Here is a 55,863-nt window from a genome sequence, read left to right as displayed (position 1 = left end):
TCCGACTTGTGCCTTGTCGTAATGATCGGGTGGTAAAGGAAATACATCCTGAACGCCGAAACAGGCAAAACGCGGCGCCAGGCGGTCATGGTATACCCAAAAGGATATTGTCGATAATCGACGCGATACGTCTGTCGACCTGCCATTGCGACCATGAATGTTGCACAGCCTTCCGGTGGTCTCCGTCTGGTACGATGAATGTGGCGCCTTCTACCGCTTTGCAGGCGGCTATCCCGAGGCCGCTGCGAGAGAATCCGCTGACGCTCGAAACCTTGAGCGAATATCGGCAGTAGCCGTGATTATCGATGGGCACCGGGTGGCTCACCTCCCGGGCTGTATTTTCCACGACAGGGAGAGTGTCATGATGCCTGCCAATGTGCGCGTTCAGCTGGTGAATACCCGCAACCAACCGGTCGGAACTGCACGACGCTGCGAGATGCGGCGGCTACGCATGTGGCACCGCGCCGTCTATATCTTCGTGCTGAATTCGGAGGGCGCGCTCTGCGTGCAGCGGCGCACGACCATCAAGGACATCTTTCCCGGCTATCGCGATCTGTGCGCCGGCGGCGTGGTGGATGCCGGCGAGAGCTTTCATCAGGCGGCGGCGCGGGAACTGGCCGAGGAGCTGGGGCTGAAGCTGCCGCTCACGTACTGCGGCGAGCAGCGTTTCGCTGACGGCATGAACGCCTTCGGTAGTGTCTATCTGGCCCATTACGAGGGGCAATCGCTGCACCTGCAGGCCAGCGAAGTGGAGAGCGTCGAGTGGCTGGCGCCGCAGGCGGCGCTGGCCGTCGAGGACGCCACCCCCGACTCGCGCCAGGCGCTCGCCCTGCTGATCGAGCGGGGGTGGATTGCGGCATAGCGCAGCGTCGGTCAGGTCGTCTCGCGAACGGTGCCGTCGCTGTAGTCGAGCGCCGGCTCGTCATCCTCGGCCAGCCAGATAGGGCCGTCCAGGTCGACGATCGAGGCGTACGCGGCTACCGGCAGAGCGGCGCGCATCGCCATCGAGGTGCCCAGCATACAGCCCACCATGATGGCCATGTCGCACTCGGCGGCCAGCGCTGCCATGGCCAGCGCCTCGGTCAGCCCACCGCTCTTGTCGAGCTTGATATTGACCATGTCGTAGCGATCCCCGAGCGCTTCGATATCGTCGCGCGTGTGGCAGCTCTCGTCGGCGCAGATCGGTACCGGGTGAGCAAAGGTCGCAAGCGCTGCATCCTCGCCGGCGGGCAGCGGTTGTTCGATCATCTCCACGCCCAGCTCGGCCAGGGCGTGACACCAGGCCTCGAGTTGCGATGCCGGCCAGGCCTCGTTGGCGTCGATAATCAGCCTTGCCTCGGGCGCCGCCGCGCGCACTGCCTGCATACGTTCGATGACCCGGTCGTCGTCGAGCTTGATCTTGAGCAGTCGTGCGCCGCCGGCCAGTTCGCGTCGCGTCGCGTCGGCCATCTCCTCGGGGGTGGCAATCGAGATGGTATGGGCGGTGACGATGGCGCTACCCGGCACTGGTCCCAGCCGTGCGGTGGGCGTTGTGCCTTCCAGAGCGCACTCCAGCGACCACAGGGCGCAGTCGAGCGCGTTGCGCGCAGGCCCGGCCGGCAGGGCCTCGAGCAGCTGCTGACGGTCGAGTCCGCCCTCGATCTCGGCAGTAATGTCGTCGATCTCGGCCAGAATCGATTCGATCGAGTGACCGTAGCGCGATGTCGGCTTGCTCTCGCCGACGCCCACCATGCCGTCCTGATGCAGTTCGACGCGGACGACTTCGATTTCGGTACTGCGGCTGCGGGCGATGACGAAGGGGCGGTCGAGCAGCCAGCTACGGCTGTAGCGTTTGAGGGTGCGCATCAGGTGCGGCCTCCGGTCAGAGCATGGACAATGGGCGCGATGCCAAAGCGAATGGGGTCGGTGGCGGGTACGCCGAAGCGCTCCTCCAGCGTCTTCAATTCACGCCTGGCGGTCTCTTCGTCGACGTTCGAGGTGTTGACCGAGAAGCCCGCCAGTCGCACGTCGGGATTGGTGACCCTTGCTGCCCACAGGTTGGCCTCGATACAGGCGCTCATCTCCGGCATTGGCCGGCCGGGCAGGTGGCGCATATGGGGGCGTCCCAGCTCGTGGCACATCACCAGCCAGTCGGGCTGGGCGCCGTGCAGAAGGCCGAGACTGACACCGGCATAGGCGGGGTGAAAGAGCGATCCCTGGCCTTCGATGATATCCCACTGGTCGTCATCGCCGGCGGGACTCAGCCACTCTACCGCACCGGCGATGAAGTCGGCGATTACGGCGTCGATCGCTACCCCTTCACCGGCGACCAGTACGCCGCACTGGCCGGTGGCGCGAAAGCGCGCACGCACGCCGGCCTCTTCAAGGCCACGCTGGATCGCCAGCGAGCTGAACATCTTGCCCAGCGAGCAGTCGGTGCCCACGGTCAGCACCCGGGTGCCCTGGCGCCGTTCGCCGTTGCCCACCTCGAGCGGCGGGTGGCTGTGGCGGATATCGTGCAGCGTCACCCCCTTGTCGCGGGCCAGTTCGTTAACGCCTTCGATGGCGGTCAGGCGCTGGTGCATGCCGCTGGCGACATCCATGCCGTGGCGGATCGCCTCGACGATGACGTCGCGCCAGTGGCCCGGCAGCTTGCCGCCGGAGTTGGCCACGCCGATCACCAGGGTGCGGGCGCCGCGCGCGACTGCCTCTGCAATGCTCAGATCCTCGATACCGACGCTGACGGTCGATCCGGTCATGCGCAGTTGGCCAACTGCCTTGTCGGGGCGCCAGGTCACCACGGCGCGGGCCATCTTGGCCGACACGCTGTCCTCGATATCGCCCAGAAAGAGCAGATAGGGGGCATGAATCTCGGCGGGACGGTAGTCAGGGGTCGTCATGGAGGCTCCGAATGCCAAAGTGAGCAGGATATCCATTCAGTCTCCGACAAAACCCTCATGCTTTCGAATGCCGATTCGTCCAGAGGGTATAGCCCGAGGCTATACCTCGTCGCGAACGCTCAGGCGCTGATACAGCAGCTCGCGCAACCGCTGACCGGGATGGGAGAGCGGCGTGTGCTCGGCGTGTAGCAGGGTGACACTCATCTCCAGCGGTGGGTCGAGCGGTACAATCTGTACCTGCTCCCGGTAGCGCTCGGCGGTGAGTGGGTCGACGACCCCGGTACCGCCGCCGGCAATCACCAGTTCGGCGATCAGGCTATAGGTTCTGACCCGCAGCCGGGGCGCGGTATCATCCAGACCGGCAGCCGTCAGCGCCTCGTCGAGCCGCCGCCCCAGCGGATCGTCGCCGGGCATGGCGATCAGGCCGCGGCGGTGCAGCCAGGCGAGGCTGACGCTCGCCGGTGCGGTCATCTCCCGCGGTACCAGGGCCTGCATCGGCGCCTGTGCCAGCGGCTCTCCGGCAATGCCGGTGGGTAGCGGCTGCTCGAAGGCCAGGGCCAGATCGAGGCGATGGGTCACGAGCTCTTCGCACAGGGTCGAGAAGTGCGAGGTGGCCAGTTCGATGTGCAGCGCCGGCATTTCGCGCTGCAGATCGATGACCGCCTGCGGCAGTATCGACAGGCCCAGCGTATGGGAGGCGCCAAGGCGCAGGTGGCGGTCGACGCCGTGGCGCAGCTGCTGGCCGAGCTGCTCCAGCGCATCGAGCTGGCCGACCATCGATTCGATGTTCGGCCACAGTCGCTGTGCTTCCGGTGTCGGCGTCATGCCGCGCGCATGGCGGTCGAAAAGGCGCACGCCAAGGCTTGCCTCGGCATGTGCCAGTACGCGGGTCACGCTGGGCTGCGAAACGTTGAGATGGCGTGCGGCGGCGCTGACGCTGCCGCAGCGCATCAGGGCGTGAAACACTTCGATGTGACGCAGTTTCATGACACTTTCCACGGCAGTCGGGTGACCATGGTGCCCAATCGTTATATCGCTGCCCAGCGCCGGGTTTGATGTGACGACCGGGTTATCGACTATGTTAAAACATTGCCAATCGCACCATTCGGTCCAAAGCCATGCATATCTATCAACAGGACTGTCGGGACTGCAACGGTGAACCCTTCAATCTGCGCGCTCTGCGCGGGCAGGTGTTGCTGGTGGTCAATATCGCCACCGAGTGTCGCTTCACGCCACAGCTGGCCGGGCTCGAAAAGCTCTACCGTGCCCATCGCGATCAGGGCTTCACCGTACTGGGCTTTCCCTGCAACCAGTTTGCTCGTCAGGCGCCCGCTCCGGCCCGCGATATCGAGGCCTGGTGCCGGCGTGAATACAGCGTCTCCTTTCCGCTGATGGCGCGCGTGCGGGTCAACGGCAGCGACGCCGATCCGCTGTTCCGTCTGCTTCGCCGGCAGGCGCCCGGCGTGCTGGGCTCAACGCCGATCAAGTGGAATTTTACCAAGTTCCTCGTCGGTCGCGACGGCCAGGTGATCGCCCGCTACGGCCCCTCAGCCGGTGCCAGCGCGCTGGAAGCGCCCATTCGCAGGGCGCTGGATACCCACTTCTCGGCCTGAAGCAGGACGTCACAGGGCTGGCATCACGGTTTTGGTGCAGGCAAAATCGGCGCCGACAACGGTCGTCGTACCGTCCCCGGCTTTTTTCAGGTCGAGACCGAAACGCCAGGCTATATTGGCTGGCATCCATAATGGGCATATTGTCGCTTGATGACTGTCCATGGCGCGCGACAGGGTTGCGCTTCGCCTATCAAACCTCATCCAACACAACATGGAGTGTGCCCGTGGCTTTGCTCAGGCTCGCAGGATGGTGTCGTCTACCGCTTTTGATTCTACTGATCACCGCTCTGCCGGCGATGGCGCTTGCCGAGTCGCAGTCGGGGGAGGGCAGTGGCCAGGCGTCGCCGCAGGTCTCTTCGGCGGCGCTGGCCGACATGCTGTCGAACGAACAGACGCGCAATCAACTGATCGAACAGCTGCGCGCCATCGCCCAGGGCGAGGCGCCCTCGGCTGAAGGCAGTTCGGAGCCGGCGCAGGAGAGTGAACCGCCGGCCTCGCTGGGCGGCCAGATCGCCGAGATTACCCAGAGCTTTGCCGGCGAAGTGGGAGACACCGTCAGCAACGCTGTCGCAGCCTTTCGCAGCGCCGGTAGTGGCCAGGGTGCCGGCCTGCCGTGGGCCGAGTGGAGCCGTATTCTGATCGCTTTTGCCTTTGCCGCGATCTCCACGGTCGTGGCCTTTTTGCTTCTGCGCGCGATGGTGTCGCCGATCTACAGCCGCTTTGACCGCTGGACCGCGGCCAAACCGGCGCCGCTGGATACCGCGACCGGCGAAAGCGTCGGTGCCGCCGCGCATGATAATGATCCTGCTCTGGAGGACAGCGTACGGCCGATGGCCGGCGGCGACGACAGCGAACAGCTCGAAGAGCGTGAGAGAAAGCGCAATGCCACGGCGGCCGGGGCGCTGTTCAAGCGCTGCGCGGTTGTTATCGGGGCGCTGATTATCGATGTCGCCCTGGTGCTGCTGGCCGGCGCAGTGGGCTATATGGTGAGCCTGTTCTTCTCCGGGCAGGCGGGCGAGGTGGGGCGCACCGAATCCCTTTTTATCAACGCCTTCGTGATGGTCGAGGTGGTCAAGGCGTTGATCAGGATGGTGTTCTCTACCCGCTATGACTCGCTGCGTCTTTTCGAGATGAGCCGTAGCACGGCGGCGCGCTGGAACCGCTGGCTGGCGATCGTGGTGGGTGTGACCGGCTACGGCCTGCTGGTGGCGGTGCCCATGGTCAACGCCATGCTGTCGCCGGCGGCGGGACAACTGCTCAGCCTGGTGGTCATGCTGGTGGTCTATATCTACGCCGTGCGCTTTATCATCAAACACCGCACCGTGCTGCGCGACGCTCTGGACGCCCGTGCCGATCGCACCAATTTTGCCTTCCTGGGCACACTGCTGCGTCTGCTGGGCCGCATCTGGCATGTGCTGGCGATCGCCTACTTTACCGTGCTGCTGCTGGTCAGCCAGCTGCAGCCCGCCGAGGCGCTGCCCTTTATGGCCCATGCCACCCTGCAGACGCTGCTGGCGATCGGTATCGGCATTCTGCTGTCGTCGCTTTTGACCATTGCGCTGGCCCGGCGTATCCGGCTCTCGTCGAGCCTGAGCGAGCGCCTGCCGATGCTGGAAAATCGTGTCAACTCCTATGTGCCCAAGGCTCTCAAGGGGCTGCGCATCCTGCTCAGCATTTTCGTGGTGCTGGTGGTGCTGGACGCCTGGAGCGTCTTCGATCTGCCGGGCTGGCTGGCCTCCGACAGCGGTGCGCTTGTCATCAGTATGATCGTGCACGTGGCGATCATCCTCGGCATCGCTACCCTGATCTGGACAGTGGTGGCGAGCTTCATCGAGCACCGCCTGAGCGCTGCCTCGGCACCCAGCGCGCGGGAGCAGACCCTGCTGTCGCTGTTTCGCAATGCGGTGCTGATACTGATCGTGACCATGACGCTTCTGATCGTGCTGTCGCAGATCGGCATCAATATCGGGCCGCTGATTGCCGGTGCCGGTGTCATCGGCCTGGCGATCGGCTTCGGTGCCCAGAAGCTGGTGCAGGACATCATTACCGGTGTCTTCATTCAGCTTGAAAATGCCATGAACACCGGCGATGTCGTGGGCGTGGCGGGGCTGACCGGTACCGCCGAGAAGATCACCATCCGTTCGGTGGGGCTGCGCGCGCTGAATGGCACCTACCACGTCATTCCCTTCTCGTCGGTGGATACCGTCTCCAACTACATGCGTGATTTCGCCTACCACGTGGGTGAGTACGGCATCGCCTACCGTGAAAATGTCGACGACGCCATTCACCATCTGCACCAGGCCTTCGCCGAACTGCTGGAGGACGAGGAGCAGAAGGACAACGTGCTGGAGGAGATGACGGTACCGGGCGTGATCGCGCTGGCCGACAGCTCGGTCAATATCCGTATCATGATCAAGGTCAAGCCCGGCACCCAGTGGGGCGTGGGACGCGCCTTCAACCGGCTGGTCAAGAAGCATTTTGATGCCGCCGGCATCGAGATTCCCTTCCCGCACACCACGCTCTTCTTCGGCCAGGAGAAGGACGGCAGTGCGCCGCCGGCGCGGGTTCGCATGTTCGATGACAGCGTTATCGAGGGCGAGCAGGAGCAGCGCGCCAGCGACGATGCCAGCCGGGACGATAACGCGAGTGACGCCCGCCGCCGCAGCGACGAGCGCCGCCTCAGCGAGCACGAGAAAAAACCCGATGCCGACAATGACGACGCCGGCGATGGCGGCGATGCGCCACGCTGATGTCGTCAGCTGGTGAAGTTTTCAGGGGCGCCGTGCATGGCGCCCTTTTTGTCAATACCCGCTCAGCTGATGCCGTCGCCGCGCCGCGTCAGCACCACGTCCATCAGCATATTGAAGCGGTGACGGGTCATCATGGTGGTGAGTCCCGAAATCAGCATCCACCAGCGCCGCCGGTTGGGGGTCAGCCGCCAGACATGCCAGGTCAGCTGGCGCAGCAGGCGGTCTTCGTCGAACTGGCGCCACTCACCCGCCAGTGATAGCTGATGGCGTGCCAGCACCGGTGACATTTCCACACGGTAGAGCCGTTCGAGCTCGGCGTCGCTGAAATCGTAGCGCTCGATCACTGCCGCCATGTGGGCATAGTCGCGTTCGCCCGGCTCGCGGTCGAGCCACAGCGGCGCCAGCACCAGCCATAGCTCGCGGCGATGATCGAGTAGCTGCTGGGGGTGGGAGTCGGTGTCGTGCTCGGACAAGGTGTCGTCTACGTCAGGGCAAGTGAAGCCCTCAGTGTAGCCGTGGGCGGACAGCGTCGCAGCCAGCAGCTAAAATGCAGTGATCGTCGGTGGCGCAACGGTCGCCATAAACGCCTGCCGCTGGCGGCGGGTCGTCATTCACAAGGTTTCAGCGAGGTCAGTGTGGTCATCCATCCCAAGGTTCGCGGTTTCATCTGTACCACCACCCATCCGGTCGGCTGCGCCCGCAACGTGCGCGAACAGATCGATGTGACGCGCCGACGTGGCCGCATCGACAACGGTCCCAAAAAGGTGCTGGTGATCGGCGCTTCGACCGGCTACGGACTGGCGGCGCGCATCAGTGCTGCCTTCGGCAGCGGTGCCGATACCCTGGGCGTGTTTTTCGAAAAGCCCGGCACCGAAACCCGCCCCGGTTCGGCGGGCTGGTATAACGCCGCCGCCTTCGACCGCTTCGCCAGTGAGGAGGGTCTCTACAGCCGCTCGATCAACGGCGATGCCTTCGCCCACGAAACCCGTGACAGGGCGATCGAGATGATCAAAAACGAAATGGGCGGCAAGATCGATCTGGTGATCTATTCGCTTGCCTCGCCGGTACGCAAGCTTCCCGACAGCGGCGAAGTGGTCAAATCTGCGCTCAAGCCGATTGGTGAGACGTACCGTGCCACCGCGCTGGATACCAACCGCGACCGTATCACCGAGGCCGTGGTCGAGCCGGCCAGCGACGAGGAGATCGCCAACACCGTGAAGGTGATGGGTGGCGAAGACTGGGAGCTGTGGATGGAGGCGCTGGAGCGTGCCGACGTGCTGGCTGAAGGCGCCGCAACCGTGGCTTTCAGCTACATCGGCACCGACATCACCTGGCCGATCTACTGGCACGGTACCCTCGGCCGTGCCAAGGAGGATCTCGACCGTGCGGCCGTGGCCATTCACCAGCGCCTCTCGGCCCGCGGCGGCCATGCTCGTGTCGCGGTGCTCAAGTCGGTGGTTACCCAGGCCAGTGCGGCGATTCCCGTCATGCCGCTGTACATCTCCATCGTCTATCGCATCATGAAGGAGAAAGGGCTTCACGAAGGCACTATCGAACAGCTCAACCGCCTCTTTCACGACTATCTGTCCGACGACTCGACGCCCGAGACCGATGAGGCCGGCCGCCTGCGCTTTGATGACCTCGAGCTGCAGGACGATGTACAGAGCGCCTGCAAGCAGCTGTGGCCGCAGGTGACCAGCGACAACGTCCATGAGCTGACCGACTACGCCGGCTACAAGCACGAATTTCTCAAACTGTTCGGCTTTGACCGCGACGATGTGGACTACGACGTCGACGTCAATCCGAAGGTCGATTTCGATGTCGTTGATCTGACCTGATACGTGCATTGATCACCCGCGAACCATCCTGTCGCAGGGCTCAAGTGTCGCAAGGGCCCTGCTTTCGCCTGGCTGAAGGCTTATAATGGTTTCAGGCGGCTGGCGCCGTTTGATCTTTCCAACCCGATTCTTCCAACAACGACACGACCCTTCGAAAATGGAGAGCCCCATGAGCTGGACCCCCTCGCGCGAAGACTTCGACCGCTACATGCTGCCCAACTACTCGCCTCAGCGAGTGATCCCGGTGCGCGGTGAAGGCAGCCGCCTGTGGGACCAGCAGGGGCGTGAGTACATCGACTTCGCCGGCGGTATTGCGGTCAACGGCCTGGGCCACTGCCATCCGAAGCTGGTCGAGGCACTGCGCGAGCAGAGCGAGAAGGTGTGGCATCTGGCCAACGTCTACACCAACGAGCCGGCGCTGCGGCTGGCCAAAAGCCTGGTGGAGAAAACCTTCGCCGACCGCGTTTTCCTCTGCTCCTCGGGAGGCGAGGCCAACGAGGCCGCGCTCAAACTGGCGCGGCGCTACGCTCATGACACCGCAGGCGCGCACAAGGATCGCATCGTCTCCTTTCGCCAGTCGTTTCACGGCCGTACCTTCTTTACCGTCAGCGTCGGCGGTCAGCCCAAATATTCGCAGGGCTTCGGGCCGGTCCCCGGAGGCATCGTCCACGGGGAATACAACGACCTCGCCACTGCCCGTGAGCTGATCAACGACGACACCTGTGCGGTGATCGTCGAGCCGATGCAGGGCGAGGGCGGCGTGACCCCCGCTACCCCCGAGTTTCTGGAGGGGCTGCGCCAGCTCTGCGACGACCACGCTGCGCTGCTGATCTTCGACGAAGTGCAGTGCGGGGTGGGTCGTACGGGTGAGCTCTACGCCTACATGCGTTATGGCGTGGTGCCCGACATCCTCACCTCCGCCAAGGCGCTCGGCGGCGGTTTTCCGATCGGCGCCATGATGACCACCGAGGAGATCGCGCGGGTATTTGTGGTCGGCACCCACGGTTCCACCTACGGCGGTAACCCGCTGGGTTCGGCGGTGGCGCTGGCGGCGGTGGAAGAGATCAGCCGCCCCGAGGTGCTGGCCGGCGTTGCCGAACGCTCGGCGCGTTTTCGACAGCACCTCGAAGCGCTCAATGAGACGTACGGCTGCTTTCGCGAGATTCGCGGTATGGGGCTGCTGCTGGGTGCTGAATTCAATGCGTCCTTCGGCGAGCGTGGGCGCGACGTGCTGGCCGCTTCGATCGATGAGGGGTTGATGCTGCTGGTGGCCGGTCCCAACGTACTGCGTTTTGCTCCCTCGCTGGTCATCTCGCCGGAGGAGATCGACGAGGGCATGGCGCGCCTCGACCGCGCTCTGTCGACGCTGACCGGGTAAGCCCATGACACTGCTTGCCCGCAGCGCGACGCTGGACGATCTCGATGCCCTGCTGGCGCTGGCGCAGGACGCGTCGCCGGCGCTGACCAATCTGCCGCCGGATCGCGAGCGACTGGCGGCGCGGCTCGAGTCCAGCAGTCGTGCCTTTCAGAGCGAGGCCACCGCCCCCGAGGATGTGGCGCTGACGCTGGTGGTGGAAGACGATGACGGTGAGGTGCTGGGAACGGCGACTCTCAAGCCCCTCGCCGGCGGTCGCGAGGTCTACTACACCTACCGTCGCGAAACCCTGATTCACGCTTCGCAGCAGCTCGACGTGCGCCGCGAAGTGGATATCCTGTCGATCTCCCACGAGATGTCCCACGCCACGCTGCTGTGTGCGCTGGCCACCCGCCGCGATCATCCCGCTCGCGGCGAGATCAAGCGGTTGCTGCGCGCCGCCCGGCTGGCGTTGGTGGCGGCTGTTCCGGAGCGTTTCGCGCCGCTGCTGTTCGTGGCCCTGCCGGGTTATCAGAGCGGCGGGCGCAGCCCCTTCTGGGAAGGTGTCGGGCGCCATTTCTTCTCCCGCGAGTTCGAGGAGGTGCATCGCGCCGCCAGTCTTGGCTCGAAAAGCTTCATCGGTGAGGTGATGCCCCCCTTCCCGCTGTATCAGCCGCTGCTCGATGACGCCGCTCGCGACGCGATCGGCCGCGTACATCCGCTGCACAGCGAGGCGCTCGAGGGCTGGCAGCGCGAGGGCTTTACCCCCTCGCGCCACGTCGATCTGCTTGATGGTGGACCGCTTCTGGAGGCCGGGCGGGATCATCTGCCGCGCCCACGGCGCTGTCCGGCGCGCCTGCGTGACCAGCCGGCCGAGCGTGGCGAGGGCGAGATGCTGCTCGCCAGTCAACGCGACGGCGGTTTTCGCGCCCTGCTGAGTACCGGCGCGACGCTGGATGAACAGGGGCGCTGCGTGGTCGATGCCGGCCGGGCGCAGCGCCTTGGCGTCGACAACGATACGCCGCTGCTGGTGCTGGAAAGGAGGGAGTGCGCATGCTGATTCGACCCGTTGAAACGGCGGATATCGACGCCCTGCGCGAGATTGCCGTGGAGACCGGCCCCGGCTTCACTTCGCTGCCTGACAACCGTGATTTTCTCGCTGACAAGATCGACCACGCGCGTCAAAGCCTTGCCGGCGAGGCCGAGGATGCGCTCTATTTTTTCGTGCTGGAAGACGACCAGCAGCCCGGTGAGCGCGCCGAGCGGCTGGCCGGCTGCTGTGCCATCGAGGCGCGGGTGGGGCTCGACGCTCCCTTCTACCACTACCGCATCGGTCAGCTGGCGCACTCCTCCAGCCGACTGGGGCTGCACCGGACGCTGGATACGCTGTTTCTCTGCTCCGATCATACCGGCAGCGCGGAGGTCTGCTCGCTTTATCTGCGTGAGCCCTGGCGCGGCGCAGCACATCGCAACAGCCGCAACGGCACCCTGCTGTCGCGGGCGCGCTGGCTGTTCATGGCCGCTTTTCGCAGTCGCTTCCCCGAGCGGGTACTGGCGGAGATGCGCGGGCGCTTCGATGACGACGGCAAAAGCCCCTTCTGGGAGGCGCTGGGGCAGAAGTTCCTGCCCATCGAGTTTCAGCGTGCCGATCACCTCACCGGTATGGGCGAGAAGAGCTTCATCGGCGAGATGATGCCGCGCCACCCCATCTGCACCTCCTTTCTGCCGCAGAGCGCCCGCGACTGTATCGGCCAGGTGCACCATCAGACCCGGCCGGCGCTGGCGATGCTCAACCGCGATGGCCTGCGCTTCGAAGGTTATATCGATCTCTTCGACGGCGGCCCGACCGTCGAGGCCTATATCGATGACGTACACTCGATACGCCATACCCGCAGCGCCCGGGTGCGCCTCGACGACAGCGTCGAGCGCGCCGCGCGCCCCGCCTGGCTGGCCGCTACCGCCAGCTCGCCGACGGCGTTTCGCGCCGCCTGGCTGGGGCGCGGCCCGGAGGGCGACGACATTCGCCTGACCCCTGAAGAGGCGCAGCGTCTACAGGTGGCCGAAGGCGACAGCCTGCGGCTGCTGGAGACCTGAGCGGCTACCAAGGAGACCATCATGCCTCTTGAAATCACCCAGCAACTTTTGATCGACGGCCAGTGGCAACCCGGCGCCGGTGACTTTTTCTCCCGCCACGATCCGGTTGGTGGTGAACGGATATGGCAGGGCGGTGCGGCCAGTGCCGACCAGGTCGGTCTGGCGGTGAACGCCGCACGCCGCGCCTTTGGCGACTGGGCAGCGCGCCCGGCCGAGGCGCGCATCGCGCTGCTGGAAGCCTTTGGCGAAGGCCTTGCGCAGCATCGCGATCAGCTCGCCGATACCATCAGCCACGAAACCGGCAAGCCGCGCTGGGAGGCGGCCACCGAAGTGCAGGCGATGATCGGCAAGATTGCCATTTCGATCGCCGCCTGGCGCGAGCGTACCCCCACCCGCGAGCGCGACAACAACGGCGTGCGCGCCGTGGTGCGTCACCGCCCCCACGGCGTGATGGCGGTGTTCGGTCCCTACAACTTCCCCGGTCATCTGCCCAACGGCCATATCGTGCCGGCGCTTCTGGCGGGCAACACGGTGGTCTTCAAGCCCAGCGAGCTGACCCCGGCGACCGCCGACCTGACGCTTGCCATCTGGCGGCAGGCGGGGCTGCCCGCCGGCGTTATCAACCTGGTGCAGGGCAGTGCCGATACCGGCCGCGCGCTGGCCACTCACGCCGGCATCGACGGCCTGCTGTTCACCGGCAGCGAGCGCACCGGGCGGCTGCTGCACGAGGGCTTCGCCGGCCACCCGGAAAAGATGCTGGCGCTGGAGCTGGGGGGCAACAATGCGCTGGTGGTGGACAGCGAGGTGCCGCAGGATATCGACGCCGCGGTGCTCACCATCCTGCAGTCGGCCTTTATCTCCGGCGGTCAGCGCTGCACCTGTGCGCGCCGCCTGCTGGTTCCCCGCGGCAGCGCCGGTGACCGCCTGGTCGCGGCGCTGATCCGTGCCATGGAGGCGTTGACGGTAGGACCACAGTTCAGGGGTACGCATGCCGACGGTAGCGGTATCGATGCCGCGCCGGCGCCCTTTTACAGCGGGCTCGCCTCGCTGGCCGCCGCCGAGTCGCTGCTGGCCGCGCAGCGCCATCTGGAAGCCGCCGGTGGACAGGTGCTGTGCCGCATGGCGTCGCTCGGTGAGGGCACGTCGCTGCTGTCCCCCGGCTTGATCGATGTCACCGGTATCGAGGTGGCCGACGAGGAGTACTTCGGTCCGCTGCTGCAGCTCTATCGCTACGCCGATCGTGAAGAGGCGCTGACGATTGCCAATAACACGCGCTTTGGCCTCGCGGCCGGGCTGCTGGGCGGCAGCCGTGCCAACTGGGACGACTTCGTGCTGCGCGTGCGCGCCGGTATCGTCAACTGGAACCGGCCGACCACCGGCGCCGCCAGCGACGCCCCCTTCGGCGGCGTCGGCGCCAGCGGCAATCATCGCCCCAGCGCTTACTACGCGGCGGACTACTGCGCCTGGCCGGTTGCCTCGATGGAGAGCGAACGGCCGCAGTTGCCCGATACGCTGCCGCCCGGTATCTCACTGCCGGGTAGTGGAGAGACGCGATGAGCGAGACACGCCTTGCGCAGGAGATCAACTTCGACGGTCTGCCGGGGCCGACTCACAACTACGCCGGACTGGCGCAGGGCAATCTGGCCTCGGCGCACCACGCCGGACTGGTCTCCAACCCCAGAGAGGCGGCGCTACAGGGGTTGGCCAAAATGAAGGCGTCGCGCGATGCCGGCTTCCCCCAGGCGGTACTGCCGCCCCAGCAGCGCCCCGATATGGCGCTGCTGCACCGGCTGGGCTTTCGCGGTACGCCGGAAGAGGTGCTGCCGCGGGTCGCCGATGAAGCGCCCGAACTGCTGCATGCCGCCTGTTCGGCGGCGGCGATGTGGACTGCCAACGCCGCGACGGTGACGCCCTCGACCGACAGCCTCGACGCCCGGGTGCACTTTACCCCCGCCAACATGCAGTCGGCGCTGCACCGCGCGATCGAGGCGGCGCAGACCGGTCGCACGCTGGCGGCGATCTTCCGCGATGACGAATACTTCGCTCACCACCCGGCGCTGCCCGCCACCCCCTGGTTCGCCGACGAGGGGGCGGCCAATCACACCCGCCTGTGTGCCCATCATGGCGGCCCCGGCGTTCATCTGTTCGTGCACGGCGATGGGGCTTGTGAAGGGGCGCCGCGGCCGCAGCGCTATACGCCGCGCCAGACTCTGCGCGCCAGCCGCGCGCTGTCGCGTCAGCACGGCCTGACGTCCGCTCAGGCGCTGTTCGCTCAGCAGCATCCGGCGGCGATCGACGCCGGCGTGTTTCATAACGACGTCATCTGCGTTGGCAGCGGTGCGGTGCTGCTCTATCACGAATACGCCTTTGCCGATGAGCAGGCGGTACTCGACGGTCTGCGTGAGCGACTGGCGGTGCGCGCCGACGGTCAGCCCTTGATCCCGGTACGGGTGCCCGAGGAAGCGGTGTCCCTGAACGCGGCGGTGGCGAGTTATCTGTTCAACTCCCAGCTGTTGCTGCGCGATGACGGCAGCATGGTGCTGGTGGTGCCGGGAGAGTGCGAAAGCGACGCGCAGGTGTGGCAGGCGATCCAGAATCTGCTGCTGGCCGGTCATAACCCCATCAGCGAGGTGGTGGTGCGCGACGTCAAGCAGAGCATGCGCAACGGCGGCGGCCCCGCCTGCCTGCGCCTGAGAGTCGTACTCAGCGAGGCCGAGCGGGCCGCACTGGGCGCCCGCGTGATGCTCGACGACGCCCTCTATGGCGAACTGACCGGCTGGGTCGAGCGTCACTACCGCGATCGCCTCGACCTCGCTGATCTTGCCGACCCGCAGCTGGCGCATGAGTCGCTGGTGGCCCTCGATGAACTGACCGGGATCATGCAGCTGGGATCGATCTATCCTTTCCAGCTCGATGATTGAGCAGCGCGCCTACGCCTAATGTCGCATTGGCTTTTGGCAGCATTAAGGGCGCGATAGGAGTAACTCGAGCGGCCATCGCGCCGCTCTTTTTGCCCCTGGGAGAGATCCGATGAAAGCCCGAGCTCTGGTATTGGAAAAGCCTCATGAACTGAACCTGCGCGAGATCGACCTGCCCGGCGAAATGGGCGACGATGACGTGCGCATCGATATCCACACCGTCGGCATCTGCGGCAGCGATATCCACTTCTATACGCACGGGCGCATTGGTGATTTTGTGGTGCGCGAGCCGATGGTGCTGGGCCACGAGGCCTCCGGCACGGTGCGCGAGGTGGGCGATAATGTCACCCATCTCAAACCCGGCGACCGCGTCTGCATGGAGCCGGGCATTCCCGATCCTGACTCGCGCGCCGCGCGGATGGGCATCTACAACGTCGATCCGGCGGTGCGCTTCTGGGCGACGCCGCCCATACACGGCTGCCTGACGCCGCAGGTCGTGCATCCCGCCGCTTTCACCTTTCGCCTGCCGGATGCGGTATCGTACGCCGAAGGCGCAATGATCGAGCCCTTTGCGGTGGGCGTTCACGCGGTAGCAAAGGCCCGGCTCGAGCCCGGTAGTACCTGCGTGGTGACCGGCGGTGGCACTATCGGCCTGATGGTGGCGCTGGCGGCGCGGGCATCGGGCGCCAGCCGTATTCTGATCTCCGACGTGGTCGATGAAAAACTGGCGGTCGCGCGCGGCTATGAAGGTCTGGTGCCGGTTAACGTGGCGCGCGAGTCGCTGCGCGAAGTGCTGGATAACCATGTTGGCGAGACATGGGGCGCCGATGCGGTGTTCGAGGCGAGCGGCAGCACGAAGGTGTTCGACGATGCGCTGGCCTGCGTGCGCCCCGGTGGCGTACTGGTGCTGGTGGGCATGCCACCGGAGAAGGTAGCGTTTGACGTGGTTGCCGCCCAGGTCAAGGAGGTGCGCGTCGAGAGCATCTTTCGCTACGCCCACGTCTTCGATCGTGCGCTGGAGATCATTGCCGCCGGCAAGGTCGACCTCAATCCGCTGATCGCCCACACCTTCGAGTTCGACCAGAGTGTCGAGGCCTTCGAGCGTGCCGCCGAGGCGCGTCCGAACGACATCAAGCTGCAGATTCGGATGGCGTCGGCCTGAGCCGCATCCGGCAGGCGACGGTTCGTCGCCTGCTGCTCGCTGCCCGAAGGGTATCGTCCCGCTATGCCGGTGAAGCACCGATCAATGCCGCGCCGCTGCTGTGCTCCTCGTGCGCTTTCTGTACGGCGTTCCGGGCAGCGGCTGCCTCGGATTGGTGGGACTCGACGCGAAACAGCGTCCAGTCACTGTCGATCATCTGCACAAAGCCGGCATACTCCTGCTGCAGTTCGGCTGTTTCTTCCTCGCTGGCCAGCAGCGCCGGCAGTAGCATTCGTCCGCGCATATCGAGAATCACGTCGCGCATCTCCAGCACTGCCTGCATGGGTACCACGTTGCGCTGATAGACGTCGCGAAGGGCGTTATTGGCATTGCTCAGCGCCTGAAACGCGAAAACGCCGAGGATAACGGCGGTCAGCACACAGGCACTCAGTGTGGCGATCAGTCTCAGCCTGACGGTAGGGCGCGGTAGCATGGGATTTCTCCTTGTTGCTTTTGGAGTGCCTGAGCAGGGAGGGGGAGGTTAAAACACTGTATCGGCCGTTCGCGCGCCGTCTGAAGGCGCTTTCTTTACCCTTGTCTCCCACCCGATGAGCGAACTGTGGCAGGCTTGCCACCTTCGGGATCATTTGGAGGGCAGGTTATGTTTCTGGTCTGTGGCGAGGCGCTGTTTGATTTTTTCGGCGACGAGAGCCGGGTGGCGCCCGACGCCAGCGCCATCGATTTTCATGCCGTGGCCGGCGGCTCGCCGATGAACGTGGCGATCGGTCTGGCGCGGCTTGAAAGGCGTAGCGCCTTTTTTACCGGTCTGGCGCGTGACGCCCTCGGTGAGCGGCTGCGCGCGGTGCTGCGCAGCGAGGGCGTGGATATCGAGCGGGTGGCGGATATCGACGATGGCGCTACTACCCTTGCGATGGTGACGCTGGATGACAACGGCTCGCCGCGCTACATGTTCTACAACCAGCGCGGCGCGGACCGCATGCTGGCGCCGCACCACCTGCCGGCGCCCGATGATGCGCTGACGGCGGTACATGTCGGCTCCTATGCGCTGGTGGTATCGCCCACCGGCGAGACGCTGGAGCAGCTGGTCAAACGTGAGCGCGAGCGCTGCCTGATCACCCTCGATCCCAACGTGCGGCTGATGGTCGAACCCGACGTGGCGCGCTGGCGCGAGCGCGTGGACGCCTTCGCGACCCATGCCCATCTGATCAAGGTCAGTGACGAAGACCTCGCGCTGCTCTATCCCGAAGATGATCCCGAAAGGATAGTGAGGCGCTGGTTGAGTGAGCGCTGTGCGCTGGTAATCATGACGCGGGGCGGCGAAGGGGTGACGCTCTATCACTATCAGGACGACAGTGACGCCTTCATGCCGGAGCGCGTCGAGGTGGTCGATACGGTGGGCGCCGGCGACAGTTTCATGGCGGCGCTGCTGTGCTGGCTCGATGAGCAGGGGCTGGCGACACCCGACGGCCCGGCACGGCTGGATGGCGCACAGCGCGAGGCCATGGTGCGCTTTGCGATGAGCGCGGCCGGGCGCACCTGCACAAGGCGCGGGCCGGATCTGCCGCGCCGCGATGAGCTGAGTCGGGCGACGAGGTAATGCGCGGCGGCAATAAGTGTTCGCATCATGCAGACACTGCGCGCATGATGAAACCGTAGCGTTGCGGCGATATCCACTCGAGACAATCGCTACACTGCTCTTTCAACAACAATAAAAGGCTCTGCCATGACCCGCGAATCCTCCCCGGGCGGCGCCGGATCGCGTGCCGCCAACAGCGAATATCTGCAGAAACGCCAGCTCAAACAGGGCGCGGCGGGCTGGATACTGCTCGCCAGCCTGGGGGTCTCCTACGTGATCTCCGGCGACTTCGCCGGCTGGAATCTGGGTATCGGCACCGGCGGTTTCGGTGGCATGTTGATCGCTACCGTACTGATGGCGGTGATGTACTCGGCGATGGTGCTGTCGCTGGCCGAACTCTCCTCGTCGCTGCCCACCGCCGGCGGCGGCTACAGCTTCGCGCGGCGGGCGCTGGGTCCCTGGGGCGGCTACATTACCGGCACGGCCATCCTGCTCGAGTACGCCATTGCACCGGCGGCGATCGCCATCTTCATCGGCGGCTATGTCGACTCGCTGGTGGGGCTCGACGGCCCGCTGGTGTACGCCGCCTTCTATATCGTTTTCGTGGGTATTCATCTATGGGGCGCCGGCGAGGCGCTGCGCATCATGATGGGGATTACGGCACTGGCGGTGATTGCACTCGTGGTGTTTATCCTCGCTATGCTGCCGCACTTCGACGCCGCCAGGTTGTTCGATATGCCGGTCAGCGACGCCGTGGGGGCATCGAGCTTCCTGCCCGAGGGCTATCTGGGCATCTGGAGTGCCATCCCCTTCGCCATGTGGCTGTTTCTCGCCATCGAAGGGGTGCCGCTGGCGGCGGAGGAGAGTCGCGAACCGGGGCGCGACATGCCGCGCGGCATCATCGCTGCCATGGCGCTGCTGCTGCTGTTTGCCATCTGCATGCTGCTGCTCGCTCCCGGCGGTGCCGGCGCGCAGGCGATGAGTACCTCGGCGGCGCCGCTGGTGGACGCCCTGCAGGCGGTCTATGGCGAGGGCAGTGCGGCGGCGGCATTCGTCAACGTGGTGGGCCTTTTCGGCCTGATTGCGTCGTTTTTCTCGATCATCTTCGGCTATTCGCGGCAGGTATTCGCGCTGTCGCGGGCGGGCTACCTGCCGCGCACCCTATCGGTTACCAACCGTCGCCGGGCGCCGACGCTGGCGCTGGTGGTGCCGGGTGTGATCGGCTTTCTGCTGTCGCTGACCGGCCAGGGGGATCTGATGATTACCATGGCGGTGTTCGGCGCCACCATCTCCTACGCCATGATGATGCTCTCGCATCTGCTGCTGCGCACGCGTGAGCCCGCCCTGGCGCGGCCGTTTCGCACTCCCGGCGGGCGTTTCACCTCCGCGCTGGCGCTGGGGCTGGCGGTAATCGCCTTTCTCTCCACCTTCGTGGTGAGCCTTGTGGCGGCGCTGTGGGCGGGCGTGTTCTATGCCATCATGCTGGCCTGGTTCGGCTTCTACAGCCGTCACCACCTGGTGGCGCAGGCGCCGGAGGAGGAATTCGATGCCATCGAGAGCGCCGAGTCGGAGCTCGGTTGAGCCACCGGGTGGCACGTTGTGATTAACCCCGGGCAAGAGGGAAGAGATGAAGATCGGGCTGCTGCAGTGTGATGATCTGGCGCCGCACCTGGCCGAGGTGCACGGCAACTACCCTGAACTCTACGCGCGGCTTCTGCAGGCCGTGGACCCCACGCTCGAGTTCGTGACCTGGCGGGTTCATGACGGCGAGCTGCCGGGCAGCCTCGACGATGTCGACGGCTGGCTGATCTCGGGCAGCAAGGCCGGCGTTTACGAGGCCCACGGCTGGATTGCCGAGCTGCTGGCGCTGATTCGACGTCTGCACGCCGAGCAGCGGCCGCTGGTGGGCATCTGTTTTGGCCATCAGGCGATCGCCCAGGCGCTGGGCGGGCGCGCTGCCAAAAGTGATCGCGGCTGGGGAGTGGGTGTCTCCTTCAATACGGTCAACGAGCGCCGCAGCTGGATGATGCCCTGGCAGGAGGGGCTGGATCTGATCGTCAGCCATCAGGATCAGGTTATCGAACCGCCCGAAGGCGCCGCAGTGCTGGCTGAAAGCACCTTCTGTCCCTACTACATGCTGGACTACGGTAACGCCGCCATGAGCGTGCAGGGTCACCCGGAGTTCACCAAAGCGTGCAGCGCCGACCTGATGGCCGGCAGGAGCGGGCAGATGCCGGATCGCCGCCGCCGTGAAGGCATGGCGACGCTGTCGGCGCCGGTGGACGATCACGTCATGGCACGCTGGATCGTCAACTTCATGCGTGAAGGCATCGGCATGGCGCGTTAGGCGCCACAGGCGTTATTGGCTCCGGAGTCAGTGCTGTCGATTACCTTCGGGCGCGGGGATCAGCCCGTAGCGCGACATGATCGTCTTCATGCGCTCCGGGTCGGGCGGGCCTTCGGCGACGAGTGCCGCCAGTTCGCGGAAGTAGTCCGGACCCAGTGCGCCCGGCGTCAGCATGCACAGACAGCTGGCCGGCGCATCTGAGGTGTTGTCGAAGCCGTGTACTGCGCCACGCGGAATGAAAAGCGACGACTCGGGGGTAATAGCGACGCTTTCGCCGTCCACGCGAAAGTCGAGTCGCCCCGCCAGCCCCAGCACTGTCTCGTCCCAGCTGTCATGGTAGTGGGCCACCGGCATACGAGCGCCGGGCATGACGGTCATGCGAAAAAGATCGAGCTGCTCATGGGTGGTGTGACGACTCTGATAGAAATCGAGCGTCAGCCCGCCGATGGTAATGGTCTCCATCACGGCCATTTCTCCCTGTGCAATGTTGTGGCGCCGCGCGAAGGCGACTGTCTCAACATGCAGTATCCCGACGGCAGGGAAAATTTTCTCGTCACCAGGGGCACTTTTCAGGCCGGCATCAGTTCGGTCGTCGTGCCGCCGTCATGTATCCTGATGTTGATCCCCCTGGCGTTGAAGCCTCAGCCGCTCGCTGCTTTCCAGTGCCGGGCTTTCATCGCTTTCGAATTGATCCTCGCCCGGGCGCTGGATCAGCAGGGCGGCAAGCCCCTCGCGCTCGGCGGTCGCCATGCCCTCCGCCGGCCCCAGGCAGAGCAGGGCGGTGGCCCAACCGTCGCTGCGCGCTGCCTCATGGCCGAATACGGTGGAGGACACCAGATTGTGTTCGGCGGGGCGGCCGCTGCGCGGATCGAGAATATGGCTATACACCTGACCGTTGTCGTCGAAGTAGCGCCGATAGGTACCGGAGGTGTTGATCGATATGCCCTCGACATCCTCGATGGTGGCGATGGTGCCCGGGCGGCGCTCGCCGCTGGTGGGTGCTTCGATGCCGACCCGCCAGCGGGTGCCATCGGGCTTGCTGCCGCGAATGCGCATATCGCCGCCCAGCTCCACCAGGTAGTTGTGAATACCGCGCGCCTCGAGATCAGCGGCGAGGCGGTCGACGCTGTAGCCCTCGCCCATCGAGGAGAGATCCAGCGACAGCGTGGCGATCTCCTTGCGGATGCGCCCGGTTTCGGGGTCGATATCGAGATGTTGAAGACCGATATCGGCCAGCGCGGTGGTGATCTCGGCCTGCGTCGGCACGCGGAAGTCGTGCTCCTGAAAGCCCCACAGCCGGAACAGTGGCGAAATGGTGGGGTCATAGCAGCCGTCGGAGCGGGCGTTGATCTGCCTGGCGATGGCGAGCAGGTGAAGCGCCGATTCGGGGGCCGGCTGCCAGTCGGTGCTGCGGCTGGCGTTGAACTGCGATATCCAGGAGTCGTCGCGGTAGGTGGAGAGTTCGCGGTCGATGGCGGTCAGCGTCCGGCTGACGTCGGCGCGCACCGCCGGCAGCTGATTGCCGCCGTCGCGCCACCAGCTGATGTGATAGCTGGTGCCCTGGGCCTGGCCTTCTATCGTGACCCTTTCGGGGCTGCGGTCGCAGCCGGCGATCGCCAGCGGTAGCACCAGCAGCAGAGTGAGCGTGCGAAGCATGGAGGTGTCGGCCTGCTGAAAACAGAAACGTTATTGTGCCCGCCCGGTGTCCCGGCTTGCCAGTCCTGCTGCCACGGCCCAGGCTGAAAATTATTGTTCACGACACTGATCAGGAGTTGCCGCATGACACTGGATCCGCAGTTCGCCCACTGGCTTGAAGAGGCCGCCGCCAATGCCCCCGATGTCAGCGGTTTGAGCGTACAGGAGCGGCGCAGGATCGCCGATCGCGGCAATCTCGCGCTTCAGACCGACCCGGCTGAATACTCGGTCGCCGACGTGGAGGAGCGGCGTTTCAAATGCGATGGCCACGAGATCGGCGTGCGGATTTATCATCCCACGGTGCACGGGACCCGCAGTACGCGGCCGGTGACGGTTTTCTACCACGGTGGCGGCTTTGTCACCGGCTCCGTCGAGACCTATGACGTGATCTGCCGGGCGCTGTGTCGCGCCTCGAAAAGTATTCTGGTATCGGTGGATTACCGGCTGGCACCGGAGCACCCCTTTCCCGCTGCCGCCGAGGATGCGCTGGCGGCGCTGCGCTTTGTGGGCGACAACGCCGGCTCGTTCGGCGGCGACGCCACGCGCATTGCGCTGGCCGGGGATAGCGCCGGAGGGCAACTGGCGGCGCTGACCGCGCTGCGCGCCCGCGACGAGGGCGGGCCGGCAGTGATGGGGCAGTGTCTGCTCTATCCGCAGCTCGATGCCAGCCCGCAGGGGCTGGCATCGCTTGAGCGCTTCGCCGAGGGCCACGGCTATACCCGCGCCATGCGCGACTGGTATCTGTCGCAGTATCTTGTCGACGACGAGGCGCGCGATCACCCCTTCAATACGCTGTTGTCGCGTCACGATCTGGCCGGCGTGGCGCCGGCGCTGGTGCTGACCGCCGAGTACGATCCGGTGGGCGATGAAGGCGTGCGTTATGCCGAGCGACTGGCGGCGCAGGGCGTCACGGTGCGCCACAGCCGCTACTTCGGCATGATTCACGCTTTCGTGCGGCGGCTGGGCCAGCACCGCCAGGCGGATCAGGCGATCGAGGAGTGCGGCGCCTGGCTGCGAACGGCGCTTTCACCAGGCAGCGGTTCTGCGGGCTAATACCAAGGTCGATCTGTTAGTGCATCAATCGGTTGCGTACGCTGCACGCTCCAGCCGTACGTTATAAAACCGACCGTGGCCACAAGCCGGGAGTGCCTGAATCATGATGACCTTTATCGCGGGCATCGTGCTGCTCGTCGTGGGCTATTTCACCTACGGCAAGTTCGTCGAGCGCGTTTTCGAGACCCATCAGCGCCGCCCCACGCCGGCCTATACGCTGCGCGACGATGTCGATTACCTGCCCATGGGTACCAAGCGCAACTCGCTGATTCAGTTGCTCAATATCGCGGGCGTCGGGCCTATCTTCGGCCCCATTCTGGGGGCGCTCTACGGCCCGGTGGCCTTTTTGTGGATCGTCGCCGGCTGCATTTTCGCCGGCGCGGTGCATGACTACCTCACCGGCATGATCTCGATTCGCAACCACGGCGCCCATCTGCCGCAGCTGGCCGGCAAGTTTCTCGGCAGGGTGATGAAACACGTGGTCAACGTCTTCGCCATTTTGTTGCTGCTGCTGGTAGCCACGGTGTTCGTCACCGCACCGGCGGCGCTTCTGGCCAATATCCTGCCGCTGTCGGTGACCGTGATCACGCTGGCGATTTTCGTCTACTACCTGCTGGCCACGCTGTTGCCGATCGACAAGGTGATCGGCCGTATCTACCCCTGGTTCGGCGCGCTGCTGCTGTTCAGCGCCGCCGGTATCGGCATCATGCTGATCGTGCGCGGCGCGCCGATTCCGGAGCTGAGCCTTGCTAACATGCATCCGGACAGCGCGCCGATCTTCCCGCTGCTGTTTCTGACTATCTCCTGCGGTGCGCTGTCGGGCTTTCACGCTACCCAGACGCCGATCATCTCGCGCACCACGGGTAACGAAAACAACGGCCGCAGGATCTTTTACGGCATGATGATCACCGAGGGTGTGATCGCCATGATCTGGGCCGCGGCGGCGATGAGCCTGTTCCACGGCGACAGTTCGCTCTCTCGGGTTTTGGCCAACGGCGGCCCGGCGGCCGTGGTGCAGAGCGTATCGACGACGCTGCTGGGCGCAGTGGGCGGCACCCTGGCGGTGCTGGGGGTGATCGTGCTGCCGATCACCTCGGGCGATACCGCCTTTCGCAGCGCGCGCATGATCATTGCCGACTATCTGGGCGTCAATCAGGTCGAGCTGGTCAAGCGCGTCATGGTGGCGGCGCCGCTGTTCGTGATCTCCTGGGGGCTGACCCACATGGACTTCAGTCTGCTGTGGCGCTACTTCTCGTGGGCCAACCAGACCACTGCGGTCATCGCCCTGTGGGTGGCCACCATGTACCTGATTCTGGCCAAAAAAGCGTACTGGATGACGCTGCTGCCGGCGCTGTTCATGACCATGGCGACGTTCACCTATATCGCCTGGGCGCCGATCGGCTTCGGCCTGCCGCTGAATATTGCCTATGTGGTCGCGGCGCTGGGTACGGCGGTGGCGCTGGCGCTGTTCATCAAGCGGGTGCGGCGGCTCTCCGGTGGCCTCTTTGCAGTCGACGAGCCGGCAGAACCGGCTTCGCGCGACGCCTCGCTGGCCAATGCGGCCATGACCTGAGGGCAGCGCGCCTGCTGAAAACCAAAGGGCCTTGCACTGCGGGGCCCTTTCAAGGTTTATAACCACGATACCCCCGACAAAACAACGCCCCGCATCAGCGGGGCGTTGTTTTGTCGAGTACCAGTACCCTGGCGTTCGGGGCGTGGCGCTGTTATCAGCTGCCGGAAGCGGGTTCCGGGGCGCCGCCGCCGCCGCCGAAGTACTTGTCGTGCAGCTGATCGTAGGTGCCGTTGTCGCGCAGTGTTTCGAGCGCCTGGTTGAACTTGTCGGCCAGGGCTTCGTCGCGTTGGCGGAAGGCGATGCCAAAACCTTCGCCGAAGTACTCCTTCGGCTCGGTGAGCATTTCACCAATGGTCTTGTAGTTGCCCTCATCGACCAGTGCCGCTTCGCCGGTGGGATAGTCGAGGAAGGCGGCATCGAGACGGCCGGTATCCATATCGACGGCCACGTCGTCGGCGCTGGCGTAGCGCTGGATGTTGGCAACATCGCCATAGTTGTCGGTGACGTAACTGTCCTGCACGGTACCGCGCTGCACGCCGATGTTGGCCCCTTCCATGTCCTGCTGCGAGGTACCGGTGATGCTGCTGTCGTCGGGCACGAACCAGGCAGACGGCGGCACGATGTAGGGGTCGGAGAACAGCACCTGCTGGCGACGTTCGTCGTTGATGGTCATGGACGACATGATGGCGTCATAGCGGCGCGCCAGCAGCCCGGGGATGATGCCGTCCCAGCCCTGCTCGACCCAGCTGCACTGGAGTTTGGCCTGCTCGCAGAGGGCGTTGCCCAGTTCGATGTCAAAGCCGGTCAGTTCGCCGTCCGGAGTGCGATACTCCATGGGTACGTAGGGCACGTCGACACCGATGCGCACCGTATTGTCGTCGCTGGCCTGCGCCGAGCCGGCGGCCACGGCGGCGCTCAGCAGGGAGATCGTCAGCAGTTTTTTCATGGTTGTCTCTCTTGTTGGTGTTGATGGAAATCGTCGGTAACAGAGGGTTACGCCATAGCGTGCAGCCGATTATGAACACGAGAGGGTAACGCAATGCAAGTTTGTCGTCCTTCAGGCGGGCTGCAGGTGCACCAGCATACGTTTCTCGAGCAGCTTGAAAGCGCCCTGGATGGCGAAGCTCAATACCATGTAGCACAGCGCCACGAAGATGAAAGCCGAGAAGGGCGCGTAGAAACGCGCATAGACATTATAGGCCACCCCGGTCAGGTCGGTAATGGTTACCACGCTGGCGATGGCGCTGGCATGGAGCATGAAGATGACCTCGTTGCCGTAGGCCGGCAGCGCGCGGCGCAGGGCGCTGGGCAGAATGATGCGGCGGTAGGCCATCAGCGATGACATGCCGTAGGCGCGTGCGGCTTCTACCTCACCGCGCGGCGTGGCCTTGATGGCGCCGTAGAAGATCTCGGTGGTATAGGCGGCGGTATTGAGCATGAAGGCCAGCAGTGCCGGATAGAGCGGGTCGCGAATCAGCGGCCAGACAATGCTCTGTTGGATGCCGGGAATGAAGGCCAGCCCATAGTAGGCAATGTAGAGCTGCACCAGCAGCGGCGTGCCGCGAAAGACCCAGGTATACACCCAGATCGCGAGACTGAGCGGTTTCAGCCGACTGGCGCGACCGATCGACAGCGGCAGAGCGAGTATCAGTCCCAGCACCAGCGAGATGAAAACCAGTTGGACAGTGTTGACGAAGCCCTCCCAGTACTGGGCAAGCGTCTGCGGAGTGAAGATGGCGTTGTCGGCAAGCCAGGGGGCGATCGACTGCAGCAGTTCCTGCATCAGTGCTGCTCCTCGAAACCGGCGTTGTAGCGTCGGCTCAGCCAGCCGAAGATCACCTCGGAGACGGAGGTCATGACCAGATAGCCCAGCGCGACGGGAATCATGAACAGAAAGGTCTGATGAGTAGCGCGGGTGGCCTCGGCGGCGATCCGCACCATGTCGGAAAGGCCGATGATCGACACCAGCGCGGTGGTTTTCAAAAGCACCATCCAGTTGTTGCCCAGCCCGGGCAGGGCGTGGCGCATCATCAGCGGAAAGCGGATATGGCGAAACACCAGCCAGCGGCTCATGCCGTAGGCGGCGCCGGCCTCGATCTGGCCGCGGTCGACGGCCAGAAAGGCGCCGCGAAAGGTTTCGGCCATGTAGGCGCCGAAGATCAGACCGATGGTTGCCACGCCGGCGGCGAAGGGGTCGATGGTAATAAAGATATCGTAGCCCCAGTGGTTATAGATGGCATCGGTGATCTGGTTGAGGCCGATCTGGGCGCCGTAGAACAACAGCATCATCAGCACCAGGTCCGGTACGCTGCGGATGGCCACGGTGTAGACGACAGCGATGGCGCGCAGCGGCGGGTTTTGCGATAGCCGCGCGCTGGCGGTGGCCAGCCCCAGCACCAGTGCCAGCAGCAGCGACAGTACGGCGAGCTGGGCGGTAAGCAGTGCCCCCTCCAGCAGCCGCGGGCCGTATCCCATGAAATCGATCATGATGTCGAGCCCCTTCAGCGTCCGCGCGGTGCGAGAAACTGACGCAGTCGCTCCGACTCGGGGTGTGAGAGCACCTCGGCGGGGTTGCCCTGCTCCTCGACCTGACCCTTGTGCAGATACATGACGTGATTGGAGACGTCGCGGGCGAAGTCCATCTCGTGGGTGACCACCACCATGGTGCGACCCTCGGCGGCCAGCTCGCGCATCACCTCCAGCACATCGCCGACCAGCTCGGGGTCGAGTGCCGAGGTGGGCTCGTCGAACAGCATCACCTCCGGGTCCATGGCCAGGGCGCGGGCGATGGCACCGCGCTGCTGCTGGCCGCCGGAAAGCTGGGCGGGATAGGCGTGGGCGCGCTCGGTCAGTCCGACCCGCTCGAGCAGCGCCATACCCTGTTCGCGAGCTGCCTTGCGCGGCACCCCACGCACGTAGATCGGTGCCTCGATGACATTATCGAGCAGCGTCATGTGGGCCCATAAATTGAAGTTCTGAAACACCATCGCCAGCCGGGTGCGGATGCGCTCCAGCTGGCTGCGGTCGGCCGGCTCGCGGCCGCGGCGGGTCATGCGAAAGCGGATCGACTCGCCGTGCACGCTGATTTCGCCGCTGTCGGGGCGCTCAAGCAGATTGAGACAGCGCAGGAAAGTGCTCTTGCCGGAGCCGGAAGCGCCGATCAGGGTGATGACGTCACCCTTGTGCGCTTCCAGCGAAATACCTCTGAGCACTTCGGTATCGCCGAATTTCTTGTGGATGCCGCTGACATGCAGCGGGATGGGCTCATCGGTCAAGGGAAAACTCCTGAATCCGGCCGCCGTTGTCCCGAGGGACAAGGCACTGGCCTGTTGTTGTTGGTGACAGGAGAGGTCGTATACGACCTGCAGCGGATGCTCTCCCGACCTTCGATGGCGGCGCATGATAGCAGGAGAGAGCGTCGTCTGCGCGTCTGACGCCTGCTACCTTACGCCGTCGCCAGTGGCCTTGCCAGCAGCAACGCGCGCGCGCCGCGCTCCACGGCGGCGTTGGGAAAGACGATATGTACCGCCTCGTCGCCGACCCGATGCTCGCCCTGTTCGCTATCGCGCGCCAGCAGTTCGCCGGGCTCGAAGCGGGTGAAGTTGGCGATATCGTCACTGAAGGCGAGACTGAAATCATCGCCCTGGCGGCGAATCTCTTCGACCACGGTAAAGCGTATCAGGCCGCTATCGCTGGTTTCCTGCGGCGCTACCCCGGCCACCCGGCTGCGCAGCAGATCGAACATCGGCGCCAGCGGCTCGAGATCGTTGGCGCCAAAGGGGGCGACCCGGCCCAGTTCGAGGGTAAAGCCCAGCGCGCCGTGGTAGTGGCGGCTGTAGTGCGAAAAGGTCCAGCTGTGGCAGTGCTGGCTGAGCCCCGCCTGCAGGCCGGCGGCGCTCAGCTGGCGCCACAGCCGGGCCGGCGTGGGGGTGTCGCTGAAGGGTTCGACGGCGAAGCGCGGATAGCGGCTGTCGCGGATGGCGGTGTGCATATCGAGGTGCAGCGCCTGCGCGCCGTGCTCGGCAAGGAAGCGATCCACCGCGCTCATCAGTTCGCGCGCCCGGCCGGCCTCGAAGCGGTCGTCATCGAGCGTCAGACTGTCGCGTTGAAACAGCCGGTTGAGGTTGGTGTCGATATAGCGTCGGCCGGCGACGATCGCCCGGCGGTTACCGAGAATCAGCAGAACCGGCGCGCCGACGCGCAGCTGACCGGCGTCGAGCGCCGCCAGCAGTTCGCCGAAAAGTTCGATGGGCGCGGTCTCGTCGCCGTGGATGCCGGCCGAGATGATAGTAGGGGCGCCGGCTTCGATCGCTGCGGCCGGTTCGAGCGCCACCACGCCGGGGGCGTACTCGCTGACCCGCACCCCGGGCAGGCGCAGCGCCACCACCTGATGAGGCCCTTCGGGGGCGATGAAATCGGCGAAATAGTCGCTTAGTGACACGCAGTGTCCCTCGCTGGTGTTGTGATGATCTACCTTATCCTGGTGGGCATTACCCCTGCATTGTCTTTTATTTCAGGACTGAGAGGGCGGCGGTCGAGGCAGGAGTACAGGAATGCGTGAAAAAGGCAGAACCCGCAGGATGCTGGGGATGGGGGCGCGTACCGGCGGTGCCATGTTGCGCTCGCGGATGGGCCGCGACGCCGGCTGGGAGCGTCTCGGCGAGCAGCTTTTCGATGAGCTCTCCGAACTCAAGGGGCCGGCGATGAAGCTGGCGCAGATCATGGCGCAGTGGGACGATCTGCTGCCGCCGGCGCTGGCCGAGCAGCTCGCCCGCCTGCAGCGTCAGGCGCGCCCCATGCCCTGGTCGCAGATCCGGCGCACCCTGGTGGCGCGCTTCGGCGATCTCGACGCCGCCTTCGAGAGCATCGAAACCGAGCCCTTTGCCAGCGCCTCCATGGGCCAGGTGCACCGCGCGGTGACGCCGGACGGCGAGACGCTGGTGCTCAAGGTGCAGTATCCGGGGCTCGAGCAGGTGCTGGAGCAGGACCTGGTACAGGTGCGCCGCATGATGCGTCTGATGCGCTGGATGAAAGTGCCACAGGCGCGGCTGGATGCGATGTTCGAGGAGTTTGCCGACAGCCTGCGCGGCGAGCTCGACTACCGCGCCGAGTTCGAGGCGCTGGCGCGTTATCGCGCCCGCTATGCCGGTTTTGACGGCGTGCGTTTTCCCGAGCCGCTGGCCGAGTGGTCCGGCGAGCGGGTGCTGGCGATGCGCTACCTGCCCGGCACGCCGATGCGCGATATGGAACAGGCCGAAGAGGCCCTGCGACAGCGGCTGGCGGCCAACCTCGCCGACTGGCTCACCGAAGAGCTGTTTACCCACCATGAACTGCACGCCGACCCCCACGCCGGCAACTTCGCCGCCGACGACGAGGGGCGGTTGATCGTCTACGATCTGGGGGCCGTCATCGCGGTGCCGGAAGCTCGCCTGCGTGCCATGATGCAACTGCTGGGCGCGGCGTTGGACGACGACCCGATGGGTATGGACGCGGCGCTGCGCTCGATGGGCGGGCGTCAGGGCGAGGGCGCGCCGCTGGCGCTTTATAGCGAATCGGCAGCGGCGATCCGGCCGCTGTTCGCTCCCGGCGAGCAGGATTTTGCCGATACCCGCATTCACTATCGGCTGCGCGAAATCAGCCCGAAGGTGTGGTCGGCAATGGATCGCCTGCAGCCGCCGGCGGATACCATGCTGCTGTCGCGTACCCTTAACGGCCACTACTGGAACATGGTGCGACTGGGGGCGCGGCTCGACATGCACGCGCGAACCCGGCCGCTGCTGGCTCGGGCGCGGGACGGGGTGGCCTGATGCTCAGGCGGAAACCAGCTTGAGCCCTACCACCGAGGCGATAATCAGGGCGATATAGCCCAGCCGTGCCGGCGAACGCGGCTCGCCCCAGCACAGCATGCCCAGGGTGGCGCTGGCGACGGTGCCAATGGCGGTGAACACGGCGTAGGCGATGCCCAGCGGGATATCGCGCATGGCAAAGGCGATCAGCGCCAGCGACATTCCGAAACCCACGACCAGCAACGCCAGTCCCAGCGGCCGCGAGCCACGGTTGATCTTCTCGATGCCGGTGACGCCCACGACCTCCATCAGCCCCGAGGCGATCAGTGCCAGCCAGTACATGGCTATACCTCCCTTTCCTCGCTGTGCAGTTTGAGCCCGGCGACGCCGATAAGTAGCGTGGCCACCAATACAATCGTCAGCAGGTTGAAGGCGGCCCCCAGAAAGAGAATATCGACCGTCAGCGTGCCGACCGCGCCCAGCCCCACGAAGACGGTGTAGACCGTGCTGGTTGGCAGCGTCTTCGCCATGTGGGTGGCCAGCGCGAGACTGGCGAACACCATCGCAAGCGTTGCCAGCCACTCCAGTGCCCCCTGGGCGTATTTGGCGCCCAGCGCCCAGCCGATCTCCAGCAGGGCGGCAGGGACCATCAACCACCAGCGTGACATCATAAGGCCTCCTGAAACTGCAAGACTAACGATTGTTAGTTAGCTATTCTAATGATGAAATTGGGCGGTGGCAATCCGGAAGCGCAGGGCAACCATGATCAGAACAGCAAGAGTGATGTTATGAGCACCTCCCGTCGCATCCGCGAAGCGGGGCTGCGCCTCTTCGCCCGCCAGGGCTACGAGGCCACGCCGCTCTCCGCCATCGCGGCCGAAGTCGGCATCCGCACGCCGTCTCTCTATAACCACTTCGCCAGCAAGGAGGCGCTGTTTCTGGCGCTGGTCAGCGAAGTGGAGCAGGAAGTGCTGGCGCTTATTCACCAGAGCCTCGATGCCCGACACGGCGACAGCGTCAAGCAGCAGCTCGAGCGCCTGCTGGCGGCAATGAGCGACTTTATATTCGATTCCGGCAAGGGGGTGTTCTATAAGCGCTTTCTGCTTTTTCCGCCGCCCGCTCTGCGGGATGAGCTGCAGCGCATCAACCGACAGAGCGAGACGGCCATCGATGCACCGCTGCGCGACTGCTGGCGGCGTGGCATCGAGTGCGGTGAGCTGCGCGCCGATCTCGGCGAACGAGATTTTATAAGCGCTCTCTACTGTGTGATCGACGGCCTTTTCAGCGAGAGCTTTCTCTACTCGCGAGATGAGTTCGATCGGCGGCTGGCCGGCGTGTGGCGTGTGCTGTGGGCGGGTCTGTGCGCTTGAAGATGCCGCATCGAGCGACCCAGAAAAAGAATGCTCGAGAAGAGTAGACCCGGCGGGCAGTTTTGCCCTTATAAAGTCTTTTCTTTTGATGCCGTTAATGAATTAGAGGTGCTTCATAAACGAAGTGCCGAGGTAGTGTTTCGAGTGTCGCAAGGAGTCGCAGATGACCTCAAGGACCGGCGGTATTGCCCCAGCAGAATCCTCTTACGGTGAATCAGGCGCCGTTTTGGCCAAGCCCGCCGGACGCAGCCGCTTCGCGCTGGGTAGCTGGAGTCTGAGACGCCGGATGTACGCCATCCTCGCACTGATGTGGCTGGGGATGATCGCGCTGGTGGTAATTATGTCGTTGAGCGCTCGCGCGACGCTTTATGAAGAGCGCGAGGCGTCGCTGCGCGATATCGTCAGCATGGCGAGCAGCCTGTTTCAGCGTTATGCCGAACGCGTCGAGGCCGGCGAGTTCAGCCGCGAGGAGGGGCTCGATCGGGCACTGGGCGCGCTGAGCGGTATGCGTTTTGATGGCGACAATTATATTTTCGCTTTCGATGACCAGTCGCGCGTCCTGTATCACCCGCGGCGTGAACGTGGCCAGGACATGTCGGGCTTTACCGATCCCGATGGGTTGGCGATCTACAGCGAACTTGTCGACATCACTCGTACCAGTGGCAGCGGGTTTCTCGATTACCGTGCCGCCCGTGGTGCGGAGGGTGGCCCATTGCTGCCCAAGCTGGCCTATGTCGAACGCTTCGCGCCCTGGGGCGTCAACCTGGCCGCTGGCGTTTACACCAACGATATTCGCGAGGCCTTTCTCGAGAAGCTGATCACGTTCGGACTGATACTGTTGGTCATCGGCGCTGTTCTGACACTCGCCTTCGTGCTGCTCTACCGCAATATCTACCGCGACCTCGGAGGGGAGCCGAAGTACGCCATCGAGCGGGTTCGGGAAATCGCCGAGGGTCATTTCGACCGGCCGCTGGCCCTGCGCGGCAATGATCGCAGTAGCCTGCTGTTCCATATCGAAAGCATGCGTGCCGAACTGGCGGCCACCATTGCTGATATCCGCAGTGCCAGCGAGTCGATCGATAACGGTTCGCGGGAAATTGCTGCCGGCAACAATGATCTCTCCTCGCGCACCGAACAGCAGGCTGCCTCGCTGGAGGAGACCGCCTCCAGTATGGAGGAGCTGACCGCTACCGTGCGTCAGAACGCCGACAATGCCGGCCAGGCCACGCAGCTCTCCGGCCAGGCGCTCGAGGAGATGGAAAGCGGTCGTGAGGTGATCGGCCGGGTGGTGACGACCATGGGCGAGATCCACGAAAGCTCGGGCAGAATCAATGAGATCATCACCATGATCGACAGTATCGCCTTTCAGACCAATCTGCTGGCGCTCAACGCTTCGGTGGAGGCGGCGCGTGCCGGCGAGCACGGTCGCGGCTTCGCGGTAGTGGCCGGCGAGGTGCGCAATCTGGCCAGCCGCAGCGCCAGTGCGGCCAGCGAGATCCGCGAACTGATTGGCCGCTCGGTCTCTCAGGTGGAAAGTGGCAGCGAGCTGGTTCTCGAGGCCGACAGCAGCATCAACCGCATCGCCGAGAGTGCCCGCCGGGTCAACGACCTGATGAGCGAGATCGCCGCCGCCTCGAAGGAGCAGAGCAACGGTATCGAGCAGGTCAATCAGGCGGTAACCCAGATGGACCAGGTGACCCAGCAGAACGCGGCGCTGGTGGAAGAGGCTGCCGCAGCGGCCTCTTCGCTGGAGGACCAGGCGAGCCGTCTCTATCAGTCGGTGTCGCGCTTTTCGATCTAGTCAAGGCAGCGGTAGCCCGGCCACTTCAGAGGCGCCATCATCCGTTCAGGGTGGTGGCGCTTTTTAAGTTTGTGATCAGAAGCGCCGATATAAAGAAATGCTATGCAAACTTCCTAAAATAGCAAAGTTTTATTTGGATAACTCTTATTGGGGAGAAATGGGGATGACTTTACAAGCCAGTGGTTTGGAGCATGGAACCTCCCATGACGAAAGAGAAAAGGGGGCAGAGAACAGGCGGCGTTTCAGATTCGGTGACTGGAGTCTGAAGCGACGTATGTATCTTCTATTGGCACTGATCTGGGCGGGTATGCTGCTGCTGACCGCCATGATGGCGTGGAATGCTCGTAACACGATATTCGAGGAGCGTGAGAAGCAGCTGCGGGCCACCGTTGCGATGGCCGAAACCCTGTTTGCCGGCTTTCATGAGCGCGCGGCGGACGATCCGTTCAGTCAGGAGTCGGGATTGACCCGAGCGCTGGATGCGCTGTCGGTGATGCGCTTTGGTAATGATCTGCAGAACTATATTTTCGCTTTCGACGACGAGCTTAAGATTCTTTACCACCCGCGTCGTGAGGTTGGTCAAGACATGTCGTCTACCGGCGACGGTGCTGTCGGCAATATCTATAGCGTGCTCGGCGAAAAGGCAATGGCCAGCGGTAGCGGCTTTGTCAACTATGCCGATGATACCCCTGACCCGGAAACCGGTGACACGGTTTATAAGCTGGCTTATGTCGAGCGCTTCGCGCCCTGGCAGGTCAACCTCGCCGCCTCCGTAAAGGTCAACGATATTCGTAATGCTTTCCGGAACACTCTGATGCTCTATCTGACACTTATGGTGATCATCGGTGGTTTCGTGACGCTCGCTTTCGTGCTGCTCTATCGCAGTATCAGCCGCAGCCTGGGCGGTGAGCCAAACTACGCCGTCGAGCGTGTGCGGGAAATCGCCGAGGGTCATTTCGACCGGAAGATGACACTGCGCGGCAATGATCGCAGTAGCCTGCTGTTCCATATCGAAAGCATGCGTGCCCAACTGGCGGCCACCATTGCCGATATCCGCAGCGCCAGCGAGTCGATCGATACCGGTTCGCGGGAGATTGCTGCCGGCAACAATGATCTCTCCTCGCGCACCGAACAGCAGGCCGCCTCACTGGAGGAGACCGCCTCCAGCATGGAAGAGTTGACCTCTACGGTGCGTCAGAACGCCGACAATGCCGGCCAGGCCACGCAGCTCTCCGGCCAGGCGCTGGAGGAGATGGAAAGCGGTCGCGAGGTGATCGGTCGGGTGGTGACGACCATGGGGGATATCCGCGAAAGCTCGGGCAGGATCAACGAGATCATTACCATGATCGACAGCATCGCCTTTCAGACCAATCTGCTGGCGCTCAACGCCTCGGTGGAGGCGGCGCGCGCCGGCGAGCACGGCCGCGGCTTCGCGGTGGTGGCCGGCGAGGTGCGCAATCTGGCCAGCCGCAGCGCCAGTGCGGCCAGCGAGATCCGCGAACTGATTGGCCGCTCGGTCTCTCAGGTGGAAAGTGGCAGCGAGCTGGTGACAGAGGCCGACAGCAGCATCAACCGCATCGCCGAGAGTGCCCGCCGGGTCAACGATCTGATGAGCGAGATCGCCGCCGCCTCGAAGGAGCAGAGCAACGGTATCGAGCAGGTCAATCAGGCGGTAACCCAGATGGATCAGGTGACCCAGCAGAACGCGGCGCTGGTGGAAGAGGCTGCCGCAGCGGCCTCTTCGCTGGAGGATCAGGCGAGCCGTCTCTATCAGTCGGTGTCGCGCTTTTCGATCTGAGCGTCATTGGTCGTAGCGAATGGTGAGCCCCGGTGTCGTTTCAGGCCCCGGGGTTTTTTGCGTTCATGACGCCTTGATGGCGTTGGCGATAGCATTGCCCAGCTCATCGGTGATGCCGCGACCGCCCAGGTCCGGCGTCAGCGGTGCTTCGTCGGGGCCGGCGGCCAGCACCTTCTCGATCGCCCTGACCACGGCGTCTGCGGCGTCCTGGTGGCCCAGATGCTCCAGCATCATTGCCGCCGACCAGATCTGACCGATCGGGTTGGCGATGCCCTTGCCGAAGATATCCGGTGCGCTGCCGTGTACCGGCTCGAACAGGCTGGGGAAGGTCTTTTCCGGGTTGATATTGGCCGATGGCGCCACGCCAATCGTGCCGGTGCAGGCCGGCCCCAGGTCGGAGAGAATATCGCCGAACAGGTTGCTTGCCACCACCACGTCGAACCAGTCCGGATGCAGCACGAAATTGGCGGCAAGAATATCGATATGGAATTTGTCGAGACTGATCTCGGGGTAGTGGCCGGCCATCTCGGCTACCCGCTCATCCCACCACGGCATGGTGATGGAGATACCATTGGATTTGGTCGCCGAGGTGAGCTTGCGGCGCGGCCGCGTCATGGCCAGCTCGAAGGCGAACTTCAGCACCCGGTCGACGCCTGTGCGGCTCATCACCGTCTCCTGGATGACGACCTCGCGCTCGGTGCCCTCGAACATTTTGCCGCCTACGCTCGAATACTCGCCCTCGGTGTTTTCGCGCACCACGTAGAAGTCGATATCGCCCGGCTTGCGCCCGGCCAGCGGGCTTTTGATGCCGGGCATGAGGCGACAGGGGCGCAGATTGATGTACTGATCGAAGACGCGGCGAAACTGCAACAGCGAGCCCCACAGGGTGATGTGGTCCGGCACCCGTTCGGGCATGCCGACGGCGCCGAAAAAGAGCGCGTCCATGGTGCCGAGCTGCTCGCGCCAGTCGTCGGGCAGCATCCGGCCGTGGCGCTCGTAGTAGTCACAGCTGGCAAAGTCGCAGTCGATGAAATCGAGCGATAGATCGAAACGGCGGGCGGCGGCCTCCAGCGCCCGCACGCCCTGGGGGACCACCTCGTTGCCGATGCCGTCGCCTGGAATGACGGCGATTTTGTAGGTCATGGCGCTACTCCCTGAAAATGCCATTTGCGTAGAAAGCTTGACCATAACACGCGACAATGATCAAAAATCTGCGATTTTCGATGGCGGGCTGGCATACACGACAACCCTCTGAGTCTCCTGCACTGTGAAACCTCACGAATATTAACTGTCGAGGCGCTCCATTTCGCTGCGGTAATCGCGGCCGAGGCGCTGTGTCTCGTGGTCCTTGTGGATTTCCCTGAATATGCCCGCAAACAGCGCCTTCTGTTAGAATCCCTGCCATATGCGATGCGGTTTTTGACCTCGATTCGTCTATTGCCATCTATAACGGTTCTGTTGAAAACGGACTTCGATATTCGTACAGGGCGCAGGCAAGCCTCACAGGGCGGCGCCGGGAGGCAGGGTTTGAACATCCTGATGTTCACTAATACCTACAGCCCCATCGTGGGCGGGGTCAGTGAGTCAGTGCAGCGGTTCGTCGAGTGTTTCCGGCGCTCGGGGCATCGCGTGCTGGTCGTCGCCCCCACGCTCAAGGGGCAGCCGGAAGATGAAAAGGATGTGATTCGCGTACCGGCGATGCAGCGCTTCAACGGCAGCGACTTCTCACTGCCGGTCACCGTGCCCGGCTCGCTGGACGATGCGATTCGCGATTTCGATCCCGATATCGTCCACTCCAACCACCCCTTTCTGCTCGGCGATACCGCGGTGCGGGTGGCCCAGTGGCGCGGGCTGCCGCTGGTCTTTACCCACCATACCCTCTACGAGCACTACACTCACTATGTGCCGGGCGACTCGCCGGTGATGCGTCGCTTTGCACTGGCGCTCTCCAACGGCTATGCCGATCTCTGCGACGTCGTGATTGCTCCCAGCGAGAGCATTCGCGACACGCTGCGCGAGCGCGGTGTCGAGACCGAATTGCGGGTGGTGCCCAGCGGCGTCGATACCGAGCACTTTGCCCACGGCGAGCGCCGCCGCTGGCGTGGACATTTCGATATCGCCGATGACGCCCATGTGATCGGCCATGTCGGACGACTGGCGCAGGAGAAGAACCTCGCTTTTCTGGCCCGCGCCGTGTGCCGGGCGCTGTCGCAGAACTCGCATCTGCACTTCATGGTGGTCGGCGACGGCGACGAGCGTCAGACCATCCTCGATGAGGCAGAGCGCACCGGCGTTGCCGAGCGGGTCCATCTCACCGGAGTACAGAAGGATCAGGCGCTGATCGATGCCTATCACGGCATGGACAGCTTCGCCTTTGCCTCGCACAGCGAGACCCAGGGAATGGTCGTGGTCGAGGCGATGGCCGCCGGTCTGCCGGTGGTGGCGCTGGATGCCAGCGGCGTGCGCGAGGTGCTGGCGCATGAACGCAATGGCCTGCTGCTGCAGGATGAGGATGAACAGGCGTTCGCCGCGGCGCTGCAGCGTATCGCCGAGCCGCAGCGCTGTGACACGCTGCGTGAGGGGGCGCTGGAGACGGCACGCCATTTCGACAGCTGTGAATGCGCCGACCGCTGTCTGGCGGTCTATCAGCAGCTGCTCGATGAGCATCGTGCGCGGCTTTCACACAGTGAAGACAACCACCGCAGCGGCTGGGAGCTGGCCCGTGCGCGGCTGGAGGCGGAGTGGAATCTGCTCTGTCATCGCGGTACGGTGCTGCGCCGGGTATTCGGCGGTTCCAGCCGCGCCGAGCCGCGTCTACAGTCGACGCCGCTGAAAAGCGGCCAGGCGACGCCCGGCGAGTCTCCACGCATTCTGTCGCTGACCGCGCTGGCCCGACCACGGCTGGTGGCTGACGATCAGGCGTTGACGATGCCGAAGCCGACTGAAAATGATACCGACCAGGAGCCCGAGGCGCGCTGAACGCTCTGCCCGGTCGAGTGCAGGCACTCTGGTCTAAAGGCGCTGACGGCGCGACATGATCCAGCGCGTCAGCGCTGCAAGGCCGATAACCGCCGCTATCGCCACTCCCAGCCACAGCAGATCGCCCATGCTGCGGCTGCGCAGCAGCTCGCCGAGACGGCTGCCGGCGATGGTGACCGCTGCCAGTCCCGGCAGAATGCCGATCAGCGAGCCGATCATGTAGGTGGCGTAGGGCATGCGCGCGGCGCCGGCGATCATGTTGGTGAAGGTAAAGGGCGCCAGGGGTAAAAGGTTGAAAAGGATCATGGTGCGAATGCCGTAACGCGAGATGCTGTCGGCAAGCTTGCGAATGCGCTCGCCGCCATATTTCTCCAGCAGGTCGCGGCCCAGCATTCGTCCCAGCAGCCAGGTGGCGCTGGAGGCAACCATGGTGCCCGCTACGGCGTAAAAAAGCCCCCACCAGGGCCCGAAGATCAGGCCGGTGGCGCCCACCAGAATCGTTAGTGGGAAGAGCACTAGACTACCGACCGGGTAGATGACCATCAGCAGCGGCGGTGCCCACCAGGTGTGGCGCAGACTGATGGTTTCGCTCAGCAGTTGCTCCAGCTTTTCGGCGTTGAGGCTGTCGCCCATAACCAGCCACTGCCAGAAGCCACCCAGTGCCGCCATGAGGGTGATGACGATAATGACAAGCCAGAGACGGCGATTCATCGAGCGCTTTCCATAGCAGAGACAACAGATTCGAGGGTCCTTGAGTCTAGAGAGGCCATCAAGGGGCTTCAACAGCGCCTGTCATCAAAATGTCGAATTTTTGTAGCCTCAACGTCGTTACCGCCGTGTTCTGTACCGAATTGTGATTCATCCATCTCTGGAGAGCCGAGTGAGCACACTGCCGCCGCTGGCCTGGATGCAGGCCTTTGAAGCCTCCGCCCGCCATCTCAATTTTACCGCCGCCGGCGAGGAGCTGGGGGTGTCGCAGGCGGCGATCAGCCAGCGCATTCGGCTGCTGGAGGCGCGCGTCGGTCAGTCGCTGTTTATTCGCCACCCCCGCAGTCTGTCGTTGAGCGATGCCGGACGTGCCTGGCTGCCCAGCGTGCAGGAGGCTTTCATGCGGCTGGCTCAGGGCACCGCCGAGGTGTTCGGGCCGGACGGGCGTGCCTCGGTGACGCTGCGCGCCACGCCCGGCGTCCAGCAGTACTGGCTGGCGCAACGGCTGTGTCGTTTCCATCAGCGCTATCCGGATATCGAGGTTCACATCGTCACTGCCATCTGGTCGCAGCAGTTCGGCGGTGTCGATGCCGACCTGGAGATTCGCTATGGCGTCGGCGACTGGCCGGAGGTTGAAGGCCATTCGCTGGGCCGGGAGGAGCTGTCGCCGCTGTGCGCTCCGGCACTGGCCCGACGTTTGAAACATATCGACGATCTGGCCGGCGAGACGCTGCTGCACGCCACCGGTTTTACCACCGGCTGGCCGGCGTGGCTGCGCGCTTTCGGTGCCGACGGGGTCGAACATCGCGCTCGCCGGCTGGTGTGCGATACCCGCATCATGACGCTGCGGTTGGCGGCCAGCGGCTGTGGTGTGGCACTGGCGCAGCGTCGGCTGACCGAAGATAGCCAGGCGCTGGTGGCCCCCTTTGAAGGTTCGATCGCCGCCTCTGAGGCGTTCTGGCTGGTGCATCCGCGCGGGCGCGCACTGTCGGCGTCGGCGTCAACCCTGTGGCAGTGGCTGGTTGCCGAGGCGGATGAGCCGGCTGTTCAACAAGCCCTGGGCAGTCGTCTCAGCGGGTCCTGATCGAAATAGCGCACCAGCAGGGTGTAGAGATCGGGCCAGACGTTATCGAGGATATCCGGCGCGGTAAAAAAGTACTCGCAGATCACGGCGAAAAACTCCGCCGGATGGGTCGCCGCATAGTCGTCGATGGGCGGCTCTTCACCGCGTTCGAGACTCTCCTGCAGCGCCTGCCAGCATTGCATGAAGGTGTCGTACCACTCTCTTGATGTGATGTCGCCGTGCAGGCCGGGCATGCCGTTGACCGTCATGTCGCCGGTCATGTCGAGCTTGTGAGCGAATTCGTGAATCACGACATTGGTGCCGTGCCAGTCACCATTGGCTTCCAGCTCCTCGAGCGACAGTGCCACCGGGCCGTGCCAGGAGGTCTCGCCGGCACGCTCATCCTCGAACTCGTGCATCACGCCGGCGTCGTCCATCTCCTCTACGTGGCGGCGAAAGGCGCCGGGCACCAGGATAATCTCGCGCACGTCGAGCAGCGCCCGGCGTGCGCGCTGCTCCGGCCAGGCCAGCGTCATCAGGGCGATCTGCGCCATCAGTACCAGCCGGTTCTCGTCCGACCACTCGACCCCCTCGGGCAGCACGATGCGCAACGCATGAACCAGTCGCCAGCTGCGCTCGCCCAGCCGCTCGAGCTGCGCATCGCTCAGCCCGTCGATGATCGGCAGTCGCACCTGCGCACGCTGCCAGGCCTCGAGAGGCAGCGGATGGCGCTTGCGCCAGCGCTGCCATTTTTGCTCCTGCCACCAGCCCATCAGCTCCTGCCTTCGCTATCGGTTTCAGACACTATCCTGGCTGGAGGCGCCGGACTTCCACGACCAGTCGCGCCAGCGCAGATCGAACAGGTCCTTGCGCCGGTCCTTGAGATTGGTGACCGAGCCTTCGCTGCGCACGATCCGCAGCCGGGTCAGGTCGAGATCGGAGAACATCACCATCTCGGTGTTGGGGGTCGTCTCCGACATCACGGCGTCGTGGGGGAAGGCGAAGTCGGAGGGTGAAAACACCGATGACTGGGCGTATTGAATGTCGAGGTTCTCGATCGACGGCACGTTGCCGACGCTACCGCAGGCCACCACGTAGCACTCGTTCTCGATGGCGCGCGCCTGGCTGCAGTGACGCACCCGCAGATAGCTGTTCTTGGTGTCGGTCCAGAAGGGCACGAACAGAATATCCATGTCCTGCTCGGCGAGCAGCCGCGGCAGTTCGGGAAATTCGACGTCGTAGCAGATCAGGATGCCGATCCGCCCGGCGTCGGTCTCGAACACCTGCAGTTCGTCGCCGCCCTCGACGATCCAGTCGCGCCGCTCCTGGGGGGTGATATGCAGCTTGGCCTGACGCTCGACGCTGCCGTCGCGGTGGCACAGATAAGAGACGTTGTAGAGGCGCTCTTCGTCATCCTCCTCGACCATCGAGCCGGCGATGATGTTGATGTTGTAGGAGACCGCCATGCGCGAGATTTCGGCACGAAAACGCTCGGTGAAGCCGGCCAGAAAGTGGATCGCCTTTCGCTGATCCGACTGGTCGGTGAGCGCCATCAGCGGCGTATTGAAAAGCTCGGGAAAGACGGCGAAGTCGCTCTGATAGTCGGCCATGGCATCGACGTAGAACTCCACCTGCTGCAGCACCTGCTCGACCGAGGCGAACTCGCGCATCTGCCACTGCACGGCGCCGACGCGCACCTGGGTCTTGCGCGAGTGAAGCACCCGCTCGACCGGCTCATAGAGGATGTTGTTCCACTCCAGCAGGGTGGCATAGCCCTGGGAGCGCTCGTCTTCGGGCAGGTACTTCTTCAAAAGGCGTTTGACGAGAAAGTCGTTGGCCAACTGAAAGGAGAGAATCGGGTCGTGGATCTCCTTGCGCGACACCTGCTCGATGTATTCGGTGGGCGACAGCTCGTCGGCGTGCTCGTAGTAGTTGGGGATGCGGCCGCCGGCGAGAATGGCGCGCAGATTCATCGAGCGACACAGATCCTTGCGCGCCTCGTAGAGGCGCCGGCCCAGCCGATAGCCGCGGTAGGCCGGATCGATCAGCACATCCAGACCGTAGAGTGCATCGCCCTCGGCGTTATTGAGAATGATCTCGCGGTTGCCGATCAGGTCGTCGTACTTGTGCGGATTGGAGAAGGTTTCGTAATCCACCAGCACGGTAAGCGCGATGCCGACGATGCGGTCGTCATCTTCGATCAGGATCTGGCCGTCGGGAAACTCGGCGATCAGGCGATCGATGGTGTGTTTCTCCCACGCCCCGCCGATGTCGTTGTACACAGCGTCCATCAGGGCCTTGAGCCTGGGATAATCCTCCGGCTCGAGGTTGCGAAGGTTGAGATGGAGATCATCGATCGACATGTTGCTGGTGGCTCCCACGGGTCGGTCACGAAAGGAGCAAAGTCTAGCACGACAAGGCATTTTTCACCGTCGGGGCGGCGCTGAAGAGGGCGGTGAAAGCGCAGGCCGGCTGCTATAGTGGTGGCATCGGCAGGGTCGTTGCCCTGTGCCGTTCGAACCGATATCAGGAGCTGCAATGACACGCACCATGTTTGACCTGTGCGGGGCGGATCAGCGCCTGCGCTTTTCTCCCTTTTGCTGGCGCGTGCGTCTGGCGCTGGCCCATAAGGGGCTCGAGGCCGAGACCCGCGCCTGGCATTTCACCGACAAGCAGGCGATCGCCTTTTCCGGCCAGCAGAAGGTGCCGGTGCTGGTCGACGAGGATGACGAGGTGATCGTCGACAGTTTCGATATCATGGCGTGGCTGGATGACAAGTACCCCGTTGTGAGCCTTTTGGGAGAGGGTGAAGCACAGCGTCGCGCCCGTTTTATCAAACACTGGGCGGAGGGTGCGCTGGCGCCAGCCATCATGAAGATCGCCATTCTCGATGTGTTCGCCGCCATCGATCCGAAGGACCGCGACTATTTCCGCGAAAGCCGCGAGCAACGCCTCGGTAGCCGGCTGGAGGATTTTCAGGACGCGCAGGAGGGGGCGCGACTGCTCGACGCGGCGCTCAAGCCGCTGCGCGCTCAGCTGGAAGATGCGCCCTTCATCGACGGCGAGCGTCCGGGCGGCGCCGACTACCTCGCCTTCGGCATGTTCATGCTGCCGCGTGTGGTACGCCCGCAGCCGCTACTCGAGGAGGGCGACGCGGCGCACGGCTGGCATGAGCGCATGCTCGACCTGTTCGATGGCATGGCGCGTAACGCGCCGCGGGTGAGCGGCTGAGCTTCAGGATGATTTTCCATTGCGCAGTGCCTTCAGGGCGCCGGTCAGCAGCGACAGCTCCTTGCGGCTCGGCGCGGCGCGCTGATAGAAGTGCTGCAGCCGTTCGAGGGTGCGGGCGTGAGGCTGGTTGAGAAAGCCGGCCTCGCCGAGCGCCTCCGCCAGCGCCTGTTGAAAATGCTGCATCTGTTCACGGCTGGGCGGTAGCGCTTTTGAGTTCGTGCTGCCCGGCAAGGTAGCGGTCGTATCGTGCTGACGCCGATGAGCGCGAAACAGTTCATGGGCGCACACCTGCACCGCCTGGGCGAGGTTGAGTACCGGATAGTCCGGGTTGGCCGGCAGGCTCAGCTGATGCGTGCAGCAGGCGATCTCGTCGTTGGTCAGTCCCGAGCGTTCGCGGCCGAACACCAGCGCCACCGGCATCTCGCGCGCCAGCGCGATTAGCTCGCGGGCCATCTCGTCGGACTCCTCGAAGCAGGGTAGTGCCAGCCCGCGCAGCCGTGCCGAAAGCCCCACCACCGCGCCGCAGTCGGCGACCGCCTCGTCGAGCCCTGCGACCACTCGGGCCCGTTCCAGCAGTATTTCACCGCCGGCTGCCATGCGCGTCGCCTCGGCATCGGGGAACTGTCGCGGCGCGACCAGCGTCAGTCCGGACAGCCCCATGGTGCGCATCGCGCGGGCGGCGGCGCCGATGTTGCCGGGGTGCCAGGTCTGCACCAGCACGATGCGGATGTTGTCGAGAGCATCATGCGCTTCAGTCACGGTGTACGCCTTCAGCGAATCGCTTGAGCGCCTCGCCCTCCAGTCGGTAGTCGAGCCACTCGCTACGCTCCTGCGCGCCAATTGCCCGGTAGAAATCGATGGCTGCCGTGTTCCAGTCGAGTACTTGCCAGTCCATCCTCAGACAGCCGCGCTTTGCTGCAATGCCGGCAGCCTCGCGCATCAATACCAGTCCCGCGCCCTGGCCGCGCGCCGCCGGAGTGACGTAAAGATCCTCCAGCCACAGCTGAGGACCGGCCAGCCAGGTGGAGTAGCTGAAGAAGTAGATGGCATGACCGATAGCTTCGCCGCCGCGCTCGGCGATCAGCGCATGGCCCACGGCGTCGTCACCGAACAGGGATTTGGCAAGCCGGGCCTCGGTGGCAACCACCTGATCGGCGGCCTTTTCAAAGCTCGCCAATTCGTTAATGAAGCGCAGGATGGTGGCGGTATCGGCGGGCATGGCTGGGCGTACGGTAATTCTCATGCGTGGGTCCCTGTTGTTGGGTAATGAAGCCTGTTTTGAACGTGAAAAGGCCCCGCCGTAGCGGGGCCTCTCAGTCTATCCCATGAGCCCTTCGCCTTGTGGCGAGGTCATGGTGGACGCGGGAAGGGGGCTTACATCATGCCGCCCATGCCTCCCATTCCGCCCATGCCACCCATGTCGCCGCCACCGGAGGACTCTTTCTCGTCCGGATCTTCGGCGATCATGGCTTCGGTGGTGATCATCAGACCGCCCACGGAGCCTGCCGACTGCAGCGCGGTGCGTGCCACCTTGGCCGGATCGAGCACGCCCATGTCGAACAGGTCGCCGTACTCGCCGGTCTGGGCGTTGTAGCCGAAGTTGCCTTCGCCGTCACGCACACGGTTGAGGATGACCGAGGCTTCCTCACCGGCGTTGGTGACGATCTGACGCAGCGGCGACTCCAGCGCGCGGATGGTGAGCTGAATGCCGTGGGTCTGGTCTTCGTTGTTGCCGCGCATATCGTGAAGGCGCGCTGCAGCACGTACCAGTGCCGTACCGCCGCCGGGCACCACGCCCTCTTCGACAGCGGCGCGAGTGGAGTGAAGGGCGTCCTCGACGCGGGCCTTCTTCTCTTTCATCTCCACTTCGGTCGCGGCACCCACGCGGATCACGGCAACACCGCCGGCCAGCTTGGCAACGCGCTCCTGCAGCTTTTCGCGGTCGTAGTCGGAGGAGGTCTCCTCGATCTGAGCGCGGATCTGGCTGACGCGCGCTTCAATGTCGGCTTCAACACCGTTGCCGTCGATGACGGTGGTGTTCTCTTTCGACATGGTCACGCGGCGTGCGCTGCCCAGATGATCCAGCGTCGCCTGCTCAAGCGTCAGACCGACCTCTTCGGAGATCACGGTACCGCCGGTCAGGATGGCGATATCCTGCAGCATGGCCTTGCGACGGTCACCGAAGCCGGGCGCCTTGGCGGCTGCGACCTTGACGATACCGCGCATGTTGTTGACCACCAGCGTGGCCAGCGCTTCGCCTTCGATGTCTTCGGCGATGATCATCAGCGGCTTGCCTGCCTTGGCAACGCTCTCGAGCACCGGCAGCAGTTCGCGGATGTTGGAGATCTTCTTGTCGACCAGCAGGATGTAGGGGTCTTCCTGCTCGACCGCCATGGTTTCCTGGTTGGTGACAAAGTAGGGCGAGAGATAGCCGCGATCGAACTGCATGCCTTCGACCACTTCCAGCTCGTCCTCGAAACCACGACCTTCATCAACCGTGATGACGCCTTCCTTGCCGACCTTCTGCATCGCATCGGCGATGATCTGGCCGATGGTGGCATCGCCGTTGGCGGAGATGGTACCGACCTGGGCGATGGCCTTGGAGTCGGTGCAGGGAACCGACATGGTGCGGATCTCTTCGACCGCCTTCTGGATCGCCATGTCGATACCGCGCTTGAGGTCCATCGGGTTCATACCCGCAGTGACGCCCTTGAGGCCCTCATTGACGATGGACTGAGCCAGCACGGTTGCTGTAGTGGTACCGTCACCTGCGGCGTCGGACGTCTTGGAAGCGACTTCCTTGACCATCTGCGCGCCCATGTTTTCGAACTTGTCCTTGAGCTCGATCTCCTTGGCGACCGAAACACCGTCCTTGGTAACGGTCGGGGCGCCGAAGGACTTCTCGAGCACGACGTTACGACCCTTGGGGCCGAGCGTGGTCTTGACGGCGTCGGCCAGGGTGTTGACGCCTCGCGCCATACGCTTGCGGGCATCGTCGGAGAATCTGATGTTCTTGGCGGACATTACGGTAATACCTCGATTCCGGTTTCTTTAGTGAGAAAGATGAGAGGAAATATCAGCCTTCGAGCACGCCGAGGATGTCGGACTCGCTCATGATCAGCACTTCTTCACCGTTGACCTTCTGCTTCTCGACGCCGAAGCCTTCCTTGAAGATCACCTTGTCGCCGACCTGCACATCCAGCGGACGGGTTTCGCCACTTTCAAGGATACGGCCCTTGCCGACGGCGATGACTTCACCACGAGTCGGTTTTTCCTGCGCATTGCCCGGCAGCACGATACCGCCAGCGGTCTTTTGTTCTTCTTCCACGCGACGAACGACGACACGATCGTGCAAAGGACGAATGTTCATTTTCACGTTCTCCCTAAATGGTTACATGAACGGGCCGGAGGCACCCGCCACCCGGATTGGGCGGACCCGGTTCCGGCTGTGCCGGCCTGTCAGGGTCGATATCACGACGTGGCGAATTAATGCGGGCTCAATGCGCTGTTTCAAGGGGGGAGAGGGAAAATTTTACACCCGCCATCCCTGGCGGGTGCCCTACGGGCCGCCGCTGCGCGGCGTTCAAAATCGTTCCTGACGATGTTGTACACCCGCCATCCCTGGCGGGTGCCCTACGGGCCGCCGCTGCGCGGCGTTCAAAATCGTTCCCGACGATGTTGTACACCCGCCATCCCTGGCGGGTGCCCTACGGGCCGCCGCTGCGCGGCGTTCAAAATCGTTCCCGACGATGTTGTACACCCGCCATCCCTGGCGGGTGCCCTCCGGGCCGCCGCTGCGCGGCGTTCAAAATCGTTCCCGACGATGTTGTACACCCGCCATCCGGGGTGGGCAATGTCGTGGCAGGAAGGGTGGATGAGGGTTGCGGGGAGATTATTGGCGACGATCGTCGCGGTGTTCGATGTAGTCGCCTTCCAGGGTTTCGCCATCGCTTCTCTCTTCGCGGGTCGACGAAGTCGTCTGGTCGAAGGTTTCGCCACGCTGATGACGCCCCGGGCGATAGCGCTGAACGTGCTCGTTGCCCTTTACGAAACGTGCCAGCAGGGCGCTGCGGGAGACGGGCAGCAGGCAGAATATGGCAAGGATGTCGGTCAGTATGCCGGGCATCAACAGCAGGACACCGGCCAGCATGATCGCGGCACCGCGGCGCAGGTCGTCACTGGCGAACTCGCCGCTGGTCATTTTGGCCTGCGCCTTGCGAAAGGCGTCCAGCCCCTGACGGCGTACCAGGTTAATGCCGATGAAGGCCGCGATCACGATCACCAGCAGCACCCAGGCGCCAATCAGTTGGCCCAGCACAAAGATCGAAATCAGATCCAGCAACAAAAAGAAGCCGATGGGCAGCAAAATGGGCATGATTTCTCCACGGTACCGGTTGTTGTAAAGGCATGGCGTAGCGCCCGTCAGGCGCATTCGCTTCAGGGAAACGCTGCGTCAATGCCGGCGCGAGTGAATCGCTGCGGTGCGTGGTAGTGGTGCGCCAGCTCGGTCGAAAACTCACCTGATCTCATGTTATGTCTCGTTTTCTGCGTTCCACGCGCCTTGCGCTTCATCTCGCTCGTCGATCTATTCAGCGCTTCCTTAGTATAGTCGGCACAAATCATGGCATGTCGGCACGGTGACGTATACGTCTGCCGATTCGAGGGTGGGCGGGTGAAAGGCAGGCGCGTGGCTTGCCACGACGCCACCGGTTGGTGGCGCCGTAAGGTTGCGGTCAGAGGGTTGCCTGGTCGCGCAGCGATTCGACGGTAGCCTCACCGATGCCATTGATGCGGGTCAGGTCGTCGAGCTGTTCGTAGAGACCGTTGGCCTCGCGATCGGCGACGATGTCCGCTGCTCTGCTTTCACCGATGCCGGTCAGCTCGGTAAGCTCCGCCGCTGAAGCGGTGTTGATATTGATCGGCGCCTCTTCTGCCATCAGCGGTGAAGCAAGCGACATGGCGGTTAACAGCAGTGTTGTAGCCAGAATTTTTTTCATTTTTCCCGTCCTGTTGTGATTTATATGCGGAACCTGCACTGATCTCATCGGCCATGTCGAAGCGGCCTTTAGATCGCCCTGCCTCTCACGATTCGCTCTTGCCACACCATGTCATGCCACATTTCCTTATAATGGCGCCGGTTCACTACAGGAGCGCCCATGTCTACTCCCCTGATTATTGCTCTCGACCACGCAAGCCTTGCGACGGCACTGCCGCTGGTCGATCAGCTTGATCCACAGCGCTGTCGACTCAAGGTGGGCAAGGAGCTGTTTGTACGCGAGGGACCCCAGGCGGTAGCGGCACTGCAGCAGCGCGGCTTCGAGATATTTCTTGACCTCAAGTTTCACGACATTCCCAACACGGTGGCGGCTGCAGTACATGCGGCTGCCGATCAGGGCGTCTGGATGGTCAACGTGCATGCCGCTGGCGGTCGGCAGATGATGAGTGCGGCGCGCGATGTGCTGGCGCGTCACAATCTGACGACGCGGCTGATCGCGGTGACCGTGCTGACCAGCATGGACGATGCCGCGCTTGAAGAGGTGGGCGTGACGCTTGCGGCGGCAGTGCAGGCGTTGTCGCTGGCGCAGCTGGCCGCTGACAGCGGTATGGACGGCGTGGTCTGCTCGGCGCAGGAAGCGAGCGAGGTGGCCTCTCACTGCGGCGACGATTTCCTGCGCGTGACGCCCGGCATTCGTCCCGCCTTCGCTGTTCAGGATGACCAGCGTCGCATCATGACGCCCGCCAGCGCGATGGCGGCGGGTAGCACTCACCTGGTGATCGGTCGGCCGATTACCCGTGCCGATGATCCCATGGTGGCGCTGGAACGGATTGAACAGGAGCTGTCAGGCGAGTAGCGGCTGAGCTCGCTTGTAGCGTCGGGGCGTGAAGCGGTTATTCGCCCTCGAGCCCGGTAATTGGCTTGATCGTGCCCCAGCGGCGGCAGCTGGGGCAGTGCCAGTGGAGCCGATCGCCCTGAAAACCGCAGCTTTTGCAGCGAAAGCGCGAGCGTTGCGCCATCAACTGCTCGGTGTGGCGCTTGAGCAAACTCAGATGGGCCACTTCGTCATCGACGGCCTGCTGCAGGTAAAGGTCCATCAGGTAATCAATGCCGCGCAGGCTGGGGTGGCGTTGAAGCTGCTCGCTGACCAGCGCTGTGGCGCTGGCAGCCCCCTCACGCTGGCGCAGTCGCTCAGCCAGCAGCAGAACAAAGGAAACATAGGGGGCGTGCGCCAGCTGCTCGCGAAGAAAGTCGATCAACCCCTGTTCATCCTCGAGCAGGTCGAAGGCGCGTTCGATGGGTGCCAGCGTAATCGGCACCATGTCACTGTCCTGCTCGCGTATGCGACCCAGAAAGCGGATTTCGGCGCGATAGTGGCCGGCGCGGTGCTCGATGTCGGCATTGAGCCAGTTGGCTCTGACACAACCGGCATCGATGGACATGGCCTGTTTGAGGCGTTTGCGGGCGCCGCCGGGGCTGCCCTGTTCGATATCCTGCTCGGCCAGCTCACACAGCCAGTGCGCGGCGGCACTGCGTAGCGTACTGTGATGGCGAATCAGGTGAGGCAGGGCGACGTTGAGCGCCGCCTGCCACTCCTTTTCGCGTTCGAAAAGATCGACCATCAGCCGGCGCGCAGCATTGCGCGTCTGATCGTTTTCGCAGTCAGCGCTCAGCGATGCCAGCAATCGCTCGGCCCGATCGAGAACGCCCAGGTGCATGAAATCCTGCGCCAGTTCCAGCTGTACCTGCTCACTCTGTTCGATGCTGAGCGCCGGTCGGGCGAGCAGATTCTGGTGGATGCGCACGGCCCGGTCGGCTTCGCCGCGCATGCGGAAAAGATTGCCCAGCGCAATGTGGGTATCGATGGTATCGCCGTTGACTTCAAGCGCCTGTACGAAAGTTTCGATGGCGCGGTCGTGCTGCTCGTTGAGCAGAAAGTTGAGGCCCACGAAATAGTCGCGCGAGAGCTGATCGGCACGGTGCAGCCGGCGCCCGTGGTAGCGGTAGTGCCGGCGCTCCATGCGACCCAGCCACCAGCCGATGCCGATGGCTGCCACTAAAATGAGAAGCAGCCCGGGATCAGGCATTCAGGGGGATTCCTTGAGCTCCTGAACGCGCAGCCGATCAAGCTCCTTGCGCTGCTGCTGGTTGTCGTGGCGAGTACGCATCAGCGCCGTGCGCAGGCGCAGGTAAAGCCCTGACATGGCGATCATGCCCAGCAGCACACCGACTACCAGGGTCGTCAAAAGCCACAGCGAGAGAGAGGCGGGAGGCAGCTGAGCCCAGATGATATCCAGCGGAACGGTCTGCTGATTACGCACGGCAAACAGCATGCCCAGTATCAGCATGATCAGTGTGAGTACAGCGACTACGACACCCTTGAGCCAGCGCATGATGGCAGATCCTTCATCCCGTGTTTATGGCATTCAGTGTATCACTCGCCCGCAGGGGCAGCGACAGAGACGCCGGACCCGCTGGCGGGAGTGATCTCGCGTCAATAGCCCTGTTCGCGGCTGGCATCGACCTGCTCGCGCAACTCCTTGCCCGGCTTGAAATGCGGGACATGCTTGCCGCTGAGGCTGACCGACTCGCCGGTCTTGGGGTTGCGACCGGTGCGGGGCTCGCGATAGTGCAGGGAAAAACTGCCAAATCCGCGGATCTCGACGCGCCCCCCATCGGCCAGCGTGTCGGTGATGTCGTCAAGAATCTGGCGTACTGCCGACTCGACCTCCTTGAGAGAGAGTTCGGAGTGGCGCATGGCAATCTGTTCGATCAATTCGGACTTCGTCATCTGCTTTCTCCACCTCGGGCAAGAGCGATCAGGTCTTGTTGTTGAATCCAGAATAGCGGCCAATTCGAGATAAAACAACGCGCTACAACAAAGCTTATGATATCGGTCGCAATGTGTTGCCATACGCTTCACGGCAGCGCCTGTTATCATGCGTGGCACAACCTTGCGGAGGGCACCATGGACAACGCTATCGATCACCGCCAGAGCATTGATGATGTCAATCGTCGTCGGCTCTATTGGCATTCCAGGCGCGGTATGTGGGAGCTGGATCTAATGCTGGTGCCCTTTTTCGAGAACCGCTTCGATGCGCTCGAGGCGCCCATGAAAGAGGCTTATCGCCAATTGCTGGCTCAGGAGGATCAAGACCTTTTCAGCTGGTTGATGCGTCGCGACATTCCCGCCGACGACACGCTCGGGCCGATCGTCCTCGAGATCATTCGTTTCGCCGAACAGACCCATACCGGCGATGTCCGCCCTCTCTAGCCAGCGGCCGGCTTTTGAAGCGAGCTTCTCGGCGTCGCGCACTGCAACCCTGGTGCAGACAGCGCTGGTCGTGGCAATCGCGCTGGCCTGTATGCGCTGGTTGAATCTCTGGTGGGGGCTGGCGGTAGTGTCGCTGATGACAGCTTTCATCTTTCATGACAGAAAGCGCCTGCCGCCACCTCTGCGCTGTATGGGGGAGGGGCGCTGGGAGTGCCGGCGCCACGGGCAGTGGCAGCCGATTACACTGCATCTTGATCGGCTGGGGCCGTGGCTCGTCGAGCTGCGCCTCGACGGTCAGCGTCATGCGATCTGGTTCGATGCGCTGGGCGAAGACGACTTTCGCCAACTGCGTATGGCATTGATGGCGCACCGCAAAGCGCAAACCAGCCCTGACAACGGCGCAGTCTCTTGAAGCCGTCAGCGCAGGGCGCCACACGGGCCGGCAGGACGCCGTGCCCACGTCAGCCGTTCTTCGCCCACTCGGGCCCAGCGACCCACTGGCCATGGCATGTTGAGTGCGCCATGGCCGAAGGGTAGCCGGTGATAGAGCGGTATCTGTCGTGGCGCCAGCCACTCGGCGGCCACCTCGGCGATAACCGCTTCGCCCTGTTCGCCGCAGCCGATAAAGCTGCCAAGACACACGGCTGTGAGACGCTCGGTAGGCAGACTCCCCAGCAACTGACACAGGCTGCGTTCGAGCCGATAGGGCGCCTCGCCGACGTCTTCCAGCAGCAGCAGGCTGCGTTCGGGCACATACAGTGCTGCGCTCGTGCCGGCTAGGCTGGCCAGGGTGGTCAAATTGCCGCCGATCATTTCTCCTTCGACGACTTTTTGCGGGCCACTGAAATACTGTGCCGCCATCTCGCCGCTTCTGCCGTTCAATACGTCAGCGATGGCGTTCATGCTCTGTTGGCGCAGCCGCATCTCCTCGGCATTGCTGGCGTGTTCGATTTTCAAAAGCTCGCTGGCGACCGGTGCGTGAATCGCGTCGCGGCCACGGCGGTGAAAGGCGCTGAGCAGCACGCTGATATCGGAGTAGCCCAGCAGCGGTGCCTCGGGAAGGCGCGACCAGTCGACCGCCTCGATCAACTGCGCCGCACCATAGCCACCGCGCAAACACCACACCGCCGCCACCTCATCGATATTGAACGCCTGATAGAGATCATCGACACGCTGTGCCACCGTGCCGGCCAGGTAGCGGTGGCGGGCGCTGGCATTATCGGTCACCAGCGGCTGGTAGCCCAGCGCACGCAGGGCCTCGCAGGTCGCCTGTGGGTCGCCTTCACGCAGTGCGCTGGCCGGTGCGCAGAGGGCCAGCGGGCCTTGTAGTCGGCCAAGAGGATACTTCTCGTCCATGGCAGCATGGCCTTGCGAAAACGGAGAGTAAGAGGTTTGAGTGCTGGATTATAGCGTCCATCAGGCCGGCTGATGCCCTGAATGGCAAGTCCCGGTGAAAAAGACAGAGGGAGTGAAACTGGTGCCCGGAGCCGGAATCGAACCGGCACGACCATACGGTCGAGGGATTTCAAGCTGGATCATGGAGCTCTCATCGGCATAGCGCTGGGCCTTTTCGGTGAGCTGACCGTCGAGCAGGCATGATCGCTGGCGCAGGCATTGTCGCTGGTGGTGCGATGGCCGTCGAGCTCAACGCGGATGGACCCGTTGCAGGACGGAATCCAGGGAGATAGGCTTTCACCCATGGCGGATGGTCCTCTGGAGTCAGGTTCTTGTTGGAACGTACTGATTTCTCTAGAGAATACCATCCGCTATCTTCGTTTTCAGGCCGCCCTCATGAATAAGGCGGGTTCAAGAGCGTTCCAGACCTGGTGGGGCGTATCAAGCAGTACACCGAGCATTACAATCTTACCGCCCAGCCTTTTGCATGGACGGCTACTGCTGATTCGATCATCAGCAAGATCAAAAAAATATGCAAATTTATAAATGGGACATAGCGCTAGGTCAGGCAAAAGTTGGCGAAGACGGATCGGGCTGGTGCTCTGGTTCACAGGATATCAGTGAGCATATGACTCTCTCCGCTCGCCCCTCGGACGTTCTGAAGGCGGACTACCAGCCGTTGATTGAATATCCGCGGACCCGCAGCGTTGGTGCTGACGCCATAGGCATCGTCCATTTTGTACGATATGATTTATAAAGTACAAAATAAACACAGGAACAGGAGTCGTTGTCATCTTGGTTACTTCCACGCACCTTGCACCACGCATGTCTGCCGTCAAACCCTCCCCTACCGCCGCTGTTTCCAGCTTGATGCGCGAACTGGCAGAGCAGGGTCGGAAGGTGATCAATCTGGGCGAGGGCGAACTCGACTTCTCGACTCCGGATTACGTCAAGCGGTCAGGCATCGAGGCGATCGAGAACGACTTCACCAAATACACCGAAGTCACCGGCATCGATGAACTGAAGTCCGCCATCGCCTTCAAGCTCTCCCGCGATAGCGGCGTCGATTACGCCAAGGAGCAGATCATCGCCGCTTCCGGCGGCAAGCAGATCATCTTCAATGCCATGCTGGCCACACTCGATGCCGACGACGAGGTCGTGATTCCGGCGCCCTACTGGGTGTCGTATCCGGACATCGTACGCTTGACCGGGGCCACGCCGGTGATCGTCGAGTGTGATCGCGACCAAGGATTCAAGCTGACGCCTTGGGGGCTTCGGGAGGCGCTCAACACCAACACGCGCTGGCTGATCCTCAACTCGCCGAACAATCCGACTGGCGCGGTCTATTCTCGGGACGAACTCTCGGCACTGCTCGATGTGCTCGACGATTTTCCCAACATATTGGTACTTGCCGACGACATCTACGAGCACCTGACTTACGAGATGCCGGGTATCTCACCCGTCGCCTGCCGGCCCGATCTGGCCGAGCGCATCCTGACCGTCAACGGTGTCTCCAAGCTCTATGCCATGACTGGCTGGCGCATCGGTTATGCCGCGGGGCCCGAGTGGCTGATCAAGGCGATGACGACGCTGCAGTCGCAGAGCACCACCAGCGCAGCGAGCATGTGTCAGGTCGCCGCCGGCGTGGCACTTGAGAACTCGCTCGACTTTCTAGAACCGCGCCTGACCGAACTTCGCGAGCGTCGCGATCTGGTTGTTGCCGCGATCAAGGCAATCGATGGGCTCGACTGTGACACACCAGGAGGTGCGTTTTATGTCTATGTCGATTGCCGAGGATTGATGGGCCGTCGAACGCCGGCCGGTGACGCGCTCGAAAGCGATGTCGATCTAGCCGCCTATCTAGCCAGCGAGGCCGGGGTTGGGGTGGTACCGGGCACCGCTTTCGGCCTCGCGCCCTATCTACGGCTCGCCTATGGCCTCTCCCGTGAGGACATCGAGCGCGCCATGGGACAGATTACCGAAGCATGTGCAGCACTCTCCTGATCACGGCGATCTGATTCAGAGATCATCAGCGCCAACGCATCTTCAGTACTAGGATACCTCCGACACTAGCGGGCCCGGTTCACCAATGCCGGCCCGTTTTTTCGTGTGCGCCAGGCATGGCGCGCAGCGCCGTGACTGGCGCTGTTCCTGGGGGTGGTGCTCCAGGATGACCTGGGGGTTAAAGTCCCCTGCACGCCCGGCAAGGGGAAGTGCTGGCCGACGGCAAGGGTGTCTCCCGCGAGGGGGAATCTGAAGGCAGCCTGAGGCAAAACGCTGGCTCGACGGGGCGCCTAGCCGAACAGGAAGCGGATATGAGGCGTTATGGCGGGGTGAGGTGGCACGAATCACTAAAGCCCAATACTTGCACGGAACGCCATGACGTAAATCCGACAGGCATAAGCGGGAAGGTCGCGCGCCTTACCCCCGGCAGATTTTTGCACCACCATGGTGCGCAGCGGCGCATAATGACGTCTTTTTACGCCCAATATCCTGAAAACGCGCCCTGCCGCTCGCTTTTCAGGCCTTTCGGGCGGATGTCGGGCGCAATACGGCCATGCGTTTCAGATTCCACGCCAGGCACACCAGCGTCCATTCGCCGCTCACCCG

General features: G+C 63.6%; 54 protein-coding genes. 26 read left to right on the top strand and 28 right to left on the bottom strand.

All coding sequences use genetic code 11. The features are described from left to right. Positions 1 to 361: 361 nt before the first annotated feature. Entirely contained in the window at positions 362 to 862 is a 501-nt protein-coding gene (locus H146_RS0111560; protein ID WP_019952034.1) for an NUDIX hydrolase, read from the top strand. Between the two features lie 11 nt (positions 863 to 873). On the opposite strand, the gene dgcA is transcribed toward H146_RS0111560, so the two are convergent. The 3 genes from dgcA to H146_RS0111545 form a co-directional block, all read right to left on the bottom strand. Further along, positions 874 to 1,845, bottom strand: a complete 972-nt coding sequence (gene dgcA / locus H146_RS0111555; RefSeq protein WP_019952033.1) for an N-acetyl-D-Glu racemase DgcA — start codon at positions 1,843 to 1,845, stop codon at positions 874 to 876. Then, positions 1,845 to 2,879, bottom strand: coding sequence for an N-acetyltransferase DgcN (gene dgcN, locus H146_RS0111550; RefSeq protein WP_051091010.1), 1,035 nt, complete (start codon positions 2,877 to 2,879; stop codon positions 1,845 to 1,847). Before dgcN ends, dgcA begins: the two co-directional genes overlap by 1 nt. 99 nt (positions 2,880 to 2,978) lie before the next feature. Next, a complete protein-coding gene (locus tag H146_RS0111545; protein ID WP_019952031.1) occupies positions 2,979 to 3,866 on the bottom strand; it encodes a LysR family transcriptional regulator in 888 nt (295 codons plus the stop codon). A gap of 131 nt (positions 3,867 to 3,997) precedes the next feature. Here H146_RS0111545 and H146_RS0111540 point away from each other — a divergent pair, with 131 nt between their 5' ends. Together H146_RS0111540 and H146_RS0111535 are read left to right on the top strand one after the other, a co-directional pair. Then, positions 3,998 to 4,492: a glutathione peroxidase gene (locus H146_RS0111540; protein WP_019952030.1), complete on the top strand. Its 495-nt coding sequence runs from the start codon at positions 3,998 to 4,000 to the stop codon at positions 4,490 to 4,492. A 224-nt stretch (positions 4,493 to 4,716) separates the two neighbouring features. Next, the gene (locus tag H146_RS0111535) at positions 4,717 to 7,242 is read left to right on the top strand and encodes a mechanosensitive ion channel domain-containing protein (protein WP_169433480.1); all 2,526 of its coding nucleotides are present in this window, start codon (positions 4,717 to 4,719) and stop codon (positions 7,240 to 7,242) included. 62 nt (positions 7,243 to 7,304) lie between these two features. On the opposite strand, the gene H146_RS0111530 is transcribed toward H146_RS0111535, so the two are convergent. Continuing rightward, complete coding sequence (locus tag H146_RS0111530) at positions 7,305 to 7,715, bottom strand: DUF7079 family protein (protein WP_019952027.1); 411 nt, start codon at positions 7,713 to 7,715, stop codon at positions 7,305 to 7,307. A gap of 162 nt (positions 7,716 to 7,877) precedes the next feature. Here H146_RS0111530 and fabV point away from each other — a divergent pair, with 162 nt between their 5' ends. The 7 genes from fabV (at position 7,878) to H146_RS0111495 (ending at position 16,608) form a co-directional block, all read left to right on the top strand. Beyond that, positions 7,878 to 9,080, top strand: coding sequence for an enoyl-ACP reductase FabV (gene fabV, locus H146_RS0111525; protein WP_026351929.1), 1,203 nt, complete (start codon positions 7,878 to 7,880; stop codon positions 9,078 to 9,080). Positions 9,081 to 9,249: 169 nt separating this feature from the next. Continuing rightward, complete coding sequence (locus H146_RS0111520; RefSeq protein ID WP_019952025.1) at positions 9,250 to 10,458, top strand: aspartate aminotransferase family protein; 1,209 nt, start codon at positions 9,250 to 9,252, stop codon at positions 10,456 to 10,458. A 4-nt stretch (positions 10,459 to 10,462) separates the two neighbouring features. Then, positions 10,463 to 11,494, top strand: a complete 1,032-nt coding sequence (locus H146_RS19205) for an arginine N-succinyltransferase (protein WP_019952024.1) — start codon at positions 10,463 to 10,465, stop codon at positions 11,492 to 11,494. Next, positions 11,488 to 12,528, top strand: a complete 1,041-nt coding sequence (astA, locus tag H146_RS0111510; RefSeq protein WP_019952023.1) for an arginine N-succinyltransferase — start codon at positions 11,488 to 11,490, stop codon at positions 12,526 to 12,528. Before H146_RS19205 ends, astA begins: the two co-directional genes overlap by 7 nt. Before the next feature lie 21 nt (positions 12,529 to 12,549). Then, the gene (gene astD / locus H146_RS0111505; RefSeq protein WP_019952022.1) at positions 12,550 to 14,085 is read left to right on the top strand and encodes a succinylglutamate-semialdehyde dehydrogenase; all 1,536 of its coding nucleotides are present in this window, start codon (positions 12,550 to 12,552) and stop codon (positions 14,083 to 14,085) included. Continuing rightward, the gene (gene astB, locus H146_RS0111500) at positions 14,082 to 15,449 is read left to right on the top strand and encodes an N-succinylarginine dihydrolase (protein ID WP_019952021.1); all 1,368 of its coding nucleotides are present in this window, start codon (positions 14,082 to 14,084) and stop codon (positions 15,447 to 15,449) included. The genes astD and astB overlap by 4 nt, the downstream gene beginning before the upstream one ends. A 109-nt stretch (positions 15,450 to 15,558) precedes the next feature. Next, positions 15,559 to 16,608: an NAD(P)-dependent alcohol dehydrogenase gene (locus tag H146_RS0111495; protein ID WP_019952020.1), complete on the top strand. Its 1,050-nt coding sequence runs from the start codon at positions 15,559 to 15,561 to the stop codon at positions 16,606 to 16,608. Between the two features lie 61 nt (positions 16,609 to 16,669). Here the strand turns inward: H146_RS0111495 and H146_RS0111490 are convergent, their stop codons facing one another. Continuing rightward, positions 16,670 to 17,080, bottom strand: coding sequence for a Tar ligand binding domain-containing protein (locus H146_RS0111490; protein ID WP_019952019.1), 411 nt, complete (start codon positions 17,078 to 17,080; stop codon positions 16,670 to 16,672). A gap of 168 nt (positions 17,081 to 17,248) precedes the next feature. Between H146_RS0111490 and H146_RS0111485 the strand changes: the two genes are divergently transcribed. From H146_RS0111485 to H146_RS0111475, 3 genes are all read left to right on the top strand, one after another. Continuing rightward, a complete protein-coding gene (locus H146_RS0111485; protein ID WP_019952018.1) occupies positions 17,249 to 18,205 on the top strand; it encodes a carbohydrate kinase family protein in 957 nt (318 codons plus the stop codon). Between the two features lie 126 nt (positions 18,206 to 18,331). Then, positions 18,332 to 19,765: an ethanolamine permease gene (eat, locus tag H146_RS0111480; RefSeq protein ID WP_019952017.1), complete on the top strand. Its 1,434-nt coding sequence runs from the start codon at positions 18,332 to 18,334 to the stop codon at positions 19,763 to 19,765. Positions 19,766 to 19,811: 46 nt separating this feature from the next. Next, positions 19,812 to 20,531 (top strand): type 1 glutamine amidotransferase, encoded by a 720-nt coding sequence (locus H146_RS0111475; RefSeq protein WP_019952016.1) that lies wholly within the window; start codon positions 19,812 to 19,814, stop codon positions 20,529 to 20,531. A gap of 27 nt (positions 20,532 to 20,558) precedes the next feature. On the opposite strand, the gene H146_RS0111470 is transcribed toward H146_RS0111475, so the two are convergent. Both H146_RS0111470 and H146_RS0111465 read right to left on the bottom strand, forming a co-directional pair. Further along, a complete protein-coding gene (locus H146_RS0111470; protein WP_156826797.1) occupies positions 20,559 to 20,993 on the bottom strand; it encodes a cupin domain-containing protein in 435 nt (144 codons plus the stop codon). Positions 20,994 to 21,134: 141 nt separating this feature from the next. Continuing rightward, complete coding sequence (locus tag H146_RS0111465; protein ID WP_019952014.1) at positions 21,135 to 22,187, bottom strand: FAD:protein FMN transferase; 1,053 nt, start codon at positions 22,185 to 22,187, stop codon at positions 21,135 to 21,137. Positions 22,188 to 22,310: 123 nt separating this feature from the next. On the opposite strand from H146_RS0111465, the gene H146_RS0111460 reads away from it, so the two are divergent. Both H146_RS0111460 and H146_RS0111455 read left to right on the top strand, forming a co-directional pair. Continuing rightward, positions 22,311 to 23,279 carry an alpha/beta hydrolase gene (locus H146_RS0111460; protein WP_019952013.1) on the top strand — a complete coding sequence of 323 codons (969 nt, stop codon included), beginning with the start codon at positions 22,311 to 22,313 and terminating at the stop codon, positions 23,277 to 23,279. A gap of 103 nt (positions 23,280 to 23,382) precedes the next feature. Continuing rightward, positions 23,383 to 24,852, top strand: a complete 1,470-nt coding sequence (locus tag H146_RS0111455; RefSeq protein ID WP_019952012.1) for a carbon starvation CstA family protein — start codon at positions 23,383 to 23,385, stop codon at positions 24,850 to 24,852. Between the two features lie 154 nt (positions 24,853 to 25,006). Here H146_RS0111455 and H146_RS0111450 read toward each other — a convergent pair whose 3' ends face one another. From H146_RS0111450 to H146_RS0111430, 5 genes are all read right to left on the bottom strand, one after another. After that, positions 25,007 to 25,798 carry a transporter substrate-binding domain-containing protein gene (locus H146_RS0111450; protein ID WP_019952011.1) on the bottom strand — a complete coding sequence of 264 codons (792 nt, stop codon included), beginning with the start codon at positions 25,796 to 25,798 and terminating at the stop codon, positions 25,007 to 25,009. A 111-nt stretch (positions 25,799 to 25,909) separates the two neighbouring features. Beyond that, positions 25,910 to 26,635: an ABC transporter permease gene (locus H146_RS0111445; protein WP_019952010.1), complete on the bottom strand. Its 726-nt coding sequence runs from the start codon at positions 26,633 to 26,635 to the stop codon at positions 25,910 to 25,912. After that, on the bottom strand, positions 26,635 to 27,339 hold the full coding sequence (locus H146_RS0111440) for an ABC transporter permease (protein WP_019952009.1): 705 nt from the start codon (positions 27,337 to 27,339) through the stop codon (positions 26,635 to 26,637). The genes H146_RS0111445 and H146_RS0111440 overlap by 1 nt, the downstream gene beginning before the upstream one ends. A 14-nt stretch (positions 27,340 to 27,353) precedes the next feature. Further along, positions 27,354 to 28,127: an ABC transporter ATP-binding protein gene (locus H146_RS0111435; protein ID WP_019952008.1), complete on the bottom strand. Its 774-nt coding sequence runs from the start codon at positions 28,125 to 28,127 to the stop codon at positions 27,354 to 27,356. A gap of 170 nt (positions 28,128 to 28,297) precedes the next feature. Beyond that, entirely contained in the window at positions 28,298 to 29,293 is a 996-nt protein-coding gene (locus H146_RS0111430) for a succinylglutamate desuccinylase (protein ID WP_019952007.1), read from the bottom strand. A gap of 112 nt (positions 29,294 to 29,405) precedes the next feature. Here H146_RS0111430 and H146_RS0111425 point away from each other — a divergent pair, with 112 nt between their 5' ends. Further along, on the top strand, positions 29,406 to 30,659 hold the full coding sequence (locus H146_RS0111425) for an ABC1 kinase family protein (protein ID WP_019952006.1): 1,254 nt from the start codon (positions 29,406 to 29,408) through the stop codon (positions 30,657 to 30,659). A 3-nt stretch (positions 30,660 to 30,662) separates the two neighbouring features. Here the strand turns inward: H146_RS0111425 and H146_RS0111420 are convergent, their stop codons facing one another. Together H146_RS0111420 and H146_RS0111415 are read right to left on the bottom strand one after the other, a co-directional pair. Further along, entirely contained in the window at positions 30,663 to 30,980 is a 318-nt protein-coding gene (locus H146_RS0111420; protein WP_019952005.1) for a DMT family transporter, read from the bottom strand. A 2-nt stretch (positions 30,981 to 30,982) separates the two neighbouring features. Beyond that, on the bottom strand, positions 30,983 to 31,309 hold the full coding sequence (locus tag H146_RS0111415; protein WP_019952004.1) for a DMT family transporter: 327 nt from the start codon (positions 31,307 to 31,309) through the stop codon (positions 30,983 to 30,985). A 117-nt stretch (positions 31,310 to 31,426) separates the two neighbouring features. On the opposite strand from H146_RS0111415, the gene H146_RS20260 reads away from it, so the two are divergent. The 3 genes from H146_RS20260 to H146_RS0111400 all read left to right on the top strand — a co-directional run bounded on the left by H146_RS20260 (position 31,427) and on the right by H146_RS0111400 (position 35,607). Next, the gene (locus H146_RS20260) at positions 31,427 to 32,008 is read left to right on the top strand and encodes a TetR/AcrR family transcriptional regulator (RefSeq protein WP_169433478.1); all 582 of its coding nucleotides are present in this window, start codon (positions 31,427 to 31,429) and stop codon (positions 32,006 to 32,008) included. 163 nt (positions 32,009 to 32,171) lie between these two features. Beyond that, the gene (locus H146_RS19195) at positions 32,172 to 33,809 is read left to right on the top strand and encodes a methyl-accepting chemotaxis protein (protein ID WP_281169616.1); all 1,638 of its coding nucleotides are present in this window, start codon (positions 32,172 to 32,174) and stop codon (positions 33,807 to 33,809) included. A gap of 274 nt (positions 33,810 to 34,083) precedes the next feature. Continuing rightward, a complete protein-coding gene (locus H146_RS0111400) occupies positions 34,084 to 35,607 on the top strand; it encodes a methyl-accepting chemotaxis protein (protein WP_019952001.1) in 1,524 nt (507 codons plus the stop codon). Positions 35,608 to 35,670: 63 nt separating this feature from the next. Here H146_RS0111400 and H146_RS0111395 read toward each other — a convergent pair whose 3' ends face one another. Next, positions 35,671 to 36,750: a tartrate dehydrogenase gene (locus tag H146_RS0111395; protein ID WP_019952000.1), complete on the bottom strand. Its 1,080-nt coding sequence runs from the start codon at positions 36,748 to 36,750 to the stop codon at positions 35,671 to 35,673. A 384-nt stretch (positions 36,751 to 37,134) separates the two neighbouring features. On the opposite strand from H146_RS0111395, the gene H146_RS0111390 reads away from it, so the two are divergent. Continuing rightward, complete coding sequence (locus H146_RS0111390) at positions 37,135 to 38,586, top strand: glycosyltransferase (RefSeq protein WP_019951999.1); 1,452 nt, start codon at positions 37,135 to 37,137, stop codon at positions 38,584 to 38,586. A gap of 33 nt (positions 38,587 to 38,619) precedes the next feature. Here the strand turns inward: H146_RS0111390 and H146_RS0111385 are convergent, their stop codons facing one another. Beyond that, positions 38,620 to 39,297, bottom strand: a complete 678-nt coding sequence (locus H146_RS0111385; RefSeq protein WP_019951998.1) for a TVP38/TMEM64 family protein — start codon at positions 39,295 to 39,297, stop codon at positions 38,620 to 38,622. 169 nt (positions 39,298 to 39,466) lie between these two features. Here H146_RS0111385 and H146_RS0111380 point away from each other — a divergent pair, with 169 nt between their 5' ends. Further along, positions 39,467 to 40,378 carry a LysR substrate-binding domain-containing protein gene (locus tag H146_RS0111380; RefSeq protein WP_019951997.1) on the top strand — a complete coding sequence of 304 codons (912 nt, stop codon included), beginning with the start codon at positions 39,467 to 39,469 and terminating at the stop codon, positions 40,376 to 40,378. Here the strand turns inward: H146_RS0111380 and H146_RS0111375 are convergent. Beyond that, positions 40,342 to 41,130: a M90 family metallopeptidase gene (locus H146_RS0111375; protein ID WP_019951996.1), complete on the bottom strand. Its 789-nt coding sequence runs from the start codon at positions 41,128 to 41,130 to the stop codon at positions 40,342 to 40,344. The two genes, H146_RS0111380 and H146_RS0111375, sit on opposite strands and share 37 nt — an antisense overlap. A 24-nt stretch (positions 41,131 to 41,154) precedes the next feature. Further along, positions 41,155 to 42,720, bottom strand: coding sequence for a carbon-nitrogen hydrolase family protein (locus H146_RS0111370; protein WP_019951995.1), 1,566 nt, complete (start codon positions 42,718 to 42,720; stop codon positions 41,155 to 41,157). 175 nt (positions 42,721 to 42,895) lie between these two features. On the opposite strand from H146_RS0111370, the gene H146_RS0111365 reads away from it, so the two are divergent. Beyond that, a complete protein-coding gene (locus H146_RS0111365; RefSeq protein WP_019951994.1) occupies positions 42,896 to 43,588 on the top strand; it encodes a glutathione S-transferase N-terminal domain-containing protein in 693 nt (230 codons plus the stop codon). A 3-nt stretch (positions 43,589 to 43,591) separates the two neighbouring features. Here the strand turns inward: H146_RS0111365 and H146_RS0111360 are convergent, their stop codons facing one another. The 6 genes from H146_RS0111360 to H146_RS0111335 form a co-directional block, all read right to left on the bottom strand. Then, positions 43,592 to 44,347: an RNA methyltransferase gene (locus H146_RS0111360; protein WP_019951993.1), complete on the bottom strand. Its 756-nt coding sequence runs from the start codon at positions 44,345 to 44,347 to the stop codon at positions 43,592 to 43,594. Continuing rightward, complete coding sequence (locus H146_RS0111355; RefSeq protein ID WP_026351928.1) at positions 44,340 to 44,831, bottom strand: GNAT family N-acetyltransferase; 492 nt, start codon at positions 44,829 to 44,831, stop codon at positions 44,340 to 44,342. The genes H146_RS0111360 and H146_RS0111355 overlap by 8 nt, the downstream gene beginning before the upstream one ends. 131 nt (positions 44,832 to 44,962) lie before the next feature. Next, positions 44,963 to 46,612, bottom strand: a complete 1,650-nt coding sequence (gene groL, locus H146_RS0111350; protein WP_019951991.1) for a chaperonin GroEL — start codon at positions 46,610 to 46,612, stop codon at positions 44,963 to 44,965. 52 nt (positions 46,613 to 46,664) lie between these two features. Continuing rightward, positions 46,665 to 46,958 (bottom strand): co-chaperone GroES, encoded by a 294-nt coding sequence (locus tag H146_RS0111345; RefSeq protein WP_019951990.1) that lies wholly within the window; start codon positions 46,956 to 46,958, stop codon positions 46,665 to 46,667. 522 nt (positions 46,959 to 47,480) lie between these two features. Continuing rightward, entirely contained in the window at positions 47,481 to 47,963 is a 483-nt protein-coding gene (locus tag H146_RS19190; RefSeq protein ID WP_019951989.1) for an FxsA family protein, read from the bottom strand. Between the two features lie 358 nt (positions 47,964 to 48,321). Then, positions 48,322 to 48,585, bottom strand: a complete 264-nt coding sequence (locus tag H146_RS0111335) for a ComEA family DNA-binding protein (protein WP_019951988.1) — start codon at positions 48,583 to 48,585, stop codon at positions 48,322 to 48,324. 159 nt (positions 48,586 to 48,744) lie between these two features. Between H146_RS0111335 and pyrF the strand changes: the two genes are divergently transcribed. Next, entirely contained in the window at positions 48,745 to 49,440 is a 696-nt protein-coding gene (pyrF, locus tag H146_RS0111330) for an orotidine-5'-phosphate decarboxylase (protein WP_019951987.1), read from the top strand. 37 nt (positions 49,441 to 49,477) lie between these two features. Here the strand turns inward: pyrF and lapB are convergent, their stop codons facing one another. The 3 genes from lapB to H146_RS0111315 form a co-directional block, all read right to left on the bottom strand. After that, positions 49,478 to 50,671 (bottom strand): lipopolysaccharide assembly protein LapB, encoded by a 1,194-nt coding sequence (gene lapB, locus H146_RS0111325; RefSeq protein WP_019951986.1) that lies wholly within the window; start codon positions 50,669 to 50,671, stop codon positions 49,478 to 49,480. After that, a complete protein-coding gene (locus H146_RS0111320) occupies positions 50,672 to 50,977 on the bottom strand; it encodes a lipopolysaccharide assembly protein LapA domain-containing protein (RefSeq protein ID WP_019951985.1) in 306 nt (101 codons plus the stop codon). It abuts the gene before it with no gap. Positions 50,978 to 51,078: 101 nt separating this feature from the next. Beyond that, positions 51,079 to 51,375: an integration host factor subunit beta gene (locus H146_RS0111315; RefSeq protein ID WP_019951984.1), complete on the bottom strand. Its 297-nt coding sequence runs from the start codon at positions 51,373 to 51,375 to the stop codon at positions 51,079 to 51,081. 177 nt (positions 51,376 to 51,552) lie between these two features. Between H146_RS0111315 and H146_RS0111310 the strand changes: the two genes are divergently transcribed. Then, positions 51,553 to 51,858, top strand: coding sequence for an FAD assembly factor SdhE (locus tag H146_RS0111310; RefSeq protein ID WP_019951983.1), 306 nt, complete (start codon positions 51,553 to 51,555; stop codon positions 51,856 to 51,858). Beyond that, a complete protein-coding gene (locus tag H146_RS0111305) occupies positions 51,842 to 52,270 on the top strand; it encodes a protein YgfX (RefSeq protein ID WP_019951982.1) in 429 nt (142 codons plus the stop codon). Before H146_RS0111310 ends, H146_RS0111305 begins: the two co-directional genes overlap by 17 nt. 5 nt (positions 52,271 to 52,275) lie before the next feature. Here H146_RS0111305 and H146_RS19185 read toward each other — a convergent pair whose 3' ends face one another. Continuing rightward, positions 52,276 to 53,214 carry a S66 peptidase family protein gene (locus tag H146_RS19185; protein ID WP_019951981.1) on the bottom strand — a complete coding sequence of 313 codons (939 nt, stop codon included), beginning with the start codon at positions 53,212 to 53,214 and terminating at the stop codon, positions 52,276 to 52,278. 939 nt (positions 53,215 to 54,153) lie between these two features. Here H146_RS19185 and H146_RS0111295 point away from each other — a divergent pair. After that, complete coding sequence (locus tag H146_RS0111295; RefSeq protein WP_211213324.1) at positions 54,154 to 55,257, top strand: pyridoxal phosphate-dependent aminotransferase; 1,104 nt, start codon at positions 54,154 to 54,156, stop codon at positions 55,255 to 55,257. Positions 55,258 to 55,863: the final 606 nt, after the last annotated feature.

The organism is Kushneria aurantia DSM 21353 (assembly GCF_000382245.1).
GTDB classification, from domain to species: domain Bacteria; phylum Pseudomonadota; class Gammaproteobacteria; order Pseudomonadales; family Halomonadaceae; genus Kushneria; species Kushneria aurantia.
Note: the sequence above shows the minus strand (reverse complement) of the source record. Positions and strands in the feature narration are given on the sequence as shown.

Excerpts from the sequence above, each read along its gene's own strand:
- H146_RS0111560 (WP_019952034.1), top strand. The coding sequence starts at position 362 with ATGATGCCTGCCAATGTGCGCGTTCAGCTGGTGAATACCCGCAACCAA.
- dgcA (WP_019952033.1), bottom strand. The coding sequence starts at position 1,845 with ATGCGCACCCTCAAACGCTACAGCCGTAGCTGGCTGCTCGACCGCCCC.
- dgcN (WP_051091010.1), bottom strand. The coding sequence starts at position 2,879 with ATGACGACCCCTGACTACCGTCCCGCCGAGATTCATGCCCCCTATCTG.
- H146_RS0111545 (WP_019952031.1), bottom strand. The coding sequence starts at position 3,866 with ATGAAACTGCGTCACATCGAAGTGTTTCACGCCCTGATGCGCTGCGGC.
- H146_RS0111540 (WP_019952030.1), top strand. The coding sequence starts at position 3,998 with ATGCATATCTATCAACAGGACTGTCGGGACTGCAACGGTGAACCCTTC.
- H146_RS0111520 (WP_019952025.1), top strand. The coding sequence starts at position 9,250 with ATGAGCTGGACCCCCTCGCGCGAAGACTTCGACCGCTACATGCTGCCC.
- H146_RS19205 (WP_019952024.1), top strand. The coding sequence starts at position 10,463 with ATGACACTGCTTGCCCGCAGCGCGACGCTGGACGATCTCGATGCCCTG.
- astA (WP_019952023.1), top strand. The coding sequence starts at position 11,488 with ATGCTGATTCGACCCGTTGAAACGGCGGATATCGACGCCCTGCGCGAG.
- astD (WP_019952022.1), top strand. The coding sequence starts at position 12,550 with ATGCCTCTTGAAATCACCCAGCAACTTTTGATCGACGGCCAGTGGCAA.
- astB (WP_019952021.1), top strand. The coding sequence starts at position 14,082 with ATGAGCGAGACACGCCTTGCGCAGGAGATCAACTTCGACGGTCTGCCG.
- H146_RS0111495 (WP_019952020.1), top strand. The coding sequence starts at position 15,559 with ATGAAAGCCCGAGCTCTGGTATTGGAAAAGCCTCATGAACTGAACCTG.
- H146_RS0111490 (WP_019952019.1), bottom strand. The coding sequence starts at position 17,080 with ATGCTACCGCGCCCTACCGTCAGGCTGAGACTGATCGCCACACTGAGT.
- H146_RS0111485 (WP_019952018.1), top strand. The coding sequence starts at position 17,249 with ATGTTTCTGGTCTGTGGCGAGGCGCTGTTTGATTTTTTCGGCGACGAG.
- eat (WP_019952017.1), top strand. The coding sequence starts at position 18,332 with ATGACCCGCGAATCCTCCCCGGGCGGCGCCGGATCGCGTGCCGCCAAC.
- H146_RS0111475 (WP_019952016.1), top strand. The coding sequence starts at position 19,812 with ATGAAGATCGGGCTGCTGCAGTGTGATGATCTGGCGCCGCACCTGGCC.
- H146_RS0111470 (WP_156826797.1), bottom strand. The coding sequence starts at position 20,993 with ATGGAGACCATTACCATCGGCGGGCTGACGCTCGATTTCTATCAGAGT.
- H146_RS0111465 (WP_019952014.1), bottom strand. The coding sequence starts at position 22,187 with ATGCTTCGCACGCTCACTCTGCTGCTGGTGCTACCGCTGGCGATCGCC.
- H146_RS0111460 (WP_019952013.1), top strand. The coding sequence starts at position 22,311 with ATGACACTGGATCCGCAGTTCGCCCACTGGCTTGAAGAGGCCGCCGCC.
- H146_RS0111455 (WP_019952012.1), top strand. The coding sequence starts at position 23,383 with ATGATGACCTTTATCGCGGGCATCGTGCTGCTCGTCGTGGGCTATTTC.
- H146_RS0111450 (WP_019952011.1), bottom strand. The coding sequence starts at position 25,798 with ATGAAAAAACTGCTGACGATCTCCCTGCTGAGCGCCGCCGTGGCCGCC.
- H146_RS0111445 (WP_019952010.1), bottom strand. The coding sequence starts at position 26,635 with ATGCAGGAACTGCTGCAGTCGATCGCCCCCTGGCTTGCCGACAACGCC.
- H146_RS0111440 (WP_019952009.1), bottom strand. The coding sequence starts at position 27,339 with ATGATCGATTTCATGGGATACGGCCCGCGGCTGCTGGAGGGGGCACTG.
- H146_RS0111425 (WP_019952006.1), top strand. The coding sequence starts at position 29,406 with ATGCGTGAAAAAGGCAGAACCCGCAGGATGCTGGGGATGGGGGCGCGT.
- H146_RS0111420 (WP_019952005.1), bottom strand. The coding sequence starts at position 30,980 with ATGTACTGGCTGGCACTGATCGCCTCGGGGCTGATGGAGGTCGTGGGC.
- H146_RS0111415 (WP_019952004.1), bottom strand. The coding sequence starts at position 31,309 with ATGATGTCACGCTGGTGGTTGATGGTCCCTGCCGCCCTGCTGGAGATC.
- H146_RS20260 (WP_169433478.1), top strand. The coding sequence starts at position 31,427 with ATGAGCACCTCCCGTCGCATCCGCGAAGCGGGGCTGCGCCTCTTCGCC.
- H146_RS19195 (WP_281169616.1), top strand. The coding sequence starts at position 32,172 with ATGACCTCAAGGACCGGCGGTATTGCCCCAGCAGAATCCTCTTACGGT.
- H146_RS0111400 (WP_019952001.1), top strand. The coding sequence starts at position 34,084 with ATGTATCTTCTATTGGCACTGATCTGGGCGGGTATGCTGCTGCTGACC.
- H146_RS0111395 (WP_019952000.1), bottom strand. The coding sequence starts at position 36,750 with ATGACCTACAAAATCGCCGTCATTCCAGGCGACGGCATCGGCAACGAG.
- H146_RS0111385 (WP_019951998.1), bottom strand. The coding sequence starts at position 39,297 with ATGAATCGCCGTCTCTGGCTTGTCATTATCGTCATCACCCTCATGGCG.
- H146_RS0111375 (WP_019951996.1), bottom strand. The coding sequence starts at position 41,130 with ATGGGCTGGTGGCAGGAGCAAAAATGGCAGCGCTGGCGCAAGCGCCAT.
- H146_RS0111370 (WP_019951995.1), bottom strand. The coding sequence starts at position 42,720 with ATGTCGATCGATGATCTCCATCTCAACCTTCGCAACCTCGAGCCGGAG.
- H146_RS0111365 (WP_019951994.1), top strand. The coding sequence starts at position 42,896 with ATGACACGCACCATGTTTGACCTGTGCGGGGCGGATCAGCGCCTGCGC.
- H146_RS0111355 (WP_026351928.1), bottom strand. The coding sequence starts at position 44,831 with ATGAGAATTACCGTACGCCCAGCCATGCCCGCCGATACCGCCACCATC.
- groL (WP_019951991.1), bottom strand. The coding sequence starts at position 46,612 with ATGTCCGCCAAGAACATCAGATTCTCCGACGATGCCCGCAAGCGTATG.
- H146_RS0111345 (WP_019951990.1), bottom strand. The coding sequence starts at position 46,958 with ATGAACATTCGTCCTTTGCACGATCGTGTCGTCGTTCGTCGCGTGGAA.
- H146_RS19190 (WP_019951989.1), bottom strand. The coding sequence starts at position 47,963 with ATGCCCATTTTGCTGCCCATCGGCTTCTTTTTGTTGCTGGATCTGATT.
- H146_RS0111335 (WP_019951988.1), bottom strand. The coding sequence starts at position 48,585 with ATGAAAAAAATTCTGGCTACAACACTGCTGTTAACCGCCATGTCGCTT.
- pyrF (WP_019951987.1), top strand. The coding sequence starts at position 48,745 with ATGTCTACTCCCCTGATTATTGCTCTCGACCACGCAAGCCTTGCGACG.
- lapB (WP_019951986.1), bottom strand. The coding sequence starts at position 50,671 with ATGCCTGATCCCGGGCTGCTTCTCATTTTAGTGGCAGCCATCGGCATC.
- H146_RS0111320 (WP_019951985.1), bottom strand. The coding sequence starts at position 50,977 with ATGCGCTGGCTCAAGGGTGTCGTAGTCGCTGTACTCACACTGATCATG.
- H146_RS0111315 (WP_019951984.1), bottom strand. The coding sequence starts at position 51,375 with ATGACGAAGTCCGAATTGATCGAACAGATTGCCATGCGCCACTCCGAA.
- H146_RS0111310 (WP_019951983.1), top strand. The coding sequence starts at position 51,553 with ATGGACAACGCTATCGATCACCGCCAGAGCATTGATGATGTCAATCGT.
- H146_RS0111305 (WP_019951982.1), top strand. The coding sequence starts at position 51,842 with ATGTCCGCCCTCTCTAGCCAGCGGCCGGCTTTTGAAGCGAGCTTCTCG.
- H146_RS19185 (WP_019951981.1), bottom strand. The coding sequence starts at position 53,214 with ATGGACGAGAAGTATCCTCTTGGCCGACTACAAGGCCCGCTGGCCCTC.